Raw genomic sequence first — 50,889 nt, 5'->3', positions numbered from 1 at the left:
CAGCATTCCGCCAATTCTCTAAAGATTTTTGAGACAAGAACTTCGTCGCCAGCAGCGCCGCCGCCCTCGTCAGTGACCGGGTTATAGGCCGAGCCCCACGAAAACGTCAACAGGCCAAATTCATAAAAATGCAAAAATCGAACAAGTATATGAAATTAAATGATATATTCTTAAAAACACCATTTTATCATTTAAATTGATGCCAATATCCAGGCCCGTAACGCCGGATTTGGGCCGAACCTTCATCTCTCGATTAAGAAACTATGTCCTGCCTTCGTCCTGCCCCGACAAAATCACAATCTAATGGTCAGGCTCCATCCCGAACGGGGCACATCATTCGACATGCTTCGCTCAATCCTCACTCTCTATAGAGGGGAAGAAATACCCATTATACAGGAAGCCTGTATCAGCTTGCCCGGCAAGGGCCGGCGGTTGTTTGACTCGCAGGCCTGAAAAGGGCACATCTTGCAGCCAAGCAGCCTCATATAGAATGGCGCAAAAGCAGGACGGGCCCGCTTCGCAACGGGAAATTGGTTTAGACGTGGCATGATGACACCCCGCAACATGATCCGATCGCTCGGCAACGACGCCCCCATCCTTGCGGATGGCAGGCGCGCGCCCGACCGTCGCGAGATTTCGGTGCGCTGGCTGTCCGGCACGTTTCTGACCGGCATCACCTCCTCCATCCTGATGGGGGTCGCATTGTTTGCGGCGCTTGACGGTCGCCAGCAGCTCGCCATTCCCGCCGAAGCCTATGCCTCCATACCCGAAGCCCATGACGGCGAAGGGGTTACGCGCGGAAAACGCCTGCTCGGCGCCAACATCGTTGCCATGCCGACCGACCGCAAGGTCATGGATGTGGCGACCGTGGTGCATGAAGGCTCCAAGGAAATCATTCGCCGCCAGCCGTTTTCGCATGTGAAGATGCAGCTTGCCGCCAACCACGTCGCGACCGAGGACTATCCGTCCTTCAATCCGCTGACGATCTTTTCCACCGGCGAGAAGAATGACGATGATGCTCCCGTCAACCGTACCGGGCTGATCTACGGCTCGCAGGTCGACAGCGATGTCAGCCTGCAGACCATTCCCTTCCCCTCCACCCGCGGCAGCTATACCTATGCACCCGGCATGTCGCTCGACGAGGTCGAGGAAAACGTGCGTACCAACGGGTCGTTGCTGACCGCCGGCAACAGCCAGGTCTCAGGGCTGGCCTATGTCGATCCGCGCCGTTTCGACAATGACGAAGACCATCTCGACACCAGCAATCTGATCTCGGCCCGCGTCGTTGAAGAAAACATGACCGTCTCCGCTCCGGAACCGGTGACGCCCAAAACCCGTGATTATGCCGACGACGTCATTCCGGTGCGCCAGGACCAGACGATCGTTGCCGCCATGACGGCTGTCGGTTATCCGAAGGCGCAGGCCGCCGAACTGGCGGACAGCCTGTCGCCCTATGTCGGATCGGACAAGCTGTTGCAGGGCCAGGTCCTACGTATCGGTCTGATCCAGGAAGGCGAGATGGTGCAGATCGTCCGCGCCAGTCTTTACCGGCGCGGCAACCACCTGATGACGATAGCGCTCGACGATCGCGGCCGCTTCATCGAAGGCCAGGAGCCGATGAAGCTCGACGCCGTCAACACGGCCTTCGACGATTCAGCCCCGCCGATGATTGCCGGCCGCGAATTGCCACGCGTTTATGATGGCATCTATCGCGCCGCCCTTTCCTACGGCATGACATCCGACATGACCTCGCTGCTGGTCAAGCTGCTGGCCAGCAATGTCGACCTGCAGGCGCAATTGCGCCCGAGCGATACGATCGAGGCGTTTTTCTCGGTGGCCGACCAGAGTGGCCAGGCGACCGCCAATTCCGAACTTCTGTATGTCAATGCCCGCTTCGGCGACAACAACACACGTTTTTACCGCTTCTTGAACACCGACGACAATTCGGTCGATTATTACGATCAGGACGGCAAGAGCATCCGTCAGTTCCTGCTGCGCAACCCGGTTCCCAATGGCCGTTTCACCTCCGGTTTCGGCATGCGCCGTCACCCGATCCTCGGTTATTCGCGCATGCATACCGGCTCCGACTGGGCAGCCCCGCGCGGCACACCGATCATCGCCGCCGGCAATGGTATCGTCGAAAAGGCCGGCTGGGACAGTGGCGGTTACGGCAACCAGACGCTCATCCGCCACGGCAACGGTTACGTTTCCTCCTACAATCACCAGAGCGCCATCGCCAAGGGCGTGCGAGAAGGCGCAAGGGTGACGCAGGGTCAGGTCATCGGATATGTCGGTTCGACCGGCCAGTCGACCGGCGCCCACCTGCATTACGAACTGATCGTCAATGGCGCCAAGGTGGACCCGTTGAAGGTGCGTCTGCCGGGTGGCAAATCGCTGGATGGCAAGGCGCTCGCCAAGTTCGAGCAGGAACGCAAGCGTATCGATGCGCTTCTGAACCCGAACGGCCAGCCAGCCGATCAGGTCGCCAGCCGGTAATTTTTCGAGCTTTGCAAAAATCCGACAGTTTTGCATAATTCGCCGCGCGGCACCTTTGCCGCGGGGGATATCACATGGCCGGTGCTGATGCCGAATATTCCAGCGACGTCGCCTTCACCCCGGCGGTCAAGGCAATCCAGGCGCGAAAAGGGTCGAGACGGGCCTATGCGCATATGGAGGAAGGCGGCTCCTGGCAGACAACAATCCCGGAAAACCTGAAGCTGTTCATCGAAAGCCGCATCAGCTTTTATCTCGCCACAGCGAGTGCCGATGGCCAGCCTTATATCCAGCATCGCGGCGGCCCGCCGGGTTTTCTGAAAGTGCTCGACGAAAAGACACTCGGTTTCGCGGATTTTGCCGGAAACCGGCAATATGTGACGCAAGGCAACCTGACCGAAAACCGAAGAGTCCAGCTATTCCTGATGGATTATGCCCACCGGCGGCGGATAAAAATCTGGGGTACGGCAGAAGTGATCGAGGATGATGCGGACCTGATCGCCCGTCTGACGCCAACGGACTATAATGCCCGGATCGAACAGGCGATCGTCATTTCCGTCAGCGCCTGGGACGTCAACTGTCCGCAGCATATTCCGCAGATGTTCGAGGCTTCTGCCGTGGAGGCGGCGCTGGCGCAAAAGGATCGGCGGATTGCCGAGCTGGAACGGGAGCTGAAGGCGCTGAAGAACAGGTAGACGGATATTGCCGCGCTGATCCGCATGCGTTTACCGGCTGCACGGCCATCACCACTTCGAAACCGAAGAACAAAATCCGCGTTACTTAAAATTGAAGAAATCCGGTTTAACAACCGGAATGGATTGTATGATGTCATCTGCCTCAATTCGCTTGAGGGGTTGAGGATGATTGACAGTCTATTCATGTTCGGCGGACGCCTGAACAGACTTCAGTATTTTTTCGCCGGCATGCTCATCAGTCTCATTGCCGGTGCCATTCTTGGTGTTGCTTTCTTTTCAATGGCAGCAGCGGATGCAGGCATCGGCGGGTTCGCGATACTCGTTTTCTTCGGCCTGCCTTTCCTCTGGATGTCGATCAGCATGCAGGCGGTACGAATTCGTGATATCGGCCTCAATCCGTTGCCCGTCATCGGCGGATTGATGGCTTTTTATACTGTCGCCCACCTCGCCGGCATGGCGGCAGCGGGCGTGGAAATGAAGCTTGTGTTTTCAGGCCTGAACCTCGTTGTGCAACTCCTGCATTGCCTGTTTCTTCTGTTCATGCCGGGTGACAGCTTTTCCCGCAACGCTCCGCCACCATCTTTCGACAATATGCCGGGCGGTGATCGATATGGCAGGACCGCGTGGGATGACAGTGCCATTCCCTCGACATCGGCCCAGGCACATTATGCGTCACCGCAACCGGCACCCGTTCGCGCGACCCGGCAGCCACAATCCCATGCCAAACCCGCCTTCGGTCGTCGCGGATTGTAGACGCGGGCAATCCTGCCATCGACCTTTAGTGACCTGGCAACTGGAGATAGCAGATAATCAGGGGAAGTAATTCATGACAAGACAGCGTCAGCTCAAAGCTCTGGAAGAGGAATATATCGAACTGCTGCTCGATGCGCTCAAGCGTTGTGCAGCCGGAAAGTCCGGGCTTTTCGGCCAAAATGACGCGACCATCGCTACATTGAACAAACACATGCAGAAGCGGCTGACCTCATCCGACGCCTCGGAATTACTGGATCTTGGTGATCAGATCACGATGCTCCGAAGCCGGCTGGGCTACAGCGAACCGTTCGCACCACATGCACGGCTGATGGAGGTCCGCTCAAGCCATCACGCGAACACACCCGGCGAACCAAAACTGGCGCAGATCTGGCTGAAAGACATGACCGGGCTTTGCTGACCAATCATCAAAAAAACCGCGCCAGTCACCCGGCGCGGCCTTCTCTATTCACTCTAACTTCGCAGCAACCTTACGCCGCTTCGCTCATGCTGCCCTTCACGCGAAACAGCAGCCGGTCCGAACCGGATGTCACCTTGACGGTCGAACCATCCGGGATCTTTCCACCCAGAATGTCTTCCGCCAGCGGGTCCTGCACGAATTTCTGGATCACCCGCTTCAGCGGGCGGGCACCATAAACCGGGTCATACCCCTTGTCGGCTAGCCAGATGCGGGCATCGTCATCCAGTTCCAGTTCAATCTTGCGATCGGCCAGAAGTTTCAGCAGACGCTGCAGCTGGATATCGACAATCGCACCCATGTCATCGCGTTTCAGGCGATGGAACAGGATGATGTCATCGACACGGTTCAGGAACTCGGGCCGGAAATGGCCTTTCACCTGCGCCATCACCAGTTCGCGCACGCTGTCACTGTCGTCGCCATCCTTCATCTGCGTCAAAAACTCGGAACCGAGGTTCGAGGTCATGATGATGATGGTGTTCTTGAAGTCCACCGTGCGGCCCTGCCCGTCCGTCAGGCGACCGTCATCCAGCACCTGCAGAAGAACGTTGAACACGTCCGGATGCGCCTTTTCGATCTCGTCGAACAGCACGACCTGATAGGGTTTGCGCCGCACCGCCTCGGTCAGCGCGCCGCCTTCGTCATAACCGACATAACCCGGAGGAGCGCCGATAAGCCGCGAGACGGAATGCTTTTCCATATATTCCGACATGTCGAGCCGCACCATCGCGGTCTCGTCGTCGAACAGGAACCGCGCCAGCGATTTGGTCAGCTCGGTCTTGCCGACACCGGTCGGGCCCAGAAAGATGAACGAACCGATCGGCCGGTTCGGATCCTGCAGGCCAGCGCGCGAACGGCGAACGGCCCGCGATACGGCCTGAACCGCATCACCCTGGCCGACGACCGACAGTGCCAGTTCGTCTTCCATGCGCAGCAGCTTTTCGCGCTGGCCTTCCAGCATTTTGTCGACCGGGATGCCGGTCCAGCGGGACACAACATGCGCGATCGCATCCGGATCGACCACTTCCTGCACCATGGCATTGGCGGTGGTATCCTGTGCTTCGGCCTCGGCGAGACGCTTTTCCAGATCGGGAATGACGCCATAGGTCAGTTCGCCGGCACGCTGGAATTCCGCCTTGCGCTGGGCAATCGCCAACTCGTTGCGGGCATCGTCGAGCTGCTTTTTCAGGTCTGCGGCAAGGCCAAGCTTCTGCTTTTCCGCCTGCCAGCGCGCCGTCAGCGCATCCGCCTGTTCTTCCAGAGACGTCACCTCGGTTTCGAGACGGGTCAACCGGTCAGCCGAAGCACTGTCGGTTTCCTTCTTCAGGGCTTCGCGCTCGATCTTCAGCTGCATGATGCGGCGGTCGAGTTCGTCCAGTTCTTCCGGCTTCGAATCCACCTGCATACGCAGCCGCGATGCGGCTTCGTCCATCAGGTCGATGGCCTTGTCCGGCAGGAAACGGTCGGTGATGTAGCGGTTCGACAAGGTTGCCGCAGCAACCAGCGCGGAGTCCGAGATGCGCACCTTGTGGTGCTGCTCGTATTTTTCCTTCAGGCCGCGCAGGATCGAGATCGTGTCCTCGACCGTCGGTTCTTCCACCATCACGGGCTGGAAACGACGGGCAAGAGCGGGATCCTTTTCCACGTGCTTGCGGTATTCATCGAGCGTGGTCGCACCAACGCAATGCAGCTCACCACGCGCAAGCGCGGGCTTCAGCAGGTTGGAGGCATCCATCGCGCCATCGGATTTACCGGCACCGACCAGCGTGTGCATCTCGTCAATGAACAGGATGATATTGCCGTTTTCCGCCTGCACTTCGTTGAGCACGGCTTTCAGACGTTCCTCGAACTCGCCGCGATATTTTGCGCCGGCAATCAACGCGCCCATGTCGAGCGCCATCAACTGCTTGTCTTTGAGACTTTCCGGCACGTCGCCATTAACGATGCGCAGCGCCAGACCTTCGGCAATCGCCGTCTTGCCGACGCCGGGTTCACCGATCAGGACCGGGTTGTTCTTGGTGCGGCGCGACAGGACCTGGATCGTGCGGCGGATTTCGTCGTCACGGCCGATCACCGGGTCGAGTTTTCCTTCGCGCGCATCCGTGGTCAGGTCGCGGGCATATTTCTTCAGTGCGTCAAAACCCTGTTCGGCATTGGCGCTGTCGGCGGTACGGCCTTTTCGCAATTCGTTGATGACCTGATTGAGGCCCTGAGCCGTCAGGCCGGCCTTCTTCAGGCTGGCCGCAGTCGAGGCAGAACTTTCGATAAGAAGCGCCAAAAGCAGGCGCTCAACGGTGACGAAAGAGTCGCCAGCCTTCTTGGCGGCGTCTTCGGCAGTTGAAAACACGCGGGCCAGCGGCTGCGAAAGATAGATCTGCCCGTCGCCACCGGAAACTTTTGGCAGCTTGGCAAGGGCGGCATCATTGGCGATCTTTGCTTCCTTGGCATTGCCGCCGGCGCGTTCGATCAGCGCCGATGCCATGCCCTGATCGTCGTCGAGCAGCACTTTCAGCACATGTTCGGGGGCAAACTGCTGGTGGCCATCAGACAAGGCTTGGCCTTGGGCAGACTGCAGGAAACCGCGCACGCGTTCGGAATATTTTTCGATGTTCATTCTCATGACCTCCTGAAATCGCTTCGCCCGAAAGGCACGAAACGACGGTTGGAACCGGGCTCCCGATTGCGGCAAGCCCCAAAGCCTTAATTGCGGCTTCGGTGGAGATATGGGAGCGAGTTTTGCTGTTTTAAAGGAGTGTTTTCCAGCATTTCGTATGTTCCTGCTGCAGGCGGAACCGCGTCCTGCCGGGATGATAACCCCTTAATCAAATCGCAATCGAAAATTGCATAAATGCAGGGGTTGAGGATGTGGGGGCACAATCCGGACATGCACACAGGCATCAGTCATCAAGGCCATCTGGACCAGGAGGCAAGGCAGGTTATACGGCCTGCCGCCGAACCGCTCGTCTTTGCCGGCACCATCGGCCTTTTCGAACCCTCCCGCAGCGGAGCCCATAATATCGCAGTCCTGTTTGCAGGCTCTTTCGGGGTGGAAGACCTCTGCAGCCGCCGTTTCATCCGAACGATCGCGGAAAAGCTTGCCGATCAGGGCGTGGCCAGCCTGCGTTTCGATTATCCCGGCACCGGCGATGCACTGACGCAGACAGGCAGCGAGCCCGATTTCAACAGTTGGACCGACAGTTTTGCCCTCGCCGCCGATCACCTGAAACGGCTATCCGGTTGCGAAAAAATCGTCATTACCGCACAGGGTGTCGGCGCACCCGTTGCTGCGGTGGCCGCACCGAAAATCCCCGGCCTTGAAGCCATGGTTCTGCTCGCCCCGGTCACATCCGGCCGCATCCATGTGCGCGAACTCTCCGCCTTTCTCTCCATCAGCGTCGAAAAACTGTCGCTGAAGCCGGACGCCGAAGCGGAAGCCATTGCGCAAGTGGCGCTGCCACTCGGCGTCGCTGCCGGCCTCAAGACCATCGACCTTCTGAAACTCGAAAAGCCACCAGCCGCCAAAATGCTCGTTCTTGCCCGCCAGGAGCGCGCCACAGACACGCAGCTTGCCGAACACCTGCAGAGGCTCGGCGCCGATGTCACTACAAAACCCTTCGAGGGTTATGATCGGCTGACCATCAATCCCATTCTCGCGGAAGTGCCGCGGGCGGTGGTGGAAAAGGTGGCCGACTGGATCGCTACTCTTGCCGCCCCCTCCGAAAGTGCGTCGCGATCAACCACGCACCCCTCCCCCGTCTCCCACAGCGGCGAAAACTACCGCGAAACCCCGCTGCGTTTCGGTCGCAACAACCGGCTGTTCGGCATCGCCTGCGATCCGGCGGAAGGCCCGGATGCCACCAAGGCACAGGTCCTGCTGCTCGCCGCCGGTTATGAACGGCAGGCCGGCTGGGGCAGTTATTCCGCACGCCTTGCCCGCGATCTCGCCCGCGCCGGCCTCTCCACGCTGCGTTTCGATTGCTCCAATGTCGCCGACAGCCCCGCTGTCGAAGGTCACGAAGGCCATGTCATCTACACGGACATTCAGGTAACGGATGTTTCGGAAGCCGTGGATTTTCTGCAAAGCCAAAGCCCTGCCCCCATCATCGCCGCCGGCCGCTGCACCGGCGCCTATCTCGCCTTCCAGTCCTGCCTGCGCGATCCGCGCCTGAAAGGCATGGTCGGCATCAACCCGGAAATGTTCCTCTGGCCGGAAAACCGCCCGATCGTCTCGGCGCTGACCGAACAGACGCAGACCTTAAAGCATTACGGCAGCCGGTTTTTCGACCTCAAGACGCTGAAAAAGGCACTGCGCGGCGAAATCAATCTCGCCCGCAAGGGCAAAGCCGTCGGATCCCGCCTGAAACAGCACGCCATGCGCCCGCTTTCCAAGGCAGTCGGCGGCGTTTCCGCCCGTGAACGTGCCGTCTACGCCGCCTTTGCCGATCTCCAGCGGCGCCAGGTGCCGGTGAAAATCCTCTACAGTCCCGGCGATATCGGGCTGGAAGAACACGCACATTTTTTCGGACGTGGGCGGAACCGCTACCCGACCATCACCACGAGAACGGTTACGGGCGCATCGCACACATTCCAGCACGCCCACGCCCGCGCCGCCTATCTGGAGGCGATTTGCGCATTGGCGGACACAGTGAAACAGAAAACTTAAAGGGCTTCCTGCACTTTCGCTTTTGGCTGTTTAGGCCGCCGCGCCGGCAAGGTCATGGATTCTTCCTCGGCATCCTGCGGACCGCCCCAGAATGTTTCGAGCGTCGGCCGCTCGCTCAGGAACCGGTCCTTGAACATGAACTGAAAAATTTCACGCAGCCACACCCGCCGGCCCATCTTCGTGTACCAGCGCATGGAGTGCCGCTGTTCCGGATCGGGGTGAAACAGCAGCCGGCCAATTGCCTTCGGCCGCGCCTGAATGGCGACCTCGATCGCCTTCACGCAGAAGAACAGCATCCACGGCCGGAAATGCGCCATCGCCAGAACCTGGTGTTTGTAATCCCACTTGCGCACATCGCCCTGAATGACCCGCCGGTCCTTGGCGATGCGGAAAAACGGCGTCCAGCGGTGCGGCGTCACGTAAAGCGCCTGAATCTGGTCGGGATCATAGGACAAAAGCTGTCGAAAACCGCGCCAAAGATCCTTGAAGCGGTCTTCTTCGAACCCGACCACCCATGTCGCCATGGAAAGAATGCCGTGCTGGCGAAGCAGCCGGATCGCCTCCCGGTCGGAGGCCGTGCCGCCGCCCTTGCGGATCAGCGCCAACGTCGCCTCGTCGGTATTTTCCATGCCGATCAACCAGCGGATCACACCCGCCTTGCGATAGAGATGCAGGATATCGGCATCCCGCACGATATCGTCGGCACGGGTGGAACCGACGATCAGAACCGGCACATTTTCGGCGATCATCGCCTCGAGAAACGCCTTCCACGCCTTTCTCGAGGAGGTCGGGTTTTCATCGGCAAGGTTGATCAGCTCGACACCGTGTTCGCGGTGAAGTTTTGCGATTTCGCGCGCAAAAAGCACCGGATCACGATGCCGCCAGCGGGTCCAGAATCCACGCTGGCCGCAATAATTGCACAAATGCGGACAGCCACGCGAAAACTGCATAACCACGGCCTTCTTGCCACCCCAGTAGCTGTAGCGGTCATGGTCGATCAGCTCCCAGCCGACACGGCAACTGTCGAGATCGGCAATTGCCTGCGCCGGGGCCGTCGCCTTGGCGCGGCCGTCTTCATCGCGAAAGGCAATGCCGTTGACGAGGCCAAGCGGTGTTCCAGCCTGCAAGGCATCCATCAGGAGAACGGCAGTCCCCTCGCCTTCGCCGCGCACGATCACATCGAAAACATCGGTCTCGGACAGAACGTCCTGCCAGTGATAGGTCGGAAACACGCCGCCATAGATGAGCAATATCCCGTCATCCGCCGCCTTGATGCCTTCGGCAATTGCAAGCGCCGTCGGATGCGCCGAGGTCGAGCCTGAATGGCCGATCAGCACCGCCTGCGGCGCGGCCGCCAGAATTTTTGACAGGATGGCGGCAATCGGCATCGGCCCGAATTCGGCATCGATCAGCGACACGTCGTGCCCGGCATCGATCAGCGGCCCGCCGATGGCAAGCAGACCCAGCGGCGGCAGGTGATCATCCGGCACACGGCTTCCGATCGCCGTATGCGGCGGATTGACGAGACAGATTTTCATGCGTGCCGGTGCCTTCCGAGAATATGTTTCGGAGACTAAAACACGACTTGTGAAAAGGCATGTAACGCCGGTCGCAAGAATGATGTTGTGCAGAACAGAGACTTAATGCTGGCGCTGGAAGGCGCGAGAACTGCGCTCTCTCAACTCTGCTCGTATACCGCCCAGATACGGTCGAAACGGCGCGCGGCAAGGTCCTCGTCGCGGATCAGGAAATTGATCGATCCCGGCAGAGCGGCATCCTGCGCGTCATCGGGCCCGAGCTGGAAAAGCAGATGCCATTTGACGGCATCGGCAAGCAGCGCCTTCGCCTTCTTGCTCGACCAGTCCTCAAGCGCCGACGCATCGACGCCGTTGGCCGCAAACTGGCTGAAAGCCTGCATGTTGCCCTGGATCGCACGCGGCCAGCCGCCCAGCTGATGCCGGTCGCGCTCAGGCTGGCCCGGCCAGCCCACTTCGCCGAGCAGCCATTCGTCATATTCCGCCATCTGCTCATCGCTGAGCGCGATGCCGAGATCGTCACAGGCTTCGAGCGTTACCGTGGTCAGTGCCGAGCGGGCCTTCACCGCCATCGGTGGCAGAAGCGCCGCCATGCCGAGCGGTTTCAGTTCAGCCAGGGGCGCCGGCAGGTCCAGTCGCACCAGCTTACCGCTTTCCGTATCGTCATAAACCGCGTGAAACCCCGATCTGGAGGCAGGGTTGCTCGCATCCGGCAGGCCGATGAGATCGTAGAAAAGATAAAGCCGGCCTGTTTTCGGCAGAGCCGGATCGAAACCCGGCGCGGCTGCCAGAGATGCGAAATCGATCTGTGCAATGAAGGCGAGTGGAAAGTCACTGGTCAGCGCTTCTGCCGTCATCACCGCATGGCGTCCAGCAATCTCAGCCTCCTCCTGCGTCGGCATCGGCCCCAGATCATAGGTATCGTCCAGCATGTCGCGATAGGCCTGTCTGTCTTCGTCAGTCAGGCTGTCGTCGTTCTCCAGCTCTTTCAGTTCCAGCTCGGATTCGGCACGCAATTCTTCCAGACTGGCAGCCATGTCATCGCGCTCACGCAGGGTTTTCGTGATGAATTTCTTCGCCTCGTCAGGCGTCATCCACGGTGGTGCGATACCCGCCAGCGCCATGATGCCTGCACCATATTCCATCTCCTTTTCCGCCATCTCGCGCGAATCGGGATAAGGTGTGCGAACCGGCCAGACGAAATTGCCGGCGATATCCGGCCGGCCGCCGATCTTTGTCGCCCCGAGCGGAATGTCGTCTTCGCCAACGGAAACCGGGCCCAGCATCATCGCCGGCCGGGCGGTTGCGACAAGCTGTTTTACCGTTGCGGCCCGCAACCCCGTCTTGCCCAGCCGGCCGGCAAGGGCGATCAGGTTTTCCGGCCAGCCAAGCAGATCATATTCGATTTCAAAATCGTCCATCGACTGTTCTCCCTGTCGATTTTCCCTCAGCGGACAATCCTGTTCATCGCTGCCCCGCCGAGCATACCTAGCCGCAAACCCATTTGCACGGCGATGTTGCACCAAAAATGTCGGGATGGACAACCCGACACGACACCGTTTGTCCACCCCCGTCACGGCCGTGTGATCCTCCGATCACAAATAGATGACATGCCATTTTGTCGCAGCAATCGCGTCCCTAAATGACAATTGTGAAGTTCGGCATCATGCACCGCATGCGGCCCGGGGGTGAGCTTTACGCGTATCATCCAGAGGTAACGACCATGTCGGAAGACAAGACCACCCAGCTCATCGATATCTTCAAGACCTTGATTCACGATCACGGCCTGCCACAGGGTGTCGAGCACATCAGCGATCCCGAGTTCCAGGCATTTGCGCAGGCCCATGTCGATGAATTCGACGAAGCACGCTACGAGTGCGAAAGCCACCAGACGCTGTTCTGACATTTATGCCCGGACGGAATTTACATCCGCCCGGGCACTGAATTCTTTCAAGAGCGGCATTCCCGCCGCCCCTCCCCCCAAATCTTATTCGGCAGCCGCTTCCAGTTTTCGCGCGCTATAAGCCGCCGAAAGCTTGTCCACCTCCGCCTTGGAGCCAAAAATTACCGGCACGCGCTGATGCAGGCCGGTCGGCTCGAGATCGAGGATTTTTGTCTCGCCGATGATCGCTTCGCCACCGGCGGCTTCCACCAGAAGACCGATCGGATTGGCTTCGTAAAGCAGGCGAAGGCGGCCGCCCGAAGCCGGCTTGTTGCGGTCGGCCGGATAAAGGAACACGCCGCCGCGGTTGAAGATACGGTGCGTATCGGCCACCATCGAGCCCACCCAGCGCATGTTGTGACCGGTATCGATCGCCTCCTCGATATAGGCGGCAACCACATCATCCCACGAAGCGCGACGCGCGGCGTTGATGGCGAATTCCTTGGCTTCGGGCGCAATTTTCGCATCCGCCGTGGTCAGCACATAGGTGCCTTCGCCATTGAGAGTAAATATCTGCACGCCCTTGCCGGTGGTCAGAACCAATGTCGTCTGCGGCCCGTAAGCAGCATAACCGGCCACCAACTGGTGACGCCCGCTCTTCAGAATATCAGCGGCCGTTTTCGCCTCGATGACGGAAAAGATCGTGCCGACCGTGACGTTCACATCGAGATTGGAAGAACCGTCGAGCGGATCGAAGATAACCGCATATCGGCCGTCGGCATGGATCGCCACTTCCGCATCCAGCTCTTCCGACACGGCAAAGGAAACCGAAGGCAGCGCGCGACACGCATCCAGCAGAATGTCATTGGAAAGAATATCGAGCGGCTTTTGCGTTTCGCCCTGAACATTGGTTTCTTCGGTGGCGCCGGTCAGCCCTTCCAGCGACGAGGTTTTCAGCGTGTCCGAAATCTTTCGCGTGGCCTCGGCAACCTCGCGCAGCACGGCGATCAGATCGTCGTCCAGGCCCGCCTGTTTCTGGCCCTCGAGAAAGGTTTCGAACGTCGTCATCGGCAGCGCCTCCTGATTGGATAGGGTTTGTGCGCAAGCGTAATGATTTTGCGCATCGCGGTAAATATCGATCACCATTCGGTAAATCACATAGCGCACTGCAATATGACGGAAATGGGCGAGGCAGGAATTTTGAGGATGGAGTGTTTCCGTTTCGGGTTTGCCCGCTCGCATGGAGAGCATGCCAAACGGCAACGGACTGCCCCACTCGCTAGCGAAACGCCGCGCGTCATCGTAAACAGGACATTCATCTGCGTGCGTTCTGACACCTTCCTCTAATCGGTTGTGCGCCCTAGATCATCACCCGCTATGAAACCAAACTCACCCCAAGAGCTGCTCAAGGCTCCCCTGCATGTATTCGGCCCCGCGGACTGGGCAAACTGGTATCCACGTCTGGCAAAACTGCTGGAAGCGGATGACGCCGGCAACCGCGCCGCCGCCGTGGAACGGCTGGCAACAGCGGTGTTCTGGGCAGAGGCCCAGCAAGAACGTCAGGTACCGAACCAGGAGAAACGGCAGCGGCTTGACTGGCTGATCGGTGTGATCGAATCCGCCATACAACGTCATGCCGATGTCCTGCCCCTGTTCCTGAAACAACTCCACTATAAGGGCGATGATCCTGATTTTGCCGATGGATTGCTGGCATGGCTGCATTCGCTTCAGGAAAAACAGATCCCGGGCCCGCAGCAGGATCGCATCGAGGCCGCAAAAATCCTGATCGGCGGGCTCGCGCCATGGACCGGCTCGATCCTGCCACCGCTGCTCGATCATCCTTCAGATCACGTACGCGCCTGCGCCGCCTGCGTCCTCGGCAGAAGCGGGCAAGGGTTTGACGAGGAAGATGACCGTTCCGACAGGGCGTTCTTCGCCGCCTTGACGGAAAAGGAAATCGAGCGTCCGGGAATTGCCGGCCCTTACTGGTCCGGGACCGGGCTGATGTATGGTGATTGGCACGAACTGGATTTTGATGTCGTCGACTGGATGCTCGACATCATAGAGAGACGTCGAGGCCCCGAACCCGAAGACATGCCATTCAACGGGATCGATTTTCACATCCACGAACTGGCCGCCGGAGATCCGCAAGCCGTGCGCCGAATGATCGCCGCTGGCAACCTCGAGCTGGCGGTGATGACGGCGACGGAACTCCAGAGCAGGGTCGAGGTAATGATCCCGATCCTGTCCGAATTGTCGGAGATCAATGATCAGCGGATCGCGGCCCAGGCGCAGATCCATCTCGCGCATTTTTACGGAATACTGCATCACCGCACTTTTCCGGAACGCATCCGTTGCCTGGAGAATTGGCGGAAAGGCGCACGTGCTTTCGTCATTCGATATGGCGAGCCCAGACGGGATAATGGACAGCTCGTCATCTTTCCGGCGAATGACGCAGGTTTCAGCGATGACGAGGCGACGGCCATCATTGACCTGGCCATTTCACCGGATCTGCGCGGCAAACTCCAACGGCATTACCTTGCCGCTCACGACGCCGAGCCTGCACCCTATAGACTTGGCCGCGATGAATTGCGCAGCTATGCGTCGGGCGCCAATATTACGTTGGTGGGCTCAGACGACGGGCCGGGCTGGCAGCGCATCGATATATCGGCCGGACGCCTCGCCGACAGATGGGATCCATGGCACTGGTAGCAGTTTAATCCCACATCCAACGACGCCCACCCTCCCCCGGAACGAAAAAAGCCGCCCCAACCGGGACGGCCCTTTTCATCTCGATCAGGCAAAAGCCTTATTCGCCGGCAACGTCTGCCATCTCGGGCTTGGCTTCGCCTTCGCCCTCGGAACCTTCGGCTGCCTTGCGCGGCTGGCGGCGCGGGCGGGCGGCGGCGGCACGGCGGCGCGGAGCAGCCGTTGCTTCGGCTTCTTCAGCTGCCACTTCGGCCGGAACACCTTCGATCACCGGCTGCGGGCCGGTGCCGTCATTGACCGCAGCTGCAGCAGGCACCTGCTCGCGCGGCTGGCGCGGTTCGCGGCGCGGACGGCGCTCGCGGGTCTCGACGCGCGGCTGGTCGTCCACCTCGGTTGCGGCTTCCGGTGCAACAGCTTCGGCAGCAGCCTCAGCCTTGGCTTCCGCCGCAACCTCGTTGTTGCGCTCCTGGCGATTGCCGCGATTGTCACGGTCCTGACGCTCGCCGCGGTTTTCACGATTGCCACGGTCTTCGCGATTGCCGCGATCCTGTCGGTCGCCACGGTTGTCCCGATTGCGGTTCTGGTTCTGCTCACGGTTTTCGCGCGGCTGCTGGTCGATGACCGGCTGCGCACCCGTGGTTTCGTCAAAATCGTTGCCGTCGATATCGTCGCCGTCACGATCGTCCTGGCCGTTATAGTCCTGGCGATCCTGATGCTGGAAACGTTCCTGCATCTGCGCCTGTGCGGCAGCAATGATGCGGTTATAGTGTTCGGCATGCTGCAGGTAGTTTTCTGCAATGACCCGGTCGCCGGAGCTCTGGGCGTCGCGCGCAAGTGTCGCATATTTTTCAGCGATATGCTGCGCGGTGCCACGGATCTTCACGTCGGGACCGGAGCTGTCATAAGTCCGTGTCAGGGGGTTCTGGCCCTTGCGGTTGAAGTTGTTACCACCACCGCCGCCGCCATTGTTGTTGTTACCGCGCCCTCGACCACGCTTATTCTGCTGTTGTCCTGGCCTCATCGATCTTTCACCTGAATTCTCTAGTTTTGCTGATAAAAGGGCCACGCTGGCCGTGCCGGCCACGCGCCGGACCAAGGCTCCACTGGCTGCATGCAGACGTCATCGTCGCTCTGCTGCTCGTGGAGGTCGGTTTGTCTGATCACGCACCAGGATTGAACCAACCCTCGAAGCTCTTCGAAAAAAGCCGAACTCCGGTCGATTCTGAACCCGAACGATAACTCGTTCATCCCCAGCTACCCAGTGCGTAATTTGAACCTAGCCCGCTTCCCGCGGAATTCCAAGCCTTTTCTTTCGCTTGTGCAAAACACGCTAAGTCTCGCACAAGCTTTGTTATTCGGCTGTCATGCTTTTGCTTGTGACTGGTCTTGCGACATTCCTTGCGCAACGTCACGCAACAGCAGAACACGATCGTTTCCGCCGTAGTCACGCACGGCATCGATCAGTGCAAAACCCTGTTGTTCAAAAATTGCCGCGACCGTTTCCTTCTGGTCGTAGCCGATTTCCAGACCGATCCATCCACCCGGCTCAAGAAACGCGCGGGCACCGTCTGCTATGTCACGATAAGCATCGAGCCCATCCGGGCCGCCATCCAATGCAACAAGCGGGTCGAAATCTCGGACATCCGGTTGAAGCTCGGGAATCACATCTGATCGTATATAGGGAGGATTTGACACGATTATGTCGAAACATCCCTCAATCTTGTCGAACCAGCGGCTTTCCCTTGTCGAAAACCGGTCCGCAACACCATTCAGGTGGGCATTGGCGCCAGCCGTATCAAGGGCATCGCGCGAAATATCGCTGCCGATAGCCGTCAATTGCGGCAGGGCCTTCACAAGCGCCAGCGCAATCGCACCGGTTCCGGTGCCCATGTCGAGCAGCCGCACCGCGCCCTTTTGCGCCGCGATTTGTTGCGCATGCGGCAACAGCGCTTCCACCAGCGTTTCCGTATCCGGTCGCGGCTCCAGCGTTTCCTTCGAAAGCTTTAGCGTCAGCCCGTGAAAATCGCGGGCACCGATAATGCGATGCACCGGCTCATGTCGCAGACGCCTCTCGATCGCGTCGGCAATCTTCGCCGTTTCGGCCAGCGTCAACAGCCGGTCGCCACCGGTAAATACCTCCGTGTTCGAAAGCCCCAGCAACCCGCCCACCAGATAACGCGCCTCGAAGGCCGCGTCGGCAAGACCCGCTTCGGCAAACCGGCGCTTGGCGGCCATCACCGCTTCGGCAAGGTTTTTCATCGTTTTATCCCTGCCGCTCGCCCAGCTGCGCCAACTGCCCGGCCTGATAATCGGAAATCAGCGCATCGACCATTTCGTCGATCTCGCCCTCGATCATCCGGTCGAGCTTGTAGAGCGTCAGGTTGATGCGGTGATCGGTCACGCGCCCCTGCGGAAAGTTGTAGGTGCGAATGCGCTCGGACCGGTCGCCCGATCCCACCTGGCTCTTGCGGTCGGCGGAGCGTTCGTTGTCAGCCTTCTGGCGCTCCATGTCGTAAAGCCGTGTGCGCAGAACCTGCATCGCCTTGGCGCGGTTCTGGTGCTGCGACTTTTCGGCACTGACGACGATGATGCCGGTCGGAAGATGCGTCACACGCACGGCCGAGTCCGTCGTGTTGACGTGCTGGCCACCCGCGCCCGAGGCACGCATCGTATCGATACGGATATCTTCGGGGCGGATTTCGATATCGATTTCTTCTGCTTCCGGCATGACGGCAACGGTCGCGGCGGAGGTGTGGATGCGCCCCTGCGTTTCGGTATCTGGCACGCGCTGCACCCGGTGCACGCCCGATTCGAATTTCAGCTTGGAAAACACCCCGCGTCCGGTGACGTTGGCGATGATTTCCTTGTAACCGCCGGCCTCGCCTTCGCTGGCGGACAGCACTTCCACCTTCCAGCCATGCGTGCTTGCGTAGCGATCGTACATGCGAAAAAGATCGCCGGCGAAAAGGGCGGCCTCATTGCCGCCGGTGCCGGCGCGGATTTCAAGGATGGCGCTGCGCTCGTCGGCGGCGTCCTTGGGAAGAAGCAGGATCTGCATCTCCTTTTCCAGCGCCTCGACCCGTTCTTCCGCTTCCGGCAGTTCCATTTCCGCGAGTTCGCGCATCTCGCGATCGGTCGCCTTGTCGGAGAGCAGCGCGCGCAGGTCCGTCTCTTCCGCAGTCGCCTTTTCATATTCGCGGATTTTTCGCACCACCGGCTGCAGTTCGGAATATTCCGATGCCAGCTTCACATAGACGTCGGCCGCCGGGCCTTCCGACATGCGCGCCTCGATCTCGGCAAACCGGCGCTCCAGTTCGCGCATCTTTTCGACAGGCAGTTTTGCCAATGACTGAACTCCAGATATGCCGGTTTGTATTCCGGCGTCCCTTTGGGCCGCCACAGCCACAACCTAGCGGTCGTCATCCTCGGGCTTGTCCCGAGGATCTGCTGTCCCATCGGCGTGGATAGATCCTCGGGACAAGCCCGAGGATGACGTTGAGAGCACTTAGCGCATCCCGCGATCGCCATTCAAGGCCCGGAAGATACCGGACAGAACGCTCGGAGCGGTCGCTAAACCGGAATGTTATGTTCCGCCGCAAACCGCAGCAGGATCTCGCGCGTCGTTTCGCCCGACAGGGAACGGTCGTCAAGGGCGGCATTCAGCGCATCGGCCAGCTTGCCGGCATCGAGACCGAGAAGCATCGCCTTCACCGGACCGATCGCCGTCGGCGACATCGAGACGGAACGGAAACCGAGCCCGATCAGCGCCATGGCAGACAGCGGCCGTCCGGCCATCTCGCCACACAGTGTCACCGGCGTATTGTTGCGCTCGCCGGCCCGCACGATGTCGCGTAGCACCCGCAGGAACGGTTTGCCGAGATTGTCGAACCGGTCGGAGACCCGCGTGTTTCCGCGATCCACCGCCATCGTGTACTGGAACAGATCGTTCGACCCGACAGAGACGAAATCGACCGCCGCCATCAACTCGTCGATCTGCCACATCAGCGACGGCACTTCCAGCATCGCGCCGAACTGCAGCTTTTTCGGCAGCGCGTGACCGTGTTTGGAAAGATGCTGCACTTCCTTGAGCAAAAGGTCACGCACGGCATGGATTTCGGAAACCTCCGTCACCATCGGCACCATCATCTTCAATTCCGACCCGGCGGATGCACGCAGAAGCGCGCGCAACTGGGTGCGCAAAAGTCCCGGCCGGTCGAGCGACAGGCGGATCGCCCGCCAGCCCAGCGCCGGGTTTTCTTCTTCGTGCGCCCGGAAATACGGCACCACCTTGTCGCCGCCGATATCGAGCGTGCGAAAAGTGACCTGACGCCCCACCGCCTGCTTCAGAACGGCGCGGTAAAACGCTTCCTGCTCTTCCAGCTTCGGCATGTTGGAAGCGATCATGAACTGCAACTCGGTTCGGAACAGGCCAATGCCTTCGGCGCCGGATTCGGCAAGCTGCGGCAGGTCCACCATCAGGCCGGCATTCATCTGCAGGCTGATGCGCTTGCCGTCACGCGTCACCGGCTCGACATCGCGCAGCGCCCGGAACTGCTCCTGCCTTTTGGCGCGCAGTTTCACCTTTTCCGCATAGGCGTTCTGCATGTCGATCATCGGGCGCACATGCACCTGGCCGTCATCACCGTCGATGATGACAGCATCACCGTTTTCGGCCAGCGCCACCACGCCGGTCGCCTGGCCGACAACCGGAATGCCCATGGCACGCGCAACGATCACCACATGGCTCGTCACCGCACCATCTTCCAGCACCAGGCCACGCAGGCTCTGGCGCGGATAATCGAGCAGCTCGGCAGCACCCATGGCACGGGCCAGAACGATCGCATCGTTGGGGAAACCGTTTTCGAAATCGCGGCCGGCGAAACCGGTCAGCTGGCGCAGCAGCCGGTTGGCGAGATCGTCGAAATCATGCATGCGCTCGCGTAGATAAGGATCGGTCAGGCGCATCATGCGCGCCTTGGTGTCGCTCTGCACCTTTTCGACAGCCGCTTCCGCCGTCAGGCCGTTGCGGATCGCCTCTTCCATGCGCCGCACCCAGCCCTGATCGTGGGCGAACATGCGAAATGCTTCCAGCACCTCGCGATGTTCGCCTTCCTGGCTGACATCACGGCGCTGCAGCATGTCATCGATGGAAATACGCAACGAACCGAGGGCGTGCACAAGGCGTTCGATTTCCTTGTCGGCATCCTCGTTGAGAAGATTGGTCACGACGATGCGCGGCTCGTGCAGAACCACGTGGCCGAGCCCGATGCCCTCGTTATAACCGTCGCCATCGATCGAGACCGCACGGGTCAGATCGAGTTCGAGACCGGGGGCTGTAATCTTTTTCAGTTCTCCGGTCGCGATCATCTCGGCGATTACCATTGCAGTCGTCTCGAGCGCTTCCGTTTCGTCTTCACGGTAATTGCGCTGCGCCTTGTTCTGGACGACGAGAACGCCCAAAGTACGGCCGGCCCGCAAGATAGGAACGCCGAGGAAGGAATGGTAGATCTCTTCACCGGTTTCCGGCAGATAACGGAAAGCCGGATGCGACTGGGCATCGGAGAGATTGAGGGGCTGCGCGGAGGCGGCAATCGTGCCGACCAGACCCTGACCCATTTTCAGCTGGGCAAGGTGCACGGCGTCCTTGTTCAGGCCTTCCGTGGCGTAAAGCTCCAGCACGCCATCGGAGCGCAGGACATAAACGGAGCAGACCTCCGCCACCACATTGCTGGCAATCTGGCGCACGATCCGGTCGAGCCGATCCTGTGGCTCGAGCGGTTCCGCCATCAACTCACGCAGGCGCTTCAACAGAACCCGCGGACCTGCCGATAGATCTCGCGTCGGCATGCTTGCTCCCGAAAACAGGTACCCTACCCCCCGGAAGCGGCCGCGCCCTTAATGTCAGGCGCGGCGAACCGGTTCACGATCAATTCTTATCGAGACCGTAAGCGGAATGCAAAGTGCGAACGGCAAGTTCGGAATATGCACCGTCGATCAGGATCGAAATCTTGATTTCAGATGTCGTAATGGCCTTGATGTTGATGCTTTTTCCGGCAAGTGCCTTGAAAGCTGTCGCCGCAACGCCCGCATGGCTGCGCATGCCGATGCCGATGACCGATACCTTGGACAGGCCTGATTCGGTCTGCACCACGTCGAAGCCGATCGCTTCCTTGTTTTCGTTCAGAACCTGCATGGCCTTGTCGACATCGCCGGACGGCACGGTGAAGGTCATGTCGGTGCGCGAACCGTCTTCGGAAATGTTCTGCACGATCATGTCGACATTGATATGGGCTTCGGCCAGCGGGCCAAAGATCGCCGCCGAAACGCCCGGACGGTCGGCGAGCCGGCGCAGCGAGATCTGTGCCTCATCCTTGGCATAGGCGATGCCGGTAACGACTTCCTGTTCCACGATTTCTTCCTCTGCGCAAATCAACGTACCGGGCGGATTGAGAAGGTCACCCATGCCCGGTGCATCGGGATCTTCGAAACTGGAGCGAACGAAGGTGCGGACCTTGTGGACCATGGCAAGCTCGACCGAGCGAACCTGCAGGACCTTGGAACCCAGCGAGGCCATTTCGAGCATTTCCTCGAAAGACACCTTTTTCATGCGGCGCGCGGCCGGCACGATGCGCGGATCGGTCGTGTAGACGCCATCGACGTCGGTATAGATGTCGCAACGGTCAGCCTTGACGGCAGCGGCGATTGCAACGGCCGACGTGTCGGAACCACCACGGCCGAGCGTGGCGATACGGTTATCCGGGCCAAGGCCCTGGAAACCGGCGACCACGGCCACCTGGCCTTCGCCCATGCGCTTGATGATGTCGGCGCCGTCGATTTCCTCGATACGGGCCGCGCCATGGGCGCTGTCGGTGCGGATCGGGATCTGCCAGCCCTGCCAGGAACGGGCATTGATGCCCATAGACTGCAGCGCGATGGCGAGAATACCGGAAGTGACCTGTTCACCGGATGCCACGATCGCATCGTATTCGCGCGCGTCGTAGAAAGGCGAGGTGGCGCCTGCCACTTTCGGCATGTCCTGAACCCAGCCGACCAGCTCGTTGGTCTTGCCGGACATGGCGGACACGACGACCGCGACCTCATGGCCGGCGTCGACTTCACGTTTCACATGGCGGGCAACGTTGTGGATACGTTCGAGGTTGGCGACGGACGTACCGCCGAATTTCATGACAATGCGCGCCATTTTAAAGACCAATACCACCCGTTCGCGCCCCATATGGCATCGGCTAAGGATGCCGGCGGACGCGTCTCCTGTCGAACGGACTTTTGTTTGAAAAGCCCGAAGTTGCCGGGTCTCTTAGCGAAAAGCAGGGTGCGGTGCAATGGTCGCATCAAGCCAAAGCGGTACGCCTCGCTCAGGAAATCGACAAAGCATCATACACGCAGACAAAAAAGGGCCGCCCCGCAAGGCAGCCCCTCTTCCCGCGCAGCCAGAACAAGGCCGGACCGGGTGTTCGGTATCGGGCGCCACCATCGGGCGGCGCGCCGGGATTATTGACCGGGGATCGGAAGGATCCGCCGCCCCTGATTGCCGTCATTGTCGTCGGGGCTCCAGCCCTGTGGCGCACCACGACGATCATCTCCGCGATCTCCACGCGGCGGGCCGCGACGGTCGTCACCTTGTGGAGGACCACGACGATCGTCATTGCCCCGATCCCAGCTGGGTGGCGGACCACGACGGTCATCGCCACGGTCGGCGCGCGGTGGCGGATCACGACGGTCGTCGTCACGGCGGTCGCCGCGATCCCAGTCGCGTGGCGGGCCACGGCGGTCATCACGGTCCCAACCGGGCGGCGGACCACGGCGGTCGTCACGATCCCAGCCCGGCGGTGGCGGTGGTGGACGACGATCTTCACGTGTCCAGCGCGGCGGCGGTGGTGGCGGGCGGCGGTCCCAACGGTCGCGATCCCGGTAGAAATCGCGGTCGCGGTAATAACGGCCCCAATAATTGTCGACCTCGAAGGTGACGGTCGGAATGCCGAGCGGACGATAATAATCCGGCGCGACATAAACGCGGTTCTGACGATAGGTCGTGCTGATATAGCTGCCGGAAACCCAGCCGCGTCCACCGACGAACGCCACGTCGCACCAGTTGACGTTGCTCATGCAGCCATGAATGGTGATCGGCGAACCGACCGGCACGACGGTCACCGCAGGGTAACCGGTGCTCGGGCCGGAGCGCATATTGACGTTCGCGGTCGCATAACCGCGCACGGCAGCCTCTGCGAGCGTCGGTGCGACCATCAGCGCACTGGTCGCGGCCGCAGCCAGAATGAATTTTTTCACGTGTTCCTCCTTGAAGAACATAGCCTGATACCTCGGTCGTCCGGACCAGGGGTCGGCAAGGCCTGCTGAGATGCCGCAGACAATGCCGAAGACGTCCCGATAGTTCCAATTTCACCGTGAACCGGGCATGAATGCGGCGTTTAGCTGATGTTTAGTCGTTTATCCCCGGCACCATATCGTGGCGTCGAAAAAACAGCAGGCGTGGAACAACCGCTTCAAAACGCGCGGTCGGTGCGCCCTGCGGCCACCAGCCTCTTGACTTCGCCTCCCTGTCAGCCGACTTCAGAACCAAAGCGAAGACCTTGATAGAGAGAATGACACCATGAGCGACGCCAACAAGACCACCGTCGATCCGAGCCAGGTCGAATGGTTTTCGAAAATGGCCGCCGAATGGTGGAGCCCGACCGGCAAATTCCGACCGCTGCACAAGTTCAATCCCGTCCGCATTTCCTACATTCGCGACCAGATCTGCGCCCATTTCGGCCGCGATCCGCGCGCCCACAAGCCGCTCGAAGGCCTGCGCATTCTCGATATCGGCTGCGGCGGCGGCCTGCTTTCGGAACCGATCGCCCGCATGGGCGCGATCGTGGTCGGTGCCGATCCGTCGGAAAAGAACATCGGGATTGCCTCCACGCATGCCGAACAGACCGGGGTCGAGGTCGATTACCGCGCCGTCACCGCCGAACATCTGGCCGAGACGGGTGAACATTTCGACGTCGTGCTCAACATGGAAGTGGTCGAACACGTCGCCGATGTCGAGTTTTTCCTGCGCACCTGCGCCTCGATGGTCAAGCCCGGCGGCCTGATGTTCGTCGCCACCATCAACCGCACGCTGAAGGCCCGCGCGCTGGCCATCTTCGCGGCCGAAAACGTGTTGCGCTGGCTGCCGCGCGGCACCCATCAGTATGAAAAACTGGTGCGCCCGGAAGAGATCGAAAAGCCGCTGACGGAGGACGGGCTGGAAATCATCCACCGCACCGGCGTGTTCTACAACCTGCTCGGCGACAGCTGGAACCTCTCGTCGGACATGGATGTGAACTACATGCTGCTGGCCAGACGTCCGGGGTGAACTGCCCCTGAAAAGGGATGATCCCGTTGGGTGAGAAGTCTGCTATGATGGCCGGAGTTGGGATTGTCCGTTCGGAAACCAGACATGTCGGAAGCCGCCAAAACCACAGTAATACTCGCCCCTGAAGTCGATGACTTTGTCCGAGGAGAGGTCGAGCGCGGCGTAGCAGCCTCTATCGATGACTATGTGAACGACGTGCTTCGGGCCCAGCAGGACGAACTTTGGGCCCGAATCCAGGTCGGGATAGATGACATTGAGGCAGGCCATTTCACGAGTGTCGAAGAGGCTTTCGCCAGCGTTCGTGAGGAATTCGGCCTCAAGAAATCGGCCTCAAAATGAAAGTTCGGTTTTCGCGACAGGCACGTGCCGATCTCGCGGAAATCACAGCGGTCATCAGCAGGGACAATCCACGCAGGGCCGAAACTTACACGGATGAGCTTGAAGCGGCCTGCACTGGCTTATCCGATACGCCCGAAGCATTTCAGGTCTTCCGGCGCCGAAACGGGCAGGAAATCCGTCGAAGGCCGTACGGTAACTATGTCATTCTCTATCGGATAAATGGACGGCACGTGGACATCTTGCGCATCATCCACGGCGCAAGAAACTACCAGCGACTTTTTCCGCCACCGGCATGATTTTCATATAACACAGATACGGAATAAACTCTCCAAACGATACTGATGCACGGGTACATCAGGATCTGGAACGGTTTCCGCCGCCGGTCTTTTAAAATCAAAATCCGCTCAATTCGCATCATCCGGGATCACCGGGATCGGCGCGATCTCGATGCCCTCATCCAGCAGTTCTCGCACCTCGCCAAAACTTGCCTGGCCGATAATGCCACGTGCATCCGCCTCGCCGTAATGGATTTTTCGCGCCTCTTCGGGAAACCTTTCGCCGACATCCTCGGAATTGGCCTTGATCTCGGCGACGGCTGCCTTCAGTTTGGCCATGGCTTCGGCCTTGGCGACATCCATCGCCACCGCCTGCCGTTTTTCTTTGGCCCGTGCCGTCGAAACCGACGGCGCCATCAGGCTTTTGGAAATGGCGGAAGAACCACAGACGGGACAGGTCAGAAAGCCGCTTTCAAGCTGCCGATCGAAATCGGCGCTTTCGGAAAACCAGCCTTCGAACGCATGTGCGCTGTCACAGGTGAGCGAATATTTGATCAAGCCGCGACCTCGCCGGACTTTGCCGGCGCGACCGTATCGAGCGTGAAGTCACGGGCATTCTTGAGATTGGGAATTTTGCCACGCGCCGCCGGCACGTCGGTAACATCGATTTCGGCGATCACCACAGCCTCGCCAGCACCACCGGCCGAGGCCAGAACCTTGCCCCAAGGATCGATAATCATCGAATGACCAAAGGTCTCGCGGCCATCTTCGTGCACACCGGCCTGAGCCGCCGCAATCAGAAACGCGCCGTTTTCAATGGCGCGGGCACGCAGCAGAATTTCCCAATGCGCTTCGCCGGTCTGACGGGTAAAGGCGGCCGGTACAGTCAGCACCTCGGCGCCGGCCAGTGCTTCCGTGCGAAAAAGCTGCGGGAAACGCACGTCGTAGCAGATCGCAAAACCGAGTTTCCCGAATGGCAATTCGGCAACCCGCGCCTCTTCGCCCGGCCGATAGACGGCACTTTCGCGCCAGCTTTCGCCATTGTCGAGATCGACATCGAACATGTGGATCTTGTCATAGGTGCAGACCCGCGAACCGTCCGGCGCGAACAGAAAGCCGCGATTGGCGATCTTGCCGTCTTCGAGCGCAATGGCCGTCGAGCCGACATGCACATGGATGCCGAGTTCCTTGGCCAGATCCGCCGCCGTCGCAACGATGATGTCGCCATCCTCGTCTTTCAGCACGGCGCGCAGACCGGCGCGGTCCTTCTGCACGGCGCCGGTCATTTCCGGCGTCTGCACATAGATGGCGCCCTCGGCCGCCGCCTCACGCACCAGCCGCGCCATGTCGGCGGCGTTTTTCACCGGATCGACACCGGAGCACATCTGGATGGCGGCAGCCTTGAAAGCCATGGTCTTCGTCCTGCTTTTCTTGAAAAGTGAATATCGTGATCAGGCAGCCAGCAGCGGGTCGAGCTTGCCGGCGCGTTCCAGCGCGTGCAGGTCGTCGCAGCCGCCGACATGCTGGCCGTTGATGAAGATCTGCGGGAAGGTCGTGCCGCCATTCGATATGGCGATCATTTCCGCTCGGGCTTCCGGTCGCTGCGTCGCATTGTGCTCGACATAGTCCGCGCCCTTGGATTCCAGAAGGGACTTTGCACGGGCGCAATAACCACAGCCGTCGCGGGTATAGATGATGATATCTGCCATAAAAATCTCCATGGGGAGCGGCTCAAAAAGCCTCCATGAAAATCCTTAGGGTCGGATGCTCCCTATGGCACCATGAGGGCCATCAGGCCGTCTCGTTTGTCGTCTTGTCATATAGGCCCGGAAATCGCCAGTGCAAAGGTCAAAACCGTGACCTCGGCAGCACCCGCCCGCTTCAGAACGGCGGCAGCGGACGAGACGGTTGCCCCGGTCGTATGCACGTCATCGACCAGCACCAGACGCTTGCCGAAAACCTCCGGCTCGTGGCCGGGCACGATCGAAAATGCCGCCCGCACATTGTCCTGCCGCCCCTTTGCCGTCAGCCCCACCTGGCGGCTGGTGCGTTTCACGCGTTTCAGCGTGGAAGGCAAAAGCGGTTTGCCGGAAAATTTTGCCAGATGCCGCGCCAGTTCCGCCGACTGGTTGAATTTTCGAAGCGCAAACCGCGTCCAGTGCAGCGGCACGGGCAAGATACCGTCGCATTCTTCCAGATGTTCCGCCCCGGCGCGCTGCATCCATGCCGCCATCATGATCGCCAACTCGGTGCGGTCGCGATATTTCAACCCATGCACCAGCTTGCGGGCGACGCCGTCATGGATCGCCACGGCTCGCAACCGGTCATAACGCGGTGGATCGGCAATTGCCTTGGCCGACACCAGCCGCCCGCCTTCGCCGGCAAGCCCCGCCTCATGGTCGAAGGCGAAGGGAATGCCCAGCACATCGCAAAAAGGCCGCTCAATGAAATGGACCGATTGCCAGCAGGCAGGACAAAGCGCCCCATGCCGGCCGATCAGCACGCCGCAACCGGCACAAACGGGCGGATAGACGAAATCCGCCACCCGCCGGAACAGACCACGAGCGCCCGAACCGATTGCCGCGGTAAAAACGGAACCGGTCGTTCGGCGATCGGCATTGCCGACTTCCTCTTCCATGCCATTCCCCCGACACCGGGCCCAACGGACATAAGCAACGATCCGAGTAGCCCGCGCCCTGGCTTTGACCTTGACATTAGTCGCTCACCGGCGCCTTTGCGATCCGGAATTCTTGGGGGATGACGAGACGGTCACCATATGGGGCCAGTACCGTATCCGGAGTGCATGATGGACATTCTTTTCGACCTCGACCTGATCGCCACCCGCCGCGAACGCGCTGCCAGCCATCCGCTGCCGGGTGCCGATTTCCTTCTCGATCTGGCAGGCCGCGAACTGGCCGAGCGGCTGGAAGTGGTCGAACGGGTTTTCGATGAGGCCGTCGAACTGCATGGCGGCACCGGCGCGACGGCGCGGCTGAGCCTCGAAACCGGCAAGATCACCAACCTCACCCGTATTGAAACCGATGTTGTCTTTGCAGGGGCCGGCGAACGGACATTCGTCAAAGCTCCGCTGGAAGATGTGCCGCTTGAAGCGCAATCGGCCAATCTCGTGCTGTCGCCGCTCGCACTACATCTGACCAACGACACGCCCGGCGTTCTGATCCGCATCCGTCGCGCATTAAGGCCGGATGGCCTGTTTCTCGCTGCCATTCCGGGTGCCGGCACGCTGGCCGAATTGCGCGATGTGTTGCTGGCAACCGAAGCAGAAATTTCAGGCGGCGCCAGCCCGCGTGTCATCCCGTTCCCGGATGTGCGTGATATCGGCGCACTTCTGCAACGCGCCGGTTTTGCCCTGCCTGTCGCCGATGCCGAAACCTATACGGTTCGTTATGATTCCCTGTTCGACCTGATCCGCGACCTGCGCGCCATGGGCATGACCAACCCGCTGTCCGGCCGCAGCCGCACGCCGCTCAGCCGCCAATTCCTGATGCGGGCAGCACAGATCTATGCCGAACGCTACAGCGACCCGGATGGCCGCATCCGCGCCACGTTCGCGATGATCTATGTGTCCGGATGGGCGCCACACGAAAACCAGCCGAAACCGCTAAAGCCGGGTTCGGCCACGGTCAGGCTGGCGGATGCGCTGAAGGGAAAGACGTCTTAAGGAGCCTTGTTGACGGCGTCGGTCATCTTGGTCGACACGCCGTTGAACATGTTGCCGAGCTGGCTTCCGTAAGCGCCAACACCGCCGATGATGGCGGTGCCTATCAGTGCAGCAATGAGACCGTACTCGATGGCTGTGGCGCCAGTTTCGTCGCACAGAAAAGAGCGTATCAAATGCATTATGCAGGCCTCAGCAACCGGTTTCGGAACTATAGCCCTGCACAATGCACACCGAACCCGGCGTATCCTGCAGGACACTTCTCCGGATGGTATAATGCTTATTCTTTTCTATTGCGTTATCATCATTACGCTTAATTGAACCAGTTGTGATCATATCGAAGTCTTGCTGGATATGCGCCATCCGGTCCTGCTCGCCGCGTTTTGCAAGCATGGGCGTCACGATCAGCGACAAGGCAATTGCCGCCGTACCGAACAGAAGTGCAACATTAAGGGCGCCAGTCCGGCCCGACCGATACGTCGGCCGCTGCCGTGTCCGCACAGTCTTCCAGATTTCGTCGTCCATGGTCCAAAGCCTCACACACGCAGTTACTTGCCCGCCAGAGCATAAACTTCGCACGATCGGTTAAAGGATCTGTTAACGTCGTTGCCTTAGTCGCGCCGACTGGAAATCATCTGTGGATACTTAAAGAAGGTCCTGCAGGAAGGGGATCAGCGGCTCATCGGCCGGCGGCATCGGATAGTCGCGCAGCGCCTGCGGCCGCACCCACTTGATCGCCTGCCCTTCGCGCCCGGTCGGGATACCCTCGTAACGACGGCAGACATAAAGCGGCATCAGCAGGTGAAAGGTCTCATAGGTGAAGCTGGCAAATGTCAGCGGCGCAAGGCACGCCACCTTGGTGGTGATGCCGATTTCTTCCTGAAGCTCGCGCACCAGCGTTTCCTCGGGCGTTTCGCCCGGCTCCACCTTGCCGCCGGGAAATTCCCACAGGCCCGCCAGCGACTTGCCTTCCGGGCGCTGCGCCAGAAGAATGCGGCCATCGTTATCGATCAGCGCGCAGGCGGCGACCAGCAGGATCTTGCGCTCAGTATTGCTCACGCCGTCTCATCCTTGCGCCAGTAGTGATATTGATAGGCTTCGCGGAAACCGAAACGCTGATAGAGCGCGATCGCCGCCTTGTTGGTCTCGCCAACCTGCAGCCACGCCAACCGCGCGCCGCTGATGCGGGCCCAGCGCAAGGCCGCTGCCAGGATCTCGGTGCCGAGCCCCTGCCCGCGACGATCTTCGGCAACAGCCAGATCCTGAATGCCAGCCAGATCATTATCCTGCACACAGATCGTCACGGCCGCCGGTCCCTCGCCGGGGTTTTCCATCAGGAAAAGACCGGTGGTCGGTTTGATAGCACTGACGATTTCCGCCATGGCCGGCTTGATCGCCGGATCGGCGCTGTGCACGGCAAGGCTGGCATCGATGAAGCGGCCGATATCATGGGTCGGCAGATGCGCCAGCGTTTCGGAAAAATCGATGGCGGCAAGATCCGCCGTCATCACCGAAACGGTCTCGATACAGGCCCAGCCATTCTCGTCCAGCGCATCGATCAGCGGGCGCGGCGAAAGCGGCGTTTCGCGAATGACCAGTTGCCGGCCGTAATGGGCAAAACGCTTGCGCGCCTTTTCCAGCCGGATATCGGCATCGTGGTAATCGGACGGATCGAGAGGCACGACGCAGTTCAGGCGCTTCGACGGATGACCGCCGGTCAACCGCACCTGCCAGCTGCCGTCATAAACCACGGAGGCCGCAGGCCAGGCTCGGAAGCCGACCGCTTCCAGACGCCGGACCATCGGCAGGTCGCCATGGGGAGATTTCGCCAGCATCAACACATCAGCTCCGGTAATCGCCATTGATGGCGACATATTCCTTGGTGAGGTCGCAGGTCCACACCGTCGCCTTGCCCGAGCCGAGGCCCAGATCGACGCGAACCGGAATGTCCTGGCCCTTCATCACGTTCGATGCGGCTTCTTCCGAATAACCGGCATCGCGTTCGCCATTGACGGCAACGCGCACATCGCCGAACCAGATCGCCAGCTTGTCGCGATCGGCGGCTTCGCCGGCCTTGCCGACAGCCATGACGATACGGCCCCAATTGGCGTCTTCGCCGGCAGCGGCCGTTTTCACCAGCGGCGAATTGGCGATCGACAGCGCAATCGTCTTGGCGGCTGCATCGCTCTCGGCACCAGTCACGGTGATTTCCAGCATTTTTGTCGCGCCTTCGCCATCGCGAGCCACCTGAATGGCGAGGTCTTTCAGAAGCGCATTCAGCGCATCACGGAAAGACGCCAGTGCCGGGTCCCTGGCATTGACGATCTGCGTCTGGCCATCCTTGGCAGCAGCGCCGGTGGCAAACAGCATCAGCGTGTCCGAGGTGGACGTGTCGCTGTCGACCGTCATCGAATTGAAGCTCGGTTCGACACCGGCAGAAAGCAGGCTCTGCAGAACCGGAGCGGTGATATCCGCGTCGGTCACGACGAAGGACAGCATGGTCGCCATATCGGGCGCGATCATGCCGGCGCCTTTAGCAATGCCGTTGATCGTCACCGTCACGCCACCGATTTCGGCGGTGCGGGTCGCCACCTTCGGATAGGTGTCGGTGGTCATGATCGCCTTGGCCGCTTCCAGCCAGAAATCGCCGGTCGCGGTCTTGTGCATGTCGCCCAAAACGCCTGCGAATTTCGTGGCATCGAGCGGTTCGCCGATCACGCCGGTCGAAGCCAGATAGACCTCGTTTTCGCCACAGCCGACAGCTTCCGATGCGGACTTGGCGGTCAGTTCGGTCGCAGCCCTGCCCTTGACGCCGGTAAAGGCATTGGCATTGCCGGAATTGACCACCACGGTGCGGGCAATACCGTGCGAAAGGTTGGCGCGGCAGAAATCCACCGGGGCCGAAGGGCACTTGGACTTGGTGAACACGCCTGCCACCGCAGCCGGCTCGTCGAACACCATCATCAGCACGTCGGTACGGTTCTTGTACTTGATGCCGGCGCTCGCGGTTGCCATGCGGACACCGCGCAGCGAAGGCATGTCAGGATAGGATTTCGGGGCGAGCGGAGAAATGGTGGCGGACATGGTCTGACCCTTACGTCTTTAAATCCTGAACAAGGAAAGGCCCGCAAAAGCGGGCCCCGTTGGTAGAAGCAGAATTACTGCTGCGTCTGCTGCTGTTCCTGCTGTTCCCTGGTGGCTTCGTCGTAAGCCTTCTTCAGCGCTTCGTCGGTGATTTCCACCTTCTGCTCTGCCTTGGCCTTTTCGAGGAGTGCCGAATACTTTTCCTGCATCACGAGCTGACGAACCTGCGGCTCGACCTGCTCGAATGCCGGCGGAGCGGCTTCGCGCTTGTCTTCGACCTTGATGACGTGGAAGCCGAACTGCGACTTGACCGGGGTCTTGGTATAGGCGCCCTTTTCGAGCGTGAAAGCGGCCTCTTCGAATTCCGGAACCATGCGGCCCTTGGTGAAGTAACCGAGGTCACCACCGTCCGACTTGCTCGAATCTTCCGACTTGGCCTTCGCCAGTTCGATGAAATCCTTGCCTTCGTCGAGCTGCTTGATGATGTCCTTGGCCTCTTCCTCGGTCTTTACGAGGATATGACGGGCATGCACTTCTTCTTCCTTGGGAAGCGAAGCGATTTCCTTTTCGTAACGGGCCTTCACCTCTTCGTCCTTGACGGCGTCAAAGACTTCCTTGCGCAGGTAGGCATTGTGCAGCTCGCGTTCCTGCAGGAAGGCAAGACGCTTCTTGAAGTCGTCCGTGTCCTGAAGGCCCTGTGCCGTGGCATTCTTGGCCAGCAGCTTCACGTCGATGACCTGCGAAAGTGCGGCAGCCTGCTTCTGGTCGTCGGGAAGCTGCTGGTATTGCGGGCCGAGGCTGGAGGCAGCCATGTCCAGATCGGACTTGTGAATCTCGACACCGTCGACCTTGGCGACAACGGCGTCTTCCTGCGCAAACGAGGCGGAAGAGAAGGAGATCGCAGCGATCAGGGCGGTGGCTGCAAGAAGCTTATGGCGCAACATATAGAAACCTTTCAGGTTAGGCACCGGTATCCGCATGTCTTGATTCCGGCCGGAAACCTTCAAAAACACCGGATTGTGGCCATTCTGTATCGGCCGGAACCGTTGACATCATTCGGCCCCCCTCTTATCTGTCACGCAACTTCGCGTCCAGAAGAGTTTCAGGCGCAGCGGAGCATTTTGTTTGGTTTGAAGACCTTGCAATCAAGCGGTCCGCAACCATGGGACATGATTGAGAAAGGACCATTTGAATGGTCAGCTTCGGCGGCATCGCCCGCAAACTGTTCGGCTCGGCAAATGACCGCCGCGTCCGCTCCTACAGCTCCCGTATCCAGGCCATCGCCGCCCTCGAGGAAAAGACAAAGGCTCTGACCGACGAGCAATTGTCCGCCAAGACCGTCGAATTCCGCCAGATGTTGGCCGACGGCAAGACGCTGGACGATATCCTCGCTCCGGCTTTTGCGGTGCTTCGTGAAGCCTCACGTCGCGTTCTCGGCATGCGCCCGTTCGATGTTCAGCTCACCGGCGGCATGATCCTTCATGATGGCGATATCGCCGAAATGAAGACCGGTGAAGGCAAGACGCTGGTCGGTACCCTGCCCGTCTACCTCAACGCCTTGTCCGGGAAGGGCGTACACGTCGTTACCGTCAACGACTATCTCGCCAGCCGCGACGCCGCCACCATGGCGCGCCTCTACAGCTTCCTCGGCCTTTCGACCGGTGTCATCGTGCATGGTCTCGACGACGAGCAGCGCCGCGAGGCCTATGCCTGCGACATCACCTACGCGACCAATAACGAACTCGGCTTCGATTATCTGCGCGACAACATGAAGTTCGAGCGGGGCCAGATGGTTCAGCGCGGCCACAATTATGCGATCGTCGACGAAGTCGACTCGATCCTGGTTGACGAAGCCCGCACGCCGCTGATCATCTCCGGCCCGCTGGACGACCGTTCCGATCTCTACAACACGATCGACGCCTTCATTCCGATGCTGTCGCCTGAAGATTACGAGATCGACGAAAAGCAGCGTTCCGCCAACTTCTCCGAAGACGGCACCGAAAAGCTGGAAAACCTGCTGCGCCAGGCCGGCCTTCTGAAGGGTGAATCGCTCTACGATGTCGAAAACGTCGCCATCGTTCACCACATCAACAACGCGCTGAAGGCTCACAAGCTCTTCACCCGCGACAAGGACTACATCGTCCGCAATGGCGAAATCGTCATCATCGACGAATTCACCGGCCGCATGATGCCGGGCCGCCGTTTCTCCGAAGGCCAGCATCAGGCGCTGGAAGCCAAGGAAAAGGTTCAGATCCAGCCGGAGAACCAGACGCTCTCCTCGATCACCTTCCAGAACTATTTCCGCATGTACACGAAGCTTGCCGGCATGACCGGTACGGCATCGACCGAAGCGGAAGAATTCGGCAACATCTACAGCCTCGAAGTTGTCGAAGTGCCGACCAACCTGCCGATCCAGCGTATCGACGAAGACGACGAAGTCTATCGCACCGGCGAAGAAAAATTCACGGCGATCATCAAGGAGATCCAGGAGAGCCACAAGCGTGGCCAGCCGGTTCTCGTTGGCACGACCTCGATCGAAAAATCCGAATTGCTGGCCACCATGCTGCGCAATGACGGCTTTGAAAACTTCCAGGTCCTCAACGCCCGTTACCACGAGCAGGAAGCCTATATCGTTTCGCAGGCCGGTGTTCCCGGCGCCGTCACGATCGCCACCAACATGGCCGGTCGCGGTACCGACATCCAGCTCGGCGGCAATGTCGACATGCGTCTCGAGCGTGAGCTTGAAGGCATCGAGGATCCGGCCGAGCGCGAAGCCAAGGAAGCGGCCATCCGCGCCGAGATCAAGCAGCTGAAGGCCAAGGCGCTGGAAGCCGGCGGTCTTTACGTGATCGCATCCGAACGCCACGAAAGCCGCCGTATCGACAACCAGCTGCGTGGCCGTTCCGGCCGTCAGGGCGACCCGGGCCGCTCGAAATTTTACCTGTCGCTTCAGGACGACCTGATGCGCATTTTCGGCTCCGACCGTATGGACGGCATGCTGCAGAAGCTGGGTCTCAAGGAAGGCGAAGCCATCGTCCATCCGTGGATCAACAAGGCTCTGGAACGCGCCCAGAAGAAGGTCGAAGCCCGCAACTTCGACATCCGCAAAAACCTCCTGAAATACGACGACGTCACCAACGACCAGCGCAAGGTCATCTTCGAACAGCGCCTCGAAGTCATGGACGCCGAGGATCTGACCGAAATCGTCGACGACATGCGCCAGGACGTCATCGACGCCCTCGTCGGCAAACACATCCCTGAGCGCGCCTATGCCGAACAGTGGGATGCCGCCGGTCTGCAGTCCGAAGTCGCCCGCCTTCTCAACCTCGAACTTCCGATCGTCGAATGGGCGCAGGAAGAAGGTATCGGTGAGGAAGACCTGCGCGAGCGCATCACCGAGGCGGCCGAAAAGGCCAATGCGGAACGCACGGAACGCTTTGGCGCCGAGATCATGACCTACGTCCAGCGTTCGGTCACGCTGCAGACGCTCGACCACCTGTGGCGCGAGCATATCGTCAACCTCGATCACCTGCGCTCCGTCGTCGGTTTCCGTGGTTACGCCCAGCGCGATCCACTGCAGGAATACAAGGCCGAAGCTTTCGAACTGTTCCAGGCACTGCTCGCCAACCTGCGCGAAGCCGTCACCGCACAGATGATGCGCGTCGAACTGGTGCAGAACCCGGAACCGCCGCAGCCGCCGGAAGTGTATGGCGAACACCATATCGACGCCTCGACCGGCTGGGACGAAGTGGCGAACCGCGATGGACAGGATTTTATCGCAGCACCTGAGGACCGCCGTCCGGAAGACCCGTCCACCTGGGGCAAGGTCGGCCGCAATGAAAACTGCCCCTGCGGTTCCGGCAAGAAATACAAGCATTGCCACGGCGCCTTCGAAAACGCCTGAGTGACTTGAAACACCGATAAAAATGCCGCCTCCGGGCGGCATTTTTATGCGCGCAAGCCTGTGGACATCCCGCGCCCGACAAAATTAGACATCACTAATGGAAACAATTTCTTAACGCTGTTCTGACACTCTGTAGACTGTATATCTGCGTCATTGCGAGTATTGCGTGTCCCTGGTGACGGTCATCCAGTTTGCGGAGCGTCAGCTCCCGCATGTCTTGCGTCGGCGGGCCGCACCGGTCCTGCTCCGGCTGCAATCCGTGCTGACCGACGACAACGATACCGCCCGCTCGCAGCGCATGGCGCTGATCGCCTTCGTGATCCGTGTTGTCAGCGCCGGCATAGCCTTCCTGTCCCAGATCATCCAGGCCCGCCTGATGGGCGAATTCGAATACGGCATCTTTGCCTTTGTCTGGGTTCTGGTCGTGGTGTTCGGCAATCTATCCTGCCTTGGCATGCACACCGCCGTCATCCGCTTCCTGCCGATCCACCATTCCGACAATGACCACGGCCTTGTGCGCGGCCTGACATGGACCGTGCGCGTTTTCGCCATGGTTTCGGCCAGCATCCTTGCCGCCATCGGCTTCGTCCTGCTGCATTTCGCCGGGGAAAAGATTGCCGAATACTGGATGGTGCCGCTGTTCCTCGCCCTGTTCACACTGCCGATGATCGCGCTTGGCGATGTGCTCGACGGCACGGCCCGCGCGCATGGCTGGACGGTCACCGCCCTGTCTCCAACCTATATCATCCGCCCGGTCCTCATCCTCACCTTCATGCTTCTGGCCGTTTTTATCGGTGAGCCCCGCACGGCGGTAACGGCGATGACGGCAGCGCTCGCCGCCACCTATGCGACCACCCTCTTCCAGTTCATCCGCATCACCTGGCGACTGCGCAGGACCTATGGACGTGGCGCATTGCGCTTCAGCGTATTGCCGTGGATGAAGTTCTCTTTGCCGATCTTTCTCGTCGACGGCATCGGTTTCCTGCTCACCAATTCCGATGTCGTCGTGGTCGGCCTTTACATGCCGCCGGATCAGGTCGGTGTTTATTATGCCGCCGCCAAAACCATCGCGCTCGTGCAGTTCGTCTATTTTTCCGTGAAGGCCGCCGCCGCCCCGCGCTTCTCCGCCATCATGGCCGCAAAAGACGATGACGCGCTTGCCGCCTTTGCCGGACAGGCCGCGCGCTGGGCCTTCTGGCCGGCGCTCGGCGTCGGCCTCTGCGTTCTGGCGCTTGGAGAGTTTCTTCTCTCCCTATTCGGCTCTGCCTTCACCTCAGGCTACATCCTGATGGTCATACTGTTTGCCGGCATCCTGACCAAGGCCTCGGTCGGCCCCGGTGAAATCCTGCTCACCATGGCCGGAAAGCAGAAACTCTGCGTCGCGCTTTATGCCGTGACGCTGGCCGCCAATATCGGTCTCAACCTGACCCTCATCCCGCATTTCGGGCTGGTGGGTGCGGCCTCGGCGACGGCCGGCGCGATGGTGGTGGAAGCCGTGCTTCTGCATATCGCCGTTCGCCGCGTCCTCGGCATCGTGCTGTTTGCCTTTGCCGATCCCCTGCCTGCCCATAAAATCGCGAAAGCCAGATCATGACCCTGCCCCCGATCAGCAACGACGTTTATCAGCAGGCTCCCGACGCACGCGAACTCACGCGCATCGAGCGCCCCGATGCGGAAGTGACGGTCGATGTCGGCAGGTCCGGGCGCCATATGTCGATCTACCCGGCGGCACTCGGCTACGACCTGCAGGAAGAACTCGACTTTCTCTCCAACCGCGTCATGGAACCCAATATCTTCTTTTCCGGACGGCTTCTGGCGCCCGCCATGCCGCGCGTGGAGGACCGTGACGTGCGTCTGGCGCTGATCCGTGACGATCGCGACGGCCGCAGCCGCATGCGTCTGCTAATGCCCTATTCCGTCGAAAAGCCGGGTTTTTCCATGGGCCCGCCGATCATCCGTGTCTGGGCCAATCCGTTCGGCCCGCTCGGCACGCCACTGGTGGATGCCGAGGATGCCGCCGAGACGATCGACAATCTTCTGGAAGCGCTCGGCTCGCGTCAGGCAAAGCTGCCTTCCGTTCTGGTTCTGCCGGACCTGCGCCTCAACGGCCGTTTTGCGCAATTGCTGCGCGCCGTGGCGATCAGCCGCGAACTGCCGGTCAGCATTACCGGCCAGTATCAGCGGCCGATGCTGGAAAGCCTGCTCGATGGTGACGCCTATCTCAAGAACGCCATGACATCGGGCCACCTGCGTGAAATGCGCCGGCAGTGGCGCTTGCTCGAAAAGGAAGGCGCGCTTTCCTACAATGTCGCCCGTCAGCCGGCGGAAATCCGCAAGCGCACGGAAGAGTTTCTGGCACTGGAGGCCAAAGGCTGGAAGGGCCGCAAGCGCACCGCCCTGATCAACGACCGTTACCGCGCCGCCTTTGCCCGTGAAGCCATCAGCAACCTCTCGGAAGCCGATGCCGTGCGTATCCACACGATCGATTCCGAGGGCCGTGCCATCGCCAGCCTCGTCGTGTTCGTCATGGCCGGTGAGGCCTATACGTGGAAGACCGCCTATGACGAAAGCTATTCCCGCTTTTCGCCGGGCAAGCTTCTGATGATGAAACTGACCGACTGGCATCTCGATGACGCCAACATCATGCGCACCGATAGCTGCGCCGTGCCGGATCACCCGATCATGAGCCGGTTCTGGGAAGAACGCGAGGAGATGGGCACAGTCCTGATCGGCCTGCGCTCGAACGTCGACCGCGACATGCGGCAGGTGGCCAGCCAGCTGCATTTCTATCGCAACACCCGCAACGTCGCCCGCATGCTGCGACAGAAAATCATGGCGATCGCCGGCCGCCACGGCTGACGGCAAACAACCGGACACCAAAAAGCCCGCGGCCGAAACCGCGGGCTTTTTGTGGGAGGATGACAGTTTAGCGCCGTGCCGTGGCGTTCAGCAGCTTGCAGAGCGAAACAAGCGAAGCATCATAACCGCCACTCTGGCGCAGAACACCGCGGCAGGTGATGAGCAGCTTCTTCTGCTCGGCACTCGACATGTTGTTGAAGGCGCGAAGCGAGCCGGATGGCGTCGTCGGTCCGGTGCCGGGATTGGTCGGGCCACCAGGCGTCGGGCCACCGGGTGTTGTCCCGGGAGGGTTTACGCCAACGCCGACATTGACATTGGTGCCGCCGACCGAAGCTCTCACGTTGGCATTGATGCCGCGACCACCGCCGACTGCTGCGCCGACACCGGCATTGACGCCACCGCTACCGCCGACCGAGGCAGCGACACCGGCATTGACACCGCTACGGCCACCGACCGTGGCGCCGACACCGGCGTTCACACCGTTGCGGCCGCCAACCGAAGCGCCGACACCGGCACCCAGGCCACCATTACTGCGTCCGCCGACACCGACACCAGCGTTGACACCACCGGAGCCACCGACAGACGCTCCCACACCGATACCGCCACGACCTGCGCCAACACCGGCGCTTACGCCACCGACAGATGCCCCGACACCAAGACCGCCGCCACCGCCGCGGCTACCACCGCCTCCAAGCCCACCCAGAGATTGCGCGGAAACAGTACCCGCGATGGGAAGAGCGAGGCATATAGAAAGAACCAGAACTTTACTCGGCTTACGCATGTCATTCTCCTCTCAATACCCTCAGCGTTTGCGAGGTCATGAGTGGATTGAAACACGTTTTAGGTCTTCCGTATATTAGAATTACATAAAACAACCGAAGCAAGAATTAATTGATGCAGCGCACACCGAAAAACCGTGTCGAATCGACACAAAAAACATGGATACGAGTATTTAAATACCGCCGCCGATCTTTGATGACACATCAACGATTGCCGAGCGACCAAACAGCGCAAGAACTGGATAACGGTGTTTTACGTTTCAGGCATATCGGCAGGAGAGACTTCTGCGGCCGATGAAACGTCACCGACAATAGAACCGAGATGCTTCTGCCATTGTTCCCGATATGACAAGGCTGGCTCGGCCGGCCACGGCTCGATGCGCTGAAAACCTGTCTGCGCCGGATGCGCCTGCGCCAGCAGCGCCGCACCGCCACCGGTTCCCGTCGAACCGGACACGGCAAGCACATCCCGCCCGGTCAGTGCTGACAGCAATCGAAGATAGGCCATGTTTTCAGCCAGAGGTCCCTCGACAATCGTCTCGCCTGCGGCGCCAAGAAGCGACAGGCAGGAATCCGTCATCAAGGCCAGATAGGCGGAAGCCAGCGCATATGCCTCGGCTGAGGTCTCCGGCGCCTTGCCCACCATTCCCCGCTCCCGATCGGGAAACGGGCCTGAGCCACGAACCACGCCAGGCAGGATCATCCGCCCGTGAAGCAGCACCTGCTCGACGCAGGCGGCAATGTCGTCCGATGACGGTTTTGGCCAATCCGATGTCAGCATCTCGAATTCGCGTCCACCCATGAAACGCGAGGATGGCACGGGGCGGCCATAGGCATCGACATTGGCGAGCGTATCACGCCGTGGATCGAGTGCGGCAAGATTGCCGCCAACAGCAAAGCTCACCACCCACGTGCCGGTGGACACGACGGAGAACGAACTGCGCCTTGCCGCAAGATGCGACAACAGCGATGCATTGGAATCGTGGATGCCGCAAAAGACGGGAACCGGTTTCGCCAAACCCGTTCGCGCCACGATATCAGGCAGGACAGGTCCCAGCCGATCGAAGGCCGAGCGGATAGGCGCCATCAACGACCGGATAGCGAGCGTATCGACCAGGCGCGAATAGTCTCCACTGCCCGGGCACCAGAGATCCGTATGGCAGCCGAGCGATGTCACCTCGTTGGCGGCGACACCCGTCAAACGGAAGGCCCAATATTGCGGGTAAGTGACAATGGTGGCGACACGTGAAAAGTCCGCCGGAAAACTTGCCTTCAGAAAATGCAGTTGCGCACCGAGATTGAGACCGGCGGATAGCGGCGGCGAGGCCGTTTCGGCAAAGGGTGGGCGCAGATCGGCGTAAGCATCGCGGATGGCCTGCGGATAGCTGTGCTCATAATCCAGCACCGGCAATGCCAATTCGCCAACCGCATCGAGAAGCGCCGCACAGGCGCCATGCGTGGTGATCGAAATGGCATCATAGCCCGGCTCTGCTGCAAACCGCGCCAGCGCATCGAGCGCGAATGACCAGATGGCCTCGACATCGTAATGTGGATATGGCGGACCGGCGAGCACCCGGTTCGGCATCCTGACCGCTGCGACTTCGTCGCCCGTCGCCGCATTCACCACCACGACCTTGGCATTGGTCTTGCCGATATCGAGAATGGCGATGTTTTTGAAATCGCTCATGGCAGATGAAACACGGTGACCAGATCGCTCTGCACCGGCGAGTTATCGGCATTGCTCTCCATGATATCCGCCATATGCGCCCACCAGCGTTTCATCACCGCATGGTCTGGCAGGCTTGCCATGGAATGATCGACCGGGCGCGACAGCACGCCGAACAGGATATTGGTTTCCCGGTCGAGATGGATGGAATAATCACGCACGCCCGCCTCGTGCAAAAGCGCGCTCAGTTCCGGCCAAATCTCGTCATGGCGCTTGCGGTATTCCGCTTCCATGCCCGGGTTAAGCTTCATCTTGAATGCGTGTTTTTCCAAAATCATTTGGTTCTCATATGCTTGATGCGTCGGGCCACGATGGGCAGCGCGATGGTGATGATCAAAAGAAGGCCGACAAAGATCGACATGACGATGCCGGGCACATTCAAAAGGCCAAGGCCGAAGGTGACGAGCCCCATGACGAAGGCGGCGATGACGACGCCGGCGATCGTGCCCGCGCCGCCAAGAATGGAAACACCTCCCAGCACGACCATGGTGACGATTTCAAGCTCCCAGCCCTGTGCGATCGAAGGCCGCGTCGAGCCGAGCCGCGAGGTGAGGCAGACGGCGGCGATGCCGGACATCAGGCCGGTCAGCAGGAACAGCTTGAATTTTATCCGCTCCACCGGGATGCCGGAAAAACGCGCCGCAAATTCATTGTTGCCGATGACAAAGATTTGGCGGCCGAAATTGGTGGCATGAAGGACCACGCCGAATATGGCGGCGAGCACGATAAACAGCACGAATTCGAAGGAAAACACCCAGACGACATACCCCTGTCCGAAGAAGGCGAAATCGGCCGGATATTTGCCATAGGCCTGATCGCCCAGCACGATATAGGAAATGCCGCGAAACAGGCTCATCGTGCCGATGGTGACGACGATGGACGGCAGTTTCAGCACCGAAACCAGCGCACCGTTGATGGCACCGCAGGTGAGCCCGACACCGATGCCGATCGCCACCAGTCCCGGCGCGCCGATGCCCATCTGCGCCGCCGCTCCCATGGCGGTGGAGGCCAGCGCGATGATGGCGGCAACCGAAAGGTCGATTTCACCGGCAATCACCAGCATGGCCATGGCAAAGGCGATCATTGCCTTTTCGGTGAAATTGAACGTGGCGTCCGACAGGTTCCAGGCATTCAGGAAGTAAGGCGAGGCAAACGAGTTGGCGATAAAGATCACCACCGCCACGCCGAACAGCAGCACTTCCCAACTCCCGAGCAGGCGGCTGACCGGTGTGCCGAGACGGTCGGGAATGGCCTGACGTTTTCCGGTTTCGGTGATCTCGCTCATGCGGAAACCTCCTTGGCGCCACGGTCACGCAGGATGATGCGCCCGGCCCGGCGTTCGGCGCGGGCGTTGAAGACAACGGCCAGCACGATGACGATGCCGGAAATGGCCATCTGGGCAAATGGCGAGATACCGATGACGGGAAGCGCATTCTTGATGACGCCGAGAAACAGCGCGCCGAGCACGGCACCGGCGACGGAGCCGATACCACCGGCAATGGAAATACCGCCGATGACGCTGGCCGCCACTGTATCAAGCTCGAAACCGGCCGCCACATCGACATAGGCAACGGCATAACGCGACACCCAGAGATAACCGGCAAGACCTGCCAAAGCGCCGGAAAGCACGAAGGCGAAAAACCGCGTCTTGCCGATATCGATGCCGGCATAAACGGCAGCGGTCGGATTGCCGCCGGACGCATAGGCTGCACGGCCGAAGGCCGTGCGGGTCAAGAGCCCCCACATCAACACCACGATGACGATGGCGATCCACGACAACAGTGGCATGCCGAGCACCGAGACACGCGGAAAATTGAGGAAACCCGGTGTCATCTGGTGCGAATTGACCCAGGCGCCGCCGGAAAGAACAAAGGCCATGCCGCGATAGATGGTGAGCGTGCCAAGTGTCACGACGATGGGCGGGATCTGCAAAGCCCAGACGAGATAACCGTTGATGGCACCAAGCGCCGCACCGATGCCGATCGCCAGAACCACGAGAAGCGCCAGCGGCAGGCCGGGATAGGCGGCATCCAGCATCGCCACCGCCATGCCGGTGAAGGCGAGATTGGCGGCAACCGAAAGGTCGATCGATTTTGTCAGGATCACCGTCATCTGGCCAAGCGCCAGAATGATCAGGATCGAGGTGTCGTTGAAGATGTTCGCGAGATTGCCGGGTGTGGCGAAACCGGGCGCACGCGTGGCAAAACCGGCCACCATGATGGCGATGATGCCGACCAGAAGAAGTTCGCGGTGTTTCAGGAGTTTTTTCATCGGCGCTTCCTCATGCATTACCGGTGGCAGCACGCACCAAAGTCTCGGCGCTCAGCTCAGAACGATCGAACATGCCGGCCATCAGCCCTTCGCGCATCACCAGAACACGATCCGACATGCCGAGAATTTCCGGCAGTTCGGACGAGACCATGATGATCGACAGGCCTTCCGATGCGAGTTCGCTGATGAAACCGTGCACGGCAGCTTTCGAGCCGATATCGATGCCCTTGGTCGGTTCATCGAGGATGATGACTTTGGGCTGGGTCGCGAGCCATTTGCCGATGACCACCTTCTGCTGGTTGCCGCCCGACAATGTGCCGACAGGAACGGACAGCGCGGCTGCACGCAGATCCAGCCGCTCGGCATATTTTCGCGCCAAGGCCAGTTCATTCGCGGCTTTCAGAAAACCTGAGCGAGACGTGCGGGCAAGCGACGGCAGCGACATGTTCTGAAAGATCGGCATGGGCAGCGCCAGACCGTGACGCCCGCGCTCTTCCGGCACATAAACGATACCGGCAGCAATCGCATCGCGCGGCGAACGGATATGGACCGCATTGCCCTCCAGCGTCAGGTGACCGGAAGAGGGGTGAGACACACCAAACAGCGACTGGCAAAGCTCCGAGCGCCCGGCGCCGATCAGCCCGTAAACACCAAGAATTTCGCCACGCTTCAGATCGAAGGAAATGTCGCGATATTCGGTCGGGTGGCAGTAGTTTTCGACCGAGAGCACTGTCGCACCGATCGATACCTCCACCTTGGGAAAGATGTTTTCGACATCGCGACCCACCATCATGCGCACGATGACATCCTGAGGCGTCTCGGCCAGACGCCCATGGCCGACGGCGCGACCATCACGAAACACAACAAAGTTTTCGGCGATTTCATACAGCTCATCGAACTTGTGGCTGATGAACAGGATCGCCTTGCCCTGCTTTTTCAGGCCTTCAACGATGCGAAAAAGATCATCGATTTCCTTGCGGGAAAGAGCAGCCGTCGGCTCGTCCATGATGACGATACGTGCCTCAACCGACAGCGCACGGGCAATGGCCACCAGATGCCGCTGCGCGATCGACAAATCCTTGAGCCGAATGGTCGGATCGATCTCGCTTTCCAGCGCATGCAGCAATTTTGTCGCGCGGGCGTTCATGGCCTTCCAGTCGATCAAGCCAAAACGCTTCTTGGGTGCGTGACCGAGAAAGATGTTTTCCGCCACCGACAATTCGTCGAACAGCACGGTTTCCTGATGAATGGCGGTGACACCGGCATCAATCGCATCCTGCGCGCTGGCAAAGGCGACCGGCTGCCCATCGATAAAAATCTCGCCTTCGCTGGAGCGATAGATACCGGTGAGGATTTTCACGAGCGTGGACTTGCCCGCGCCGTTTTCACCGATCAGCGCCGTCACTTCGCCGGCATGCAGCGCAATGCTGACGCCATCGAGCGCTTTTACGCCCGGAAAAATCTGGGAAATGCCGCGCATTTCCAGGACAGGCATTCGCCTGACGGGCGTTGCATCCCCAACAGGAAAAGTCTCCGCGCCGGTCTTTTCGACTGCAGTCATCATCACATCTGCCATTTGAAAATCATGGTCGGTCCGGCGCCGTCGAGGACGCCGGACACAAGTCCCGAGAGGGATCAGAAAATCTTCGAGAACTCGTCGATATTCTTGGCGTCGTAGATGAACGGATCGGCCATGGCGGCCTCGCCCTTGTCGTCGATCTTGATCTTGCCCATACGACCGGCCTCGATTTCCGAGCCCGGCTTGCCATCGGCATCACCCTTCACGAGGTGATAGGCAATCTGTGTCGCGGAATAGCCGAGGTCGATCGGGTTCCAGATGGCAAATTCCTTGGTGGCACCTGACTTGATGGCGCCCGCCATTTCCGACGGAAGGCCGAGGCCGGTGACATAGACCTGACCGATCTTGCCGGCATCCTTCACCGCCTGCGATGCGGCCAGAACACCCACGGTGGTCGGCGCGACGATGACCTTGACGTTCGGCTGCGAGGTCAACAGGCCCTGCGCTTCGCGGTAGGATTTGTCGGCAAGATCGTCACCATAAACCGTGGTGGCGAGGTTGAGGCCGGCAAAATCCTTCAGCTGCTTCTTCATCTCACCAATCCAGATGTTCTGATTGGTCGAGGTGGTGGTGGCCGAAAGAATGGCGAAATCGCCCTTGCCGCCTTCAAGGTGGCTTGCCGCCAGTTGCAGGCACATCTTGCCGATCAGCTCGTTGGAAGACGGATTGAGCTGCAGGATGCGACCTTCCGGTGCAACGCCACTATCCCACGAGATCACCTTGATGCCGCGTTGCGCCGCCTTTTTCAGCGCCGGCACGACGGCATCCGGGTCGTTGGCGGAAATGGCGATGGCATCGACCCCTTGAGCGATCAGCGAATTGATCACCTCGATCTGGCCTTCCGCCGTCGTCGAGGTCGGGCCGGTATAGATGATCTCGACGCCGCCGAGTTCCTTGGCGGCTTCCTGCGCGCCCTTGTTGGCCGCTTCGAAAAAGCCGTTGCCGAGCGATTTCACAACAAGCGCGATCTTCATGTCGGCAGCGGAAGCCGCGGACGACATCATGGTCACGGCCAAAGCCACACCCAGTGCCAGTTTTTTCGCAAGTTTCATGTCAATTCTCCTCCCAAAGATTGAACGATTTCATTTCCTCCCGTGACGCCCTCAAGCGACCGACGGGGTATCCTCCTCATCTGCCTGAGCGGCATGCCCCGCCCCTGCAATGATCAGCCGCACGCCGGCATCCTCAACCATGCGCATCGATTCTTCCGAGATGCCGTCATCCGTGATGATGGCGGTAACACGCTCCAGCGGACACAGGATCATGCTCGACCGCCGCTGGAATTTAGACGAGTCGACCATGACAATCAGCTCTTCCGCCTGTTGCATCAGCTTCTGCTCGCTCTGGATCACCAGCGCATCCGGCTCCATGATGCCGAGCGGGCCTATGCCCTGTGCGCCGATAAAGATGCGGCGGGCGTAAAAATTGCGGATCGCATCATTGTCGAACGGCGACAGGATCAGGCTCTGTTCGCGATAGATCGTACCGCCCGGCACCGTCACATTGTTCTTCGAATGCTTGACCAGATGTTCGGCGATAGCAAAGGAATTGGTCATCACCTGCATGCGGCGCAAAGCCATGTAATGCACCATCTGAAAAGTGGTGGTGCCACCATTGATGATGATCGAGTCGCCCTCTTCGCACAGTTCGACAGCCTGACGCGCGATTGAGCGTTTTTTATCGATATTGACCGATTCAGACACGCGAAACGAGCGCGCAGCCAGCTGACCGATCTGCGGGGGGTGCATCGCTTCCGCTCCACCCCGCACACGGCGCAGCTTGCCCTGCACATGCAGAGACGCGATGTCGCGCCGGATCGTCGCCTCGGACGCATCCGTCAGATCGGCAATATCCTGCACCGTGATCACAGGCTTTTCCTGGATCGCGCTTAGGATGATGCGATGGCGTTCGCGTTCGTGCATGGGGTCCTCCTGATGCCAACTATTGTCAGTTTCTGAAACTTGTCAATCATCATCGATCATTAATATTCCTGTTGCGACGCAACATGACTGATTTTGATCGATTGCGATTGACAAGCGTCGAGCGAGTGGGCGATATCCTGTCGCATAAGCGGCGCCGGAGGACTAGCGCCACGACCTAAGACAACGTCAGGGAGGACGACATGTCGGGCCAGATCCGCCTACTCGATAACCGCTGGGATGATGCTTATGCCGCAAAGCTCGATGAGCCCGGCAAGCTGCTCTATCGCTCCAACCTTCTGGGCAGCGACAAGCGCATCACCAATTACGGTGGCGGCAATACCTCGGCGAAGGTGATGGAAACCGATCCGCTGACCGGCGAAAAGGTCAAGGTCATGTGGGTAAAAGGGTCCGGCGGCGATGTCGGCACCATCAAGCTCGACGGTTTTTCCACCCTCTACATGGACAAGCTCGAAGCCCTGAAAGGGATCTACAAGGGCGTGGAAGACGAAGACCGCATGGTCGGCTTCCTGCCGCACTGCACCTTCAACCTCAACCCGCGCGCCGCTTCCATCGACACGCCGCTGCACGGTTTTGTGCCCTTTGCCCATGTCGATCACATGCACCCGGATGCGATCATCGCGATTGCCGCCTCGAAAAATTCGAAGGAACTCACCCAAAAAATCTTCGGCAGCGATATCGGCTGGCTGCCCTGGCGCCGCCCCGGCTTCCAGCTCGGCCTCGATCTCGAAGCCTTTGTGAAGGCGAACCCCACCGCCAAGGGCGTCGTTCTGGAAAGCCACGGCCTGTTCACCTGGGCCGATGACGCCAAGGATTGCTACCTGCTGACGCTCGAGATCATCAACAAGGCGATCGAGTGGTTTGCAAAGGAGACTGAAGGCAAGACCATCTTCGGTGGCGCCGTCACCAAGAGCCTCGGGACCGAAGAGCGCCGCGCCATCGCCGCAAAACTGATGCCGGAAATCCGTGGCCGCATCGGCAAGGCGGAGCGCAAGCTCGGTCATTTCGATGATCAGGATGCCGTGCTGGAATTCGTCAACTCGAAGAACCTCGCACCGCTCGGCGCCTTGGGCACCTCCTGCCCCGACCACTTTTTGCGCACGAAAATCCGCCCGCTGATCGTCGATTTCGACCCGGCAAAGCCCGATGCGGATGCCGTTGTCGCCGGCCTCGACAAGGCGCTGGAAGATTACCGCGCCGACTACACCCGGTATTACGAGACCTGCAAACACGACAACTCGCCAAAAATGCGTGATCCGAACCCGGTCATCTTCCTGATCCCCGGCGTCGGCATGCTGTCCTTCGCTAAGGATAAGGCAACCGCCCGCATCGCCGGTGAGTTTTATGTCAACGCCATCAATGTCATGCGCGGCGCCTCCACCGTCTCCGAATATCAGGGCCTGCCCGAGCAGGAAGCTTTTGATATCGAATACTGGCTGCTGGAAGAGGCAAAGCTGCAGCGCATGCCGAAACCCAAAAGCCTTGCCGGCCAGGTGGCCTTCGTCACCGGCGGCGCCGGTGGCATCGGCCGCGCCACCGCCACGCGGCTGATCGGTGAAGGCGCCTGCGTGGTTCTGGCCGATATCGACCAGACGGCGCTCGATGACGCGCATGCCGATTTCACCAAACGTTTTGGCGCGGACGCAGTGCGCGCCGTGCAGCTGGACGTGACATCGGAAAACGCCGTCGAGAAGGCGTTCACGCAAGCCACCGTCGAATTCGGCGGCATCGATATCCTCGTCTCCAATGCCGGCATCGCATCCTCCGCCCCGGTGGAAGACACGACATTGGCCATGTGGAACAAGAATATCGACATTCTCGCCACCGGTTATTTCCTCGTATCGCGCGAAGCTTTTCGCCTGTTCCGTCGCCAGAAGATCGGCGGCAACGTGGTCTTCGTCGCCTCGAAGAACGGCCTCGCCTCGTCGCCCAACGCATCCGCCTATTGCACGGCCAAGGCTGCCGAAATCCACCTCGCCCGTTGCCTGGCGCTGGAAGGGGCAGACGCCGGCATCCGCGTCAACACGGTCAACCCGGATGCGGTCCTGCGCGGCTCAAAGATCTGGAGCGGCGAGTGGCGCGAACAACGTGCCACGTCGTCAAAAATCGACGTCAGCGAGCTGGAGGAACATTATCGCAAGCGCTCGATGCTGAAACTCAACGTCTTCCCGGAGGACATTGCCGAGGCGATCTATTTCCTCGCCTCCGATCTGTCCGCGAAATCGACCGGCAACATCATCAATGTCGATGCCGGCAACGCGCAGAGTTTTACGCGCTAAGCCGACAACTCGATTTTACCGTCATCCTCGGGCTTGTCCCGAGGATCTGACCACATCGATCATATCAGGCAATTGCAGATCCTCGGGACAAGCCCGAGGATGACGGCGGAGAGGGAGACCCCGCCTTAGTCTTTCGGGAGGATTCTTTCACATGACCAAACTCAACATCGCCGCCGACACCGTCGACAAGGACAATGAAGCGCGCCTTGCCGCCCTCAAATTCGATTACGCGGCACTCGGCGACAACCTGTCCCGCCGCGGCATCGATATCGAGGCCATAACCCAAAAGGTCTCTGAGTTTTTCGTCGCCGTCCCCTCCTGGGGTGTCGGCACCGGCGGCACCCGTTTTGCCCGCTTCCCCGGCAAAGGCGAACCGCGCGGCATCTTCGACAAGCTGGACGACTGCGCCGTCATCAACCAGCTGACCCGCGCCACGCCCACCGTCTCCCTGCACATTCCATGGGACAAAACCGACACGAAAGACTTGAATGCCAAGGGCGAGGAGTTGGGTCTCCGTTTCGACGCCATGAACTCCAACACCTTTTCCGACGCGCCGGACCAGAAACACTCCTACAAATACGGCTCGCTCAGCCACACGGATGCAGCCACCCGCGCGCAGGCGGTCGAACACAACATCGAATGTATCGAGATCGGCAATGCCATCGGCTCCAAGGCGCTGACGGTGTGGATCGGCGACGGCTCGAATTTCCCGGGCCAGAGCAATTTCACCCGCCAGTTCGAACGTTACCTCTCGTCCATGGCGGATATCTACAAGGCGCTGCCGGATGACTGGCGGCTGTTTTCCGAACACAAGATGTACGAGCCGGCCTTCTATTCCACCGTCGTGCAGGACTGGGGCAGCAACCTCCTGATCGCCCAGACGCTCGGCGAAAAGGCCTTTTGCCTCGTCGATCTCGGCCACCATGCGCCCAATACCAATATCGAAATGATCGTCGCCCGCCTCATCCAGTTCAAGAAACTTGGCGGTTTCCATTTCAACGATTCGAAATACGGCGACGACGACCTCGATGCCGGTTCGATCGAACCTTATCGTCTGTTCCTCGTCTTCAACGAACTGGTGGATGCGGAAAACCGTGGCGTCAAAGGTTTCCACCCGGCCCACATGATCGACCAGTCGCACAATGTCACCGATCCGATCGAAAGCCTGATCTCCAGCGCCAACGAAATCCGCCGTGCCTATGCGCAGGCGCTGATCGTCGACCGCACGGCACTCGACGGCTTCCAGCAGGACAATGACGCCCTGATGGCAACCGACACGCTGAAGCGCGCCTACCGCACCGACGTGGAACCCATCCTCGCCGAAGCCCGCCGCCGTGCGGGAGGAGCGATCGATCCCATCGCTGCCTACCGCGCCAGCGGTTACCGCGCAAAGGTGTCGGAAGAGCGCCCGGCCGTGGTGGGCGGCAGCGGCGGCATCATCTGATCAAAGCAGACATGAACCGGATGGCGGCGCGTTGAAAAACGCGCCGTTTGCCGGTGACTAGAGCGGTTCACCTTTTGACAGAACCATACCCTGCATTTTTGATATAGGTGGCACATTCGTCGGGTTGGATTGTTTCGACCAGCCCGCCGATAT

Annotated in this window: 44 protein-coding genes; 16 read left to right on the top strand and 28 right to left on the bottom strand. The window is 60.0% G+C overall.

Annotated elements, in window-relative coordinates:
• Nucleotides 1-546: 546 nt before the first annotated feature.
• The 4 genes from J2T09_RS25960 to J2T09_RS25945 all read left to right on the top strand — a co-directional run bounded on the left by J2T09_RS25960 (nucleotide 547) and on the right by J2T09_RS25945 (nucleotide 4,359).
• On the top strand, nucleotides 547-2,496 hold the full coding sequence (locus J2T09_RS25960; RefSeq protein ID WP_306839979.1) for a M23 family metallopeptidase: 1,950 nt from the start codon (nucleotides 547-549) through the stop codon (nucleotides 2,494-2,496).
• Between the two features lie 74 nt (nucleotides 2,497-2,570).
• Nucleotides 2,571-3,188 (top strand): pyridoxamine 5'-phosphate oxidase family protein, encoded by a 618-nt coding sequence (locus J2T09_RS25955; RefSeq protein WP_306839978.1) that lies wholly within the window; start codon nucleotides 2,571-2,573, stop codon nucleotides 3,186-3,188.
• A gap of 24 nt (nucleotides 3,189-3,212) precedes the next feature.
• Nucleotides 3,213-3,941: a DUF805 domain-containing protein gene (locus tag J2T09_RS25950; RefSeq protein WP_306839977.1), complete on the top strand. Its 729-nt coding sequence runs from the start codon at nucleotides 3,213-3,215 to the stop codon at nucleotides 3,939-3,941.
• A gap of 73 nt (nucleotides 3,942-4,014) precedes the next feature.
• Nucleotides 4,015-4,359 (top strand): hypothetical protein, encoded by a 345-nt coding sequence (locus tag J2T09_RS25945; protein ID WP_306839976.1) that lies wholly within the window; start codon nucleotides 4,015-4,017, stop codon nucleotides 4,357-4,359.
• A 70-nt stretch (nucleotides 4,360-4,429) separates the two neighbouring features.
• Here the strand turns inward: J2T09_RS25945 and clpB are convergent, their stop codons facing one another.
• Complete coding sequence (gene clpB / locus J2T09_RS25940) at nucleotides 4,430-7,030, bottom strand: ATP-dependent chaperone ClpB (protein WP_306839975.1); 2,601 nt, start codon at nucleotides 7,028-7,030, stop codon at nucleotides 4,430-4,432.
• 270 nt (nucleotides 7,031-7,300) lie between these two features.
• Between clpB and J2T09_RS25935 the strand changes: the two genes are divergently transcribed.
• Nucleotides 7,301-9,079: a serine aminopeptidase domain-containing protein gene (locus J2T09_RS25935; protein ID WP_306839974.1), complete on the top strand. Its 1,779-nt coding sequence runs from the start codon at nucleotides 7,301-7,303 to the stop codon at nucleotides 9,077-9,079.
• Here the strand turns inward: J2T09_RS25935 and bchE are convergent.
• Both bchE and J2T09_RS25925 read right to left on the bottom strand, forming a co-directional pair.
• Nucleotides 9,076-10,617 (bottom strand): magnesium-protoporphyrin IX monomethyl ester anaerobic oxidative cyclase, encoded by a 1,542-nt coding sequence (gene bchE / locus J2T09_RS25930; protein WP_306839973.1) that lies wholly within the window; start codon nucleotides 10,615-10,617, stop codon nucleotides 9,076-9,078. The two genes, J2T09_RS25935 and bchE, sit on opposite strands and share 4 nt — an antisense overlap.
• A gap of 140 nt (nucleotides 10,618-10,757) precedes the next feature.
• Complete coding sequence (locus J2T09_RS25925; RefSeq protein ID WP_306839972.1) at nucleotides 10,758-12,035, bottom strand: YwqG family protein; 1,278 nt, start codon at nucleotides 12,033-12,035, stop codon at nucleotides 10,758-10,760.
• A 221-nt stretch (nucleotides 12,036-12,256) separates the two neighbouring features.
• On the opposite strand from J2T09_RS25925, the gene J2T09_RS25920 reads away from it, so the two are divergent.
• Nucleotides 12,257-12,517, top strand: a complete 261-nt coding sequence (locus J2T09_RS25920) for a hypothetical protein (protein ID WP_306839971.1) — start codon at nucleotides 12,257-12,259, stop codon at nucleotides 12,515-12,517.
• A gap of 84 nt (nucleotides 12,518-12,601) precedes the next feature.
• Here J2T09_RS25920 and J2T09_RS25915 read toward each other — a convergent pair whose 3' ends face one another.
• Nucleotides 12,602-13,564, bottom strand: a complete 963-nt coding sequence (locus J2T09_RS25915) for a class 1 fructose-bisphosphatase (RefSeq protein ID WP_306839970.1) — start codon at nucleotides 13,562-13,564, stop codon at nucleotides 12,602-12,604.
• Between the two features lie 441 nt (nucleotides 13,565-14,005).
• Here J2T09_RS25915 and J2T09_RS25910 point away from each other — a divergent pair, with 441 nt between their 5' ends.
• The gene (locus tag J2T09_RS25910) at nucleotides 14,006-15,208 is read left to right on the top strand and encodes a hypothetical protein (RefSeq protein ID WP_306839969.1); all 1,203 of its coding nucleotides are present in this window, start codon (nucleotides 14,006-14,008) and stop codon (nucleotides 15,206-15,208) included.
• A gap of 97 nt (nucleotides 15,209-15,305) precedes the next feature.
• Here the strand turns inward: J2T09_RS25910 and J2T09_RS25905 are convergent, their stop codons facing one another.
• From J2T09_RS25905 to J2T09_RS25880, 6 genes are all read right to left on the bottom strand, one after another.
• Nucleotides 15,306-16,226, bottom strand: coding sequence for a DUF4167 domain-containing protein (locus tag J2T09_RS25905; protein WP_306839968.1), 921 nt, complete (start codon nucleotides 16,224-16,226; stop codon nucleotides 15,306-15,308).
• Between the two features lie 341 nt (nucleotides 16,227-16,567).
• Nucleotides 16,568-17,464 carry a peptide chain release factor N(5)-glutamine methyltransferase gene (prmC, locus tag J2T09_RS25900; RefSeq protein ID WP_306839967.1) on the bottom strand — a complete coding sequence of 299 codons (897 nt, stop codon included), beginning with the start codon at nucleotides 17,462-17,464 and terminating at the stop codon, nucleotides 16,568-16,570.
• Between the two features lie 4 nt (nucleotides 17,465-17,468).
• Nucleotides 17,469-18,551, bottom strand: coding sequence for a peptide chain release factor 1 (prfA, locus tag J2T09_RS25895; RefSeq protein WP_306839966.1), 1,083 nt, complete (start codon nucleotides 18,549-18,551; stop codon nucleotides 17,469-17,471).
• A 224-nt stretch (nucleotides 18,552-18,775) separates the two neighbouring features.
• The gene (gene ptsP, locus J2T09_RS25890; protein WP_306839965.1) at nucleotides 18,776-21,052 is read right to left on the bottom strand and encodes a phosphoenolpyruvate--protein phosphotransferase; all 2,277 of its coding nucleotides are present in this window, start codon (nucleotides 21,050-21,052) and stop codon (nucleotides 18,776-18,778) included.
• Nucleotides 21,053-21,131: 79 nt separating this feature from the next.
• Nucleotides 21,132-22,406, bottom strand: coding sequence for an aspartate kinase (locus J2T09_RS25885; RefSeq protein ID WP_306839964.1), 1,275 nt, complete (start codon nucleotides 22,404-22,406; stop codon nucleotides 21,132-21,134).
• A 308-nt stretch (nucleotides 22,407-22,714) separates the two neighbouring features.
• Complete coding sequence (locus tag J2T09_RS25880) at nucleotides 22,715-23,509, bottom strand: SH3 domain-containing protein (RefSeq protein WP_306839963.1); 795 nt, start codon at nucleotides 23,507-23,509, stop codon at nucleotides 22,715-22,717.
• 322 nt (nucleotides 23,510-23,831) lie between these two features.
• On the opposite strand from J2T09_RS25880, the gene ubiG reads away from it, so the two are divergent.
• The 3 genes from ubiG to J2T09_RS25865 all read left to right on the top strand — a co-directional run bounded on the left by ubiG (nucleotide 23,832) and on the right by J2T09_RS25865 (nucleotide 25,213).
• Complete coding sequence (ubiG, locus tag J2T09_RS25875) at nucleotides 23,832-24,578, top strand: bifunctional 2-polyprenyl-6-hydroxyphenol methylase/3-demethylubiquinol 3-O-methyltransferase UbiG (protein ID WP_306839962.1); 747 nt, start codon at nucleotides 23,832-23,834, stop codon at nucleotides 24,576-24,578.
• A gap of 84 nt (nucleotides 24,579-24,662) precedes the next feature.
• Nucleotides 24,663-24,917: a ribbon-helix-helix domain-containing protein gene (locus J2T09_RS25870; RefSeq protein WP_306839961.1), complete on the top strand. Its 255-nt coding sequence runs from the start codon at nucleotides 24,663-24,665 to the stop codon at nucleotides 24,915-24,917.
• Nucleotides 24,914-25,213 (top strand): type II toxin-antitoxin system RelE/ParE family toxin, encoded by a 300-nt coding sequence (locus J2T09_RS25865; RefSeq protein WP_306839960.1) that lies wholly within the window; start codon nucleotides 24,914-24,916, stop codon nucleotides 25,211-25,213. The genes J2T09_RS25870 and J2T09_RS25865 overlap by 4 nt, the downstream gene beginning before the upstream one ends.
• Nucleotides 25,214-25,321: 108 nt before the next feature.
• Here J2T09_RS25865 and J2T09_RS25860 read toward each other — a convergent pair whose 3' ends face one another.
• From J2T09_RS25860 to J2T09_RS25845, 4 genes are all read right to left on the bottom strand, one after another.
• A complete protein-coding gene (locus tag J2T09_RS25860) occupies nucleotides 25,322-25,750 on the bottom strand; it encodes a DUF1178 family protein (RefSeq protein WP_306839959.1) in 429 nt (142 codons plus the stop codon).
• Nucleotides 25,747-26,604: a carbon-nitrogen hydrolase family protein gene (locus J2T09_RS25855; protein ID WP_306839958.1), complete on the bottom strand. Its 858-nt coding sequence runs from the start codon at nucleotides 26,602-26,604 to the stop codon at nucleotides 25,747-25,749. Before J2T09_RS25855 ends, J2T09_RS25860 begins: the two co-directional genes overlap by 4 nt.
• Before the next feature lie 39 nt (nucleotides 26,605-26,643).
• Nucleotides 26,644-26,901 carry a glutaredoxin 3 gene (gene grxC, locus J2T09_RS25850; RefSeq protein ID WP_306839957.1) on the bottom strand — a complete coding sequence of 86 codons (258 nt, stop codon included), beginning with the start codon at nucleotides 26,899-26,901 and terminating at the stop codon, nucleotides 26,644-26,646.
• A 107-nt stretch (nucleotides 26,902-27,008) separates the two neighbouring features.
• A complete protein-coding gene (locus J2T09_RS25845; protein ID WP_306839956.1) occupies nucleotides 27,009-27,830 on the bottom strand; it encodes a ComF family protein in 822 nt (273 codons plus the stop codon).
• A 168-nt stretch (nucleotides 27,831-27,998) separates the two neighbouring features.
• Between J2T09_RS25845 and J2T09_RS25840 the strand changes: the two genes are divergently transcribed.
• Nucleotides 27,999-28,874, top strand: coding sequence for a class I SAM-dependent methyltransferase (locus J2T09_RS25840; protein WP_373458656.1), 876 nt, complete (start codon nucleotides 27,999-28,001; stop codon nucleotides 28,872-28,874).
• On the opposite strand, the gene J2T09_RS25835 is transcribed toward J2T09_RS25840, so the two are convergent.
• From J2T09_RS25835 to J2T09_RS25810, 6 genes are all read right to left on the bottom strand, one after another.
• The gene (locus J2T09_RS25835) at nucleotides 28,871-29,056 is read right to left on the bottom strand and encodes a Flp family type IVb pilin (protein ID WP_373458654.1); all 186 of its coding nucleotides are present in this window, start codon (nucleotides 29,054-29,056) and stop codon (nucleotides 28,871-28,873) included. The two genes, J2T09_RS25840 and J2T09_RS25835, sit on opposite strands and share 4 nt — an antisense overlap.
• A 7-nt stretch (nucleotides 29,057-29,063) precedes the next feature.
• Entirely contained in the window at nucleotides 29,064-29,396 is a 333-nt protein-coding gene (locus tag J2T09_RS25830; protein WP_306839954.1) for a hypothetical protein, read from the bottom strand.
• A gap of 120 nt (nucleotides 29,397-29,516) precedes the next feature.
• Nucleotides 29,517-29,930 carry an 8-oxo-dGTP diphosphatase MutT gene (gene mutT, locus J2T09_RS25825; protein ID WP_306839953.1) on the bottom strand — a complete coding sequence of 138 codons (414 nt, stop codon included), beginning with the start codon at nucleotides 29,928-29,930 and terminating at the stop codon, nucleotides 29,517-29,519.
• Entirely contained in the window at nucleotides 29,927-30,733 is an 807-nt protein-coding gene (locus tag J2T09_RS25820) for a GNAT family N-acetyltransferase (protein ID WP_306839952.1), read from the bottom strand. The genes mutT and J2T09_RS25820 overlap by 4 nt, the downstream gene beginning before the upstream one ends.
• Complete coding sequence (argJ, locus tag J2T09_RS25815; protein ID WP_306839951.1) at nucleotides 30,714-31,955, bottom strand: bifunctional glutamate N-acetyltransferase/amino-acid acetyltransferase ArgJ; 1,242 nt, start codon at nucleotides 31,953-31,955, stop codon at nucleotides 30,714-30,716. The genes J2T09_RS25820 and argJ overlap by 20 nt, the downstream gene beginning before the upstream one ends.
• A 74-nt stretch (nucleotides 31,956-32,029) precedes the next feature.
• Complete coding sequence (locus J2T09_RS25810; protein WP_373458650.1) at nucleotides 32,030-32,935, bottom strand: peptidylprolyl isomerase; 906 nt, start codon at nucleotides 32,933-32,935, stop codon at nucleotides 32,030-32,032.
• 212 nt (nucleotides 32,936-33,147) lie between these two features.
• On the opposite strand from J2T09_RS25810, the gene secA reads away from it, so the two are divergent.
• The 3 genes from secA (at nucleotide 33,148) to J2T09_RS25795 (ending at nucleotide 38,718) form a co-directional block, all read left to right on the top strand.
• On the top strand, nucleotides 33,148-35,859 hold the full coding sequence (gene secA / locus J2T09_RS25805) for a preprotein translocase subunit SecA (protein ID WP_306839950.1): 2,712 nt from the start codon (nucleotides 33,148-33,150) through the stop codon (nucleotides 35,857-35,859).
• 175 nt (nucleotides 35,860-36,034) lie between these two features.
• Nucleotides 36,035-37,453 (top strand): lipopolysaccharide biosynthesis protein, encoded by a 1,419-nt coding sequence (locus J2T09_RS25800; RefSeq protein ID WP_373458653.1) that lies wholly within the window; start codon nucleotides 36,035-36,037, stop codon nucleotides 37,451-37,453.
• Complete coding sequence (locus J2T09_RS25795) at nucleotides 37,450-38,718, top strand: GNAT family N-acetyltransferase (protein WP_306839948.1); 1,269 nt, start codon at nucleotides 37,450-37,452, stop codon at nucleotides 38,716-38,718. Before J2T09_RS25800 ends, J2T09_RS25795 begins: the two co-directional genes overlap by 4 nt.
• A 67-nt stretch (nucleotides 38,719-38,785) precedes the next feature.
• Here the strand turns inward: J2T09_RS25795 and J2T09_RS25790 are convergent, their stop codons facing one another.
• From J2T09_RS25790 to J2T09_RS25755, 8 genes are all read right to left on the bottom strand, one after another.
• Nucleotides 38,786-39,499, bottom strand: a complete 714-nt coding sequence (locus J2T09_RS25790) for a hypothetical protein (RefSeq protein WP_306839947.1) — start codon at nucleotides 39,497-39,499, stop codon at nucleotides 38,786-38,788.
• Between the two features lie 251 nt (nucleotides 39,500-39,750).
• Nucleotides 39,751-41,184, bottom strand: coding sequence for an FGGY-family carbohydrate kinase (locus J2T09_RS25785; protein ID WP_306839946.1), 1,434 nt, complete (start codon nucleotides 41,182-41,184; stop codon nucleotides 39,751-39,753).
• Complete coding sequence (gene rhaM, locus J2T09_RS25780; protein WP_306839945.1) at nucleotides 41,181-41,501, bottom strand: L-rhamnose mutarotase; 321 nt, start codon at nucleotides 41,499-41,501, stop codon at nucleotides 41,181-41,183. The genes J2T09_RS25785 and rhaM overlap by 4 nt, the downstream gene beginning before the upstream one ends.
• Nucleotides 41,498-42,508 (bottom strand): ABC transporter permease, encoded by a 1,011-nt coding sequence (locus tag J2T09_RS25775; RefSeq protein WP_306839944.1) that lies wholly within the window; start codon nucleotides 42,506-42,508, stop codon nucleotides 41,498-41,500. Before J2T09_RS25775 ends, rhaM begins: the two co-directional genes overlap by 4 nt.
• Nucleotides 42,505-43,494, bottom strand: coding sequence for an ABC transporter permease (locus J2T09_RS25770; protein WP_306839943.1), 990 nt, complete (start codon nucleotides 43,492-43,494; stop codon nucleotides 42,505-42,507). The genes J2T09_RS25775 and J2T09_RS25770 overlap by 4 nt, the downstream gene beginning before the upstream one ends.
• A 10-nt stretch (nucleotides 43,495-43,504) precedes the next feature.
• Complete coding sequence (locus J2T09_RS25765; RefSeq protein WP_306839942.1) at nucleotides 43,505-45,058, bottom strand: sugar ABC transporter ATP-binding protein; 1,554 nt, start codon at nucleotides 45,056-45,058, stop codon at nucleotides 43,505-43,507.
• 71 nt (nucleotides 45,059-45,129) lie between these two features.
• Nucleotides 45,130-46,125, bottom strand: coding sequence for a rhamnose ABC transporter substrate-binding protein (rhaS, locus tag J2T09_RS25760; protein ID WP_306839941.1), 996 nt, complete (start codon nucleotides 46,123-46,125; stop codon nucleotides 45,130-45,132).
• Between the two features lie 51 nt (nucleotides 46,126-46,176).
• On the bottom strand, nucleotides 46,177-46,995 hold the full coding sequence (locus J2T09_RS25755) for a DeoR/GlpR family DNA-binding transcription regulator (RefSeq protein WP_306839940.1): 819 nt from the start codon (nucleotides 46,993-46,995) through the stop codon (nucleotides 46,177-46,179).
• 200 nt (nucleotides 46,996-47,195) lie between these two features.
• Between J2T09_RS25755 and J2T09_RS25750 the strand changes: the two genes are divergently transcribed.
• Together J2T09_RS25750 and rhaI are read left to right on the top strand one after the other, a co-directional pair.
• Nucleotides 47,196-49,292: a bifunctional rhamnulose-1-phosphate aldolase/short-chain dehydrogenase gene (locus J2T09_RS25750; protein ID WP_306839939.1), complete on the top strand. Its 2,097-nt coding sequence runs from the start codon at nucleotides 47,196-47,198 to the stop codon at nucleotides 49,290-49,292.
• Between the two features lie 151 nt (nucleotides 49,293-49,443).
• Nucleotides 49,444-50,736, top strand: a complete 1,293-nt coding sequence (gene rhaI, locus J2T09_RS25745) for an L-rhamnose catabolism isomerase (RefSeq protein ID WP_306839938.1) — start codon at nucleotides 49,444-49,446, stop codon at nucleotides 50,734-50,736.
• Nucleotides 50,737-50,889 lie beyond the last annotated feature (153 nt).

The sequence above is a fragment of the Neorhizobium huautlense genome, assembly GCF_030811685.1.
In the GTDB taxonomy this organism is placed as follows: domain Bacteria; phylum Pseudomonadota; class Alphaproteobacteria; order Rhizobiales; family Rhizobiaceae; genus Neorhizobium; species Neorhizobium huautlense_A.
The sequence above is the reverse complement of the archived record's forward strand: the minus strand, read 5'-3'. Positions and strand labels throughout refer to the sequence as shown.

Excerpts from the sequence above, each read along its gene's own strand:
- J2T09_RS25960 (WP_306839979.1), top strand. The coding sequence starts at position 547 with ATGATGACACCCCGCAACATGATCCGATCGCTCGGCAACGACGCCCCC.
- J2T09_RS25955 (WP_306839978.1), top strand. The coding sequence starts at position 2,571 with ATGGCCGGTGCTGATGCCGAATATTCCAGCGACGTCGCCTTCACCCCG.
- J2T09_RS25950 (WP_306839977.1), top strand. The coding sequence starts at position 3,213 with ATGCGTTTACCGGCTGCACGGCCATCACCACTTCGAAACCGAAGAACA.
- J2T09_RS25945 (WP_306839976.1), top strand. The coding sequence starts at position 4,015 with ATGACAAGACAGCGTCAGCTCAAAGCTCTGGAAGAGGAATATATCGAA.
- clpB (WP_306839975.1), bottom strand. The coding sequence starts at position 7,030 with ATGAACATCGAAAAATATTCCGAACGCGTGCGCGGTTTCCTGCAGTCT.
- J2T09_RS25935 (WP_306839974.1), top strand. The coding sequence starts at position 7,301 with ATGCACACAGGCATCAGTCATCAAGGCCATCTGGACCAGGAGGCAAGG.
- bchE (WP_306839973.1), bottom strand. The coding sequence starts at position 10,617 with ATGAAAATCTGTCTCGTCAATCCGCCGCATACGGCGATCGGAAGCCGT.
- J2T09_RS25925 (WP_306839972.1), bottom strand. The coding sequence starts at position 12,035 with ATGGACGATTTTGAAATCGAATATGATCTGCTTGGCTGGCCGGAAAAC.
- J2T09_RS25920 (WP_306839971.1), top strand. The coding sequence starts at position 12,257 with ATGACAATTGTGAAGTTCGGCATCATGCACCGCATGCGGCCCGGGGGT.
- J2T09_RS25915 (WP_306839970.1), bottom strand. The coding sequence starts at position 13,564 with ATGACGACGTTCGAAACCTTTCTCGAGGGCCAGAAACAGGCGGGCCTG.
- J2T09_RS25905 (WP_306839968.1), bottom strand. The coding sequence starts at position 16,226 with ATGAGGCCAGGACAACAGCAGAATAAGCGTGGTCGAGGGCGCGGTAAC.
- prmC (WP_306839967.1), bottom strand. The coding sequence starts at position 17,464 with ATGAAAAACCTTGCCGAAGCGGTGATGGCCGCCAAGCGCCGGTTTGCC.
- ptsP (WP_306839965.1), bottom strand. The coding sequence starts at position 21,052 with ATGCCGACGCGAGATCTATCGGCAGGTCCGCGGGTTCTGTTGAAGCGC.
- J2T09_RS25885 (WP_306839964.1), bottom strand. The coding sequence starts at position 22,406 with ATGGCGCGCATTGTCATGAAATTCGGCGGTACGTCCGTCGCCAACCTC.
- ubiG (WP_306839962.1), top strand. The coding sequence starts at position 23,832 with ATGAGCGACGCCAACAAGACCACCGTCGATCCGAGCCAGGTCGAATGG.
- J2T09_RS25870 (WP_306839961.1), top strand. The coding sequence starts at position 24,663 with ATGTCGGAAGCCGCCAAAACCACAGTAATACTCGCCCCTGAAGTCGAT.
- J2T09_RS25865 (WP_306839960.1), top strand. The coding sequence starts at position 24,914 with ATGAAAGTTCGGTTTTCGCGACAGGCACGTGCCGATCTCGCGGAAATC.
- J2T09_RS25855 (WP_306839958.1), bottom strand. The coding sequence starts at position 26,604 with ATGGCTTTCAAGGCTGCCGCCATCCAGATGTGCTCCGGTGTCGATCCG.
- grxC (WP_306839957.1), bottom strand. The coding sequence starts at position 26,901 with ATGGCAGATATCATCATCTATACCCGCGACGGCTGTGGTTATTGCGCC.
- J2T09_RS25845 (WP_306839956.1), bottom strand. The coding sequence starts at position 27,830 with ATGGAAGAGGAAGTCGGCAATGCCGATCGCCGAACGACCGGTTCCGTT.
- J2T09_RS25840 (WP_373458656.1), top strand. The coding sequence starts at position 27,999 with ATGGACATTCTTTTCGACCTCGACCTGATCGCCACCCGCCGCGAACGC.
- J2T09_RS25830 (WP_306839954.1), bottom strand. The coding sequence starts at position 29,396 with ATGGACGACGAAATCTGGAAGACTGTGCGGACACGGCAGCGGCCGACG.
- J2T09_RS25820 (WP_306839952.1), bottom strand. The coding sequence starts at position 30,733 with ATGGCGATTACCGGAGCTGATGTGTTGATGCTGGCGAAATCTCCCCAT.
- argJ (WP_306839951.1), bottom strand. The coding sequence starts at position 31,955 with ATGTCCGCCACCATTTCTCCGCTCGCCCCGAAATCCTATCCTGACATG.
- J2T09_RS25810 (WP_373458650.1), bottom strand. The coding sequence starts at position 32,935 with ATGCGGATACCGGTGCCTAACCTGAAAGGTTTCTATATGTTGCGCCAT.
- secA (WP_306839950.1), top strand. The coding sequence starts at position 33,148 with ATGGTCAGCTTCGGCGGCATCGCCCGCAAACTGTTCGGCTCGGCAAAT.
- J2T09_RS25795 (WP_306839948.1), top strand. The coding sequence starts at position 37,450 with ATGACCCTGCCCCCGATCAGCAACGACGTTTATCAGCAGGCTCCCGAC.
- J2T09_RS25790 (WP_306839947.1), bottom strand. The coding sequence starts at position 39,499 with ATGCGTAAGCCGAGTAAAGTTCTGGTTCTTTCTATATGCCTCGCTCTT.
- J2T09_RS25785 (WP_306839946.1), bottom strand. The coding sequence starts at position 41,184 with ATGAGCGATTTCAAAAACATCGCCATTCTCGATATCGGCAAGACCAAT.
- rhaM (WP_306839945.1), bottom strand. The coding sequence starts at position 41,501 with ATGATTTTGGAAAAACACGCATTCAAGATGAAGCTTAACCCGGGCATG.
- J2T09_RS25775 (WP_306839944.1), bottom strand. The coding sequence starts at position 42,508 with ATGAGCGAGATCACCGAAACCGGAAAACGTCAGGCCATTCCCGACCGT.
- J2T09_RS25770 (WP_306839943.1), bottom strand. The coding sequence starts at position 43,494 with ATGAAAAAACTCCTGAAACACCGCGAACTTCTTCTGGTCGGCATCATC.
- J2T09_RS25765 (WP_306839942.1), bottom strand. The coding sequence starts at position 45,058 with ATGATGACTGCAGTCGAAAAGACCGGCGCGGAGACTTTTCCTGTTGGG.
- rhaS (WP_306839941.1), bottom strand. The coding sequence starts at position 46,125 with ATGAAACTTGCGAAAAAACTGGCACTGGGTGTGGCTTTGGCCGTGACC.
- J2T09_RS25755 (WP_306839940.1), bottom strand. The coding sequence starts at position 46,995 with ATGCACGAACGCGAACGCCATCGCATCATCCTAAGCGCGATCCAGGAA.
- J2T09_RS25750 (WP_306839939.1), top strand. The coding sequence starts at position 47,196 with ATGTCGGGCCAGATCCGCCTACTCGATAACCGCTGGGATGATGCTTAT.
- rhaI (WP_306839938.1), top strand. The coding sequence starts at position 49,444 with ATGACCAAACTCAACATCGCCGCCGACACCGTCGACAAGGACAATGAA.